The sequence below is a fragment of the Desulfomonile tiedjei DSM 6799 genome, from assembly GCF_000266945.1.
In the GTDB taxonomy this organism is placed as follows: domain Bacteria; phylum Desulfobacterota; class Desulfomonilia; order Desulfomonilales; family Desulfomonilaceae; genus Desulfomonile; species Desulfomonile tiedjei.
The window spans coordinates 6,058,227-6,115,897 of the sequence record NC_018025.1; the positions used below are offsets into that span (position 1 = coordinate 6,058,227).

56 protein-coding genes (2 of these 56 cut by a window edge) are annotated in these 57,671 nt (G+C 50.7%); 52 read left to right on the forward strand and 4 right to left on the reverse strand.

The window, feature by feature from the left end; genetic code table 11:
* From rplJ to DESTI_RS26270, 44 genes are all read left to right on the forward strand, one after another.
* Positions 1-117: the 3' portion of a 50S ribosomal protein L10 gene (gene rplJ, locus DESTI_RS26060; protein ID WP_014812942.1), read on the forward strand. Its footprint begins 414 nt before the window's first position; the window shows 117 of its 531 coding nt (coding positions 415-531); its start codon lies off the left edge, out of view; its stop codon occupies positions 115-117.
* 62 nt (positions 118-179) lie between these two features.
* Complete coding sequence (rplL, locus tag DESTI_RS26065; protein ID WP_014812943.1) at positions 180-566, forward strand: 50S ribosomal protein L7/L12; 387 nt, start codon at positions 180-182, stop codon at positions 564-566.
* A gap of 122 nt (positions 567-688) precedes the next feature.
* Positions 689-4,924, forward strand: a complete 4,236-nt coding sequence (rpoB, locus tag DESTI_RS26070; protein WP_014812944.1) for a DNA-directed RNA polymerase subunit beta — start codon at positions 689-691, stop codon at positions 4,922-4,924.
* A gap of 208 nt (positions 4,925-5,132) precedes the next feature.
* Positions 5,133-10,064 (forward strand): DNA-directed RNA polymerase subunit beta', encoded by a 4,932-nt coding sequence (gene rpoC, locus DESTI_RS26075; protein ID WP_014812945.1) that lies wholly within the window; start codon positions 5,133-5,135, stop codon positions 10,062-10,064.
* 679 nt (positions 10,065-10,743) lie between these two features.
* A complete protein-coding gene (gene rpsL, locus DESTI_RS26080) occupies positions 10,744-11,115 on the forward strand; it encodes a 30S ribosomal protein S12 (protein ID WP_014812947.1) in 372 nt (123 codons plus the stop codon).
* 241 nt (positions 11,116-11,356) lie between these two features.
* Complete coding sequence (gene rpsG / locus DESTI_RS26085; RefSeq protein WP_014812948.1) at positions 11,357-11,827, forward strand: 30S ribosomal protein S7; 471 nt, start codon at positions 11,357-11,359, stop codon at positions 11,825-11,827.
* A 23-nt stretch (positions 11,828-11,850) separates the two neighbouring features.
* Positions 11,851-13,950 (forward strand): elongation factor G, encoded by a 2,100-nt coding sequence (fusA, locus tag DESTI_RS26090; RefSeq protein ID WP_014812949.1) that lies wholly within the window; start codon positions 11,851-11,853, stop codon positions 13,948-13,950.
* Positions 13,931-15,124, forward strand: coding sequence for an elongation factor Tu (gene tuf / locus DESTI_RS26095; protein WP_014812936.1), 1,194 nt, complete (start codon positions 13,931-13,933; stop codon positions 15,122-15,124). The genes fusA and tuf overlap by 20 nt, the downstream gene beginning before the upstream one ends.
* Positions 15,125-15,162: 38 nt before the next feature.
* The gene (gene rpsJ, locus DESTI_RS26100; RefSeq protein ID WP_041287647.1) at positions 15,163-15,471 is read left to right on the forward strand and encodes a 30S ribosomal protein S10; all 309 of its coding nucleotides are present in this window, start codon (positions 15,163-15,165) and stop codon (positions 15,469-15,471) included.
* Between the two features lie 22 nt (positions 15,472-15,493).
* On the forward strand, positions 15,494-16,093 hold the full coding sequence (gene rplC / locus DESTI_RS26105; protein WP_014812951.1) for a 50S ribosomal protein L3: 600 nt from the start codon (positions 15,494-15,496) through the stop codon (positions 16,091-16,093).
* A complete protein-coding gene (gene rplD / locus DESTI_RS26110) occupies positions 16,093-16,719 on the forward strand; it encodes a 50S ribosomal protein L4 (protein WP_014812952.1) in 627 nt (208 codons plus the stop codon). The genes rplC and rplD overlap by 1 nt, the downstream gene beginning before the upstream one ends.
* On the forward strand, positions 16,719-17,009 hold the full coding sequence (locus tag DESTI_RS26115; protein ID WP_014812953.1) for a 50S ribosomal protein L23: 291 nt from the start codon (positions 16,719-16,721) through the stop codon (positions 17,007-17,009). Before rplD ends, DESTI_RS26115 begins: the two co-directional genes overlap by 1 nt.
* Before the next feature lie 62 nt (positions 17,010-17,071).
* Positions 17,072-17,896: a 50S ribosomal protein L2 gene (gene rplB / locus DESTI_RS26120; RefSeq protein WP_014812954.1), complete on the forward strand. Its 825-nt coding sequence runs from the start codon at positions 17,072-17,074 to the stop codon at positions 17,894-17,896.
* A gap of 4 nt (positions 17,897-17,900) precedes the next feature.
* Positions 17,901-18,185, forward strand: coding sequence for a 30S ribosomal protein S19 (rpsS, locus tag DESTI_RS26125; protein WP_014812955.1), 285 nt, complete (start codon positions 17,901-17,903; stop codon positions 18,183-18,185).
* On the forward strand, positions 18,185-18,517 hold the full coding sequence (gene rplV / locus DESTI_RS26130) for a 50S ribosomal protein L22 (protein ID WP_014812956.1): 333 nt from the start codon (positions 18,185-18,187) through the stop codon (positions 18,515-18,517). The genes rpsS and rplV overlap by 1 nt, the downstream gene beginning before the upstream one ends.
* A 56-nt stretch (positions 18,518-18,573) precedes the next feature.
* Positions 18,574-19,218, forward strand: coding sequence for a 30S ribosomal protein S3 (rpsC, locus tag DESTI_RS26135; protein WP_014812957.1), 645 nt, complete (start codon positions 18,574-18,576; stop codon positions 19,216-19,218).
* Between the two features lies 1 nt (position 19,219).
* The gene (gene rplP, locus DESTI_RS26140) at positions 19,220-19,636 is read left to right on the forward strand and encodes a 50S ribosomal protein L16 (protein WP_014812958.1); all 417 of its coding nucleotides are present in this window, start codon (positions 19,220-19,222) and stop codon (positions 19,634-19,636) included.
* A complete protein-coding gene (rpmC, locus tag DESTI_RS26145) occupies positions 19,633-19,827 on the forward strand; it encodes a 50S ribosomal protein L29 (protein WP_014812959.1) in 195 nt (64 codons plus the stop codon). Before rplP ends, rpmC begins: the two co-directional genes overlap by 4 nt.
* On the forward strand, positions 19,824-20,111 hold the full coding sequence (gene rpsQ / locus DESTI_RS26150; protein WP_014812960.1) for a 30S ribosomal protein S17: 288 nt from the start codon (positions 19,824-19,826) through the stop codon (positions 20,109-20,111). Before rpmC ends, rpsQ begins: the two co-directional genes overlap by 4 nt.
* Positions 20,108-20,476, forward strand: a complete 369-nt coding sequence (gene rplN / locus DESTI_RS26155) for a 50S ribosomal protein L14 (protein WP_014812961.1) — start codon at positions 20,108-20,110, stop codon at positions 20,474-20,476. Before rpsQ ends, rplN begins: the two co-directional genes overlap by 4 nt.
* 1 nt (position 20,477) lies before the next feature.
* The gene (rplX, locus tag DESTI_RS26160; protein WP_014812962.1) at positions 20,478-20,795 is read left to right on the forward strand and encodes a 50S ribosomal protein L24; all 318 of its coding nucleotides are present in this window, start codon (positions 20,478-20,480) and stop codon (positions 20,793-20,795) included.
* 10 nt (positions 20,796-20,805) lie between these two features.
* Positions 20,806-21,348, forward strand: coding sequence for a 50S ribosomal protein L5 (gene rplE, locus DESTI_RS26165; protein ID WP_014812963.1), 543 nt, complete (start codon positions 20,806-20,808; stop codon positions 21,346-21,348).
* 23 nt (positions 21,349-21,371) lie between these two features.
* Complete coding sequence (locus DESTI_RS26170) at positions 21,372-21,557, forward strand: type Z 30S ribosomal protein S14 (protein WP_014812964.1); 186 nt, start codon at positions 21,372-21,374, stop codon at positions 21,555-21,557.
* Positions 21,558-21,569: 12 nt separating this feature from the next.
* Complete coding sequence (gene rpsH, locus DESTI_RS26175; protein ID WP_014812965.1) at positions 21,570-21,974, forward strand: 30S ribosomal protein S8; 405 nt, start codon at positions 21,570-21,572, stop codon at positions 21,972-21,974.
* 25 nt (positions 21,975-21,999) lie between these two features.
* A complete protein-coding gene (gene rplF, locus DESTI_RS26180) occupies positions 22,000-22,539 on the forward strand; it encodes a 50S ribosomal protein L6 (RefSeq protein WP_014812966.1) in 540 nt (179 codons plus the stop codon).
* Between the two features lie 77 nt (positions 22,540-22,616).
* A complete protein-coding gene (gene rplR / locus DESTI_RS26185) occupies positions 22,617-22,985 on the forward strand; it encodes a 50S ribosomal protein L18 (protein ID WP_014812967.1) in 369 nt (122 codons plus the stop codon).
* Between the two features lie 41 nt (positions 22,986-23,026).
* The gene (rpsE, locus tag DESTI_RS26190) at positions 23,027-23,548 is read left to right on the forward strand and encodes a 30S ribosomal protein S5 (protein WP_272913421.1); all 522 of its coding nucleotides are present in this window, start codon (positions 23,027-23,029) and stop codon (positions 23,546-23,548) included.
* Complete coding sequence (gene rpmD / locus DESTI_RS26195; RefSeq protein ID WP_014812969.1) at positions 23,541-23,720, forward strand: 50S ribosomal protein L30; 180 nt, start codon at positions 23,541-23,543, stop codon at positions 23,718-23,720. The genes rpsE and rpmD overlap by 8 nt, the downstream gene beginning before the upstream one ends.
* A 22-nt stretch (positions 23,721-23,742) precedes the next feature.
* The gene (rplO, locus tag DESTI_RS26200) at positions 23,743-24,174 is read left to right on the forward strand and encodes a 50S ribosomal protein L15 (RefSeq protein ID WP_014812970.1); all 432 of its coding nucleotides are present in this window, start codon (positions 23,743-23,745) and stop codon (positions 24,172-24,174) included.
* 58 nt (positions 24,175-24,232) lie between these two features.
* Positions 24,233-25,525 carry a preprotein translocase subunit SecY gene (gene secY / locus DESTI_RS26205; RefSeq protein WP_014812971.1) on the forward strand — a complete coding sequence of 431 codons (1,293 nt, stop codon included), beginning with the start codon at positions 24,233-24,235 and terminating at the stop codon, positions 25,523-25,525.
* Positions 25,526-25,558: 33 nt separating this feature from the next.
* Positions 25,559-26,206, forward strand: coding sequence for an adenylate kinase (locus DESTI_RS26210; RefSeq protein ID WP_014812972.1), 648 nt, complete (start codon positions 25,559-25,561; stop codon positions 26,204-26,206).
* Between the two features lie 27 nt (positions 26,207-26,233).
* Positions 26,234-26,347, forward strand: a complete 114-nt coding sequence (rpmJ, locus tag DESTI_RS30360; RefSeq protein WP_014812973.1) for a 50S ribosomal protein L36 — start codon at positions 26,234-26,236, stop codon at positions 26,345-26,347.
* A 36-nt stretch (positions 26,348-26,383) separates the two neighbouring features.
* Positions 26,384-26,752, forward strand: coding sequence for a 30S ribosomal protein S13 (rpsM, locus tag DESTI_RS26215; RefSeq protein WP_014812974.1), 369 nt, complete (start codon positions 26,384-26,386; stop codon positions 26,750-26,752).
* Between the two features lie 128 nt (positions 26,753-26,880).
* On the forward strand, positions 26,881-27,270 hold the full coding sequence (gene rpsK, locus DESTI_RS26220) for a 30S ribosomal protein S11 (protein ID WP_014812975.1): 390 nt from the start codon (positions 26,881-26,883) through the stop codon (positions 27,268-27,270).
* A 32-nt stretch (positions 27,271-27,302) separates the two neighbouring features.
* A complete protein-coding gene (gene rpsD, locus DESTI_RS26225) occupies positions 27,303-27,929 on the forward strand; it encodes a 30S ribosomal protein S4 (RefSeq protein ID WP_014812976.1) in 627 nt (208 codons plus the stop codon).
* Positions 27,930-28,356: 427 nt separating this feature from the next.
* Complete coding sequence (locus tag DESTI_RS26230) at positions 28,357-29,382, forward strand: DNA-directed RNA polymerase subunit alpha (RefSeq protein ID WP_041287648.1); 1,026 nt, start codon at positions 28,357-28,359, stop codon at positions 29,380-29,382.
* Between the two features lie 13 nt (positions 29,383-29,395).
* Entirely contained in the window at positions 29,396-29,833 is a 438-nt protein-coding gene (rplQ, locus tag DESTI_RS26235) for a 50S ribosomal protein L17 (RefSeq protein ID WP_014812978.1), read from the forward strand.
* A gap of 403 nt (positions 29,834-30,236) precedes the next feature.
* Positions 30,237-31,031, forward strand: a complete 795-nt coding sequence (locus tag DESTI_RS26240; RefSeq protein WP_014812979.1) for an energy-coupling factor ABC transporter ATP-binding protein — start codon at positions 30,237-30,239, stop codon at positions 31,029-31,031.
* A gap of 98 nt (positions 31,032-31,129) precedes the next feature.
* Positions 31,130-31,465, forward strand: coding sequence for an FtsB family cell division protein (locus DESTI_RS26245; RefSeq protein WP_014812980.1), 336 nt, complete (start codon positions 31,130-31,132; stop codon positions 31,463-31,465).
* A 98-nt stretch (positions 31,466-31,563) separates the two neighbouring features.
* Positions 31,564-32,616, forward strand: coding sequence for a type IV pilus assembly protein PilM (gene pilM / locus DESTI_RS26250; protein ID WP_014812981.1), 1,053 nt, complete (start codon positions 31,564-31,566; stop codon positions 32,614-32,616).
* Positions 32,617-33,225 (forward strand): PilN domain-containing protein, encoded by a 609-nt coding sequence (locus DESTI_RS26255; RefSeq protein ID WP_014812982.1) that lies wholly within the window; start codon positions 32,617-32,619, stop codon positions 33,223-33,225. It begins immediately after the preceding gene.
* Positions 33,226-33,235: 10 nt separating this feature from the next.
* The gene (locus DESTI_RS26260; RefSeq protein WP_014812983.1) at positions 33,236-33,895 is read left to right on the forward strand and encodes a type IV pilus inner membrane component PilO; all 660 of its coding nucleotides are present in this window, start codon (positions 33,236-33,238) and stop codon (positions 33,893-33,895) included.
* A 22-nt stretch (positions 33,896-33,917) separates the two neighbouring features.
* Positions 33,918-34,748, forward strand: a complete 831-nt coding sequence (locus tag DESTI_RS29515) for a hypothetical protein (protein ID WP_014812984.1) — start codon at positions 33,918-33,920, stop codon at positions 34,746-34,748.
* A gap of 594 nt (positions 34,749-35,342) precedes the next feature.
* Complete coding sequence (locus DESTI_RS26270; protein WP_014812985.1) at positions 35,343-36,230, forward strand: DUF2156 domain-containing protein; 888 nt, start codon at positions 35,343-35,345, stop codon at positions 36,228-36,230.
* Positions 36,231-36,439: 209 nt separating this feature from the next.
* Here DESTI_RS26270 and DESTI_RS26275 read toward each other — a convergent pair whose 3' ends face one another.
* A complete protein-coding gene (locus DESTI_RS26275) occupies positions 36,440-38,341 on the reverse strand; it encodes a DNA gyrase/topoisomerase IV subunit B (protein ID WP_014812986.1) in 1,902 nt (633 codons plus the stop codon).
* Positions 38,338-40,761, reverse strand: coding sequence for a DNA topoisomerase IV subunit A (locus tag DESTI_RS26280; protein ID WP_014812987.1), 2,424 nt, complete (start codon positions 40,759-40,761; stop codon positions 38,338-38,340). The genes DESTI_RS26275 and DESTI_RS26280 overlap by 4 nt, the downstream gene beginning before the upstream one ends.
* 161 nt (positions 40,762-40,922) lie before the next feature.
* Here DESTI_RS26280 and DESTI_RS26285 point away from each other — a divergent pair, with 161 nt between their 5' ends.
* The 3 genes from DESTI_RS26285 to DESTI_RS26295 all read left to right on the forward strand — a co-directional run bounded on the left by DESTI_RS26285 (position 40,923) and on the right by DESTI_RS26295 (position 44,324).
* Positions 40,923-42,311 carry a beta-alanine-activating enzyme beta-propeller domain-containing protein gene (locus DESTI_RS26285; protein ID WP_014812988.1) on the forward strand — a complete coding sequence of 463 codons (1,389 nt, stop codon included), beginning with the start codon at positions 40,923-40,925 and terminating at the stop codon, positions 42,309-42,311.
* Positions 42,312-42,426: 115 nt separating this feature from the next.
* Entirely contained in the window at positions 42,427-43,110 is a 684-nt protein-coding gene (locus tag DESTI_RS31330; RefSeq protein WP_014812989.1) for an ATP synthase subunit I, read from the forward strand.
* 179 nt (positions 43,111-43,289) lie between these two features.
* Positions 43,290-44,324, forward strand: a complete 1,035-nt coding sequence (locus DESTI_RS26295; protein ID WP_014812990.1) for a hypothetical protein — start codon at positions 43,290-43,292, stop codon at positions 44,322-44,324.
* Between the two features lie 9 nt (positions 44,325-44,333).
* Here the strand turns inward: DESTI_RS26295 and DESTI_RS26300 are convergent, their stop codons facing one another.
* Positions 44,334-44,537, reverse strand: a complete 204-nt coding sequence (locus tag DESTI_RS26300) for a hypothetical protein (protein ID WP_014812991.1) — start codon at positions 44,535-44,537, stop codon at positions 44,334-44,336.
* Positions 44,538-45,163: 626 nt separating this feature from the next.
* Here DESTI_RS26300 and kbl point away from each other — a divergent pair.
* On the forward strand, positions 45,164-46,348 hold the full coding sequence (gene kbl, locus DESTI_RS26305; RefSeq protein WP_014812992.1) for a glycine C-acetyltransferase: 1,185 nt from the start codon (positions 45,164-45,166) through the stop codon (positions 46,346-46,348).
* Between the two features lie 191 nt (positions 46,349-46,539).
* Here kbl and DESTI_RS26310 read toward each other — a convergent pair whose 3' ends face one another.
* On the reverse strand, positions 46,540-47,361 hold the full coding sequence (locus tag DESTI_RS26310) for an alpha/beta hydrolase (RefSeq protein WP_014812993.1): 822 nt from the start codon (positions 47,359-47,361) through the stop codon (positions 46,540-46,542).
* 558 nt (positions 47,362-47,919) lie between these two features.
* Here DESTI_RS26310 and scmC point away from each other — a divergent pair.
* The 4 genes from scmC to DESTI_RS26335 all read left to right on the forward strand — a co-directional run.
* A complete protein-coding gene (gene scmC, locus DESTI_RS26315) occupies positions 47,920-48,855 on the forward strand; it encodes a SynChlorMet cassette protein ScmC (RefSeq protein ID WP_014812995.1) in 936 nt (311 codons plus the stop codon).
* A gap of 492 nt (positions 48,856-49,347) precedes the next feature.
* Positions 49,348-53,298 (forward strand): FG-GAP-like repeat-containing protein, encoded by a 3,951-nt coding sequence (locus tag DESTI_RS26320; RefSeq protein ID WP_014812996.1) that lies wholly within the window; start codon positions 49,348-49,350, stop codon positions 53,296-53,298.
* A gap of 437 nt (positions 53,299-53,735) precedes the next feature.
* Positions 53,736-56,477 (forward strand): Ig-like domain-containing protein, encoded by a 2,742-nt coding sequence (locus DESTI_RS29520; RefSeq protein WP_014812998.1) that lies wholly within the window; start codon positions 53,736-53,738, stop codon positions 56,475-56,477.
* Positions 56,478-57,398: 921 nt separating this feature from the next.
* On the forward strand, positions 57,399-57,671 hold the start of the coding sequence (locus tag DESTI_RS26335) for a class I adenylate-forming enzyme family protein (protein ID WP_014812999.1). It continues 1,272 nt past the right edge of the window; only the first 273 of its 1,545 coding nucleotides appear in the window; the start codon lies at positions 57,399-57,401; its stop codon lies beyond the right edge, outside the window.

Consider the following 57,671-nt stretch of genomic DNA (forward strand, 5'->3'; position numbering starts at 1 on the left):
TTATTGGGACAGATGATGGCTCCTGTGAGTTCTTTTGTCAATGTCCTTGCGGCGGTCCCCAGATCTTTTCTCAATGTGCTGAAAGCCATTGAAGAACAGAAAGCGTCCTCATCGTAGTCCGCAGAAGGCGGAGCGATGGGGTTCCCGGTATTTTAGAAGAGCGAATCGAGGAGGATATTATGGCGGAAATCAGTAAAGACGACGTAAAGGCTTATATTCGCAACATGTCGGTGTTGGAGTTGAGCCAACTCGTCAAAGAGCTGGAAGAAGAGTTCGGGGTTTCTGCGGCGGCGCCCATGGCTGTAGCAGCAGTTGGTGCTGTGGCCGGTGGAGAAGCAGCCCCGGTGGAGGAAAAAACCGAATTCGACGTGATCCTGAAGGATTTCGGCGACAAGAAGATCCAGGTTATCAAAGTTGTACGTTCATTGACCGATCTGGGTCTCAAAGAAGCCAAGGATCTGGTGGAAGGCGTTCCGAAACCGGTGAAAGAAGGGGTCTCTAAGGAAGATGCCGAGAAGGCCAAGGCAGCCCTGGAAGAATCAGGCGCCACTGTGGAGATCGTTTAACTATTTCACCTGCTAGGTTTCAGAATTGGGCAGAGCATAGTACGTCGTACTGTGCTCTGCCTGAACTCGCGAACACCTCTCCTCACATCCTCCTTTAAGGTCACCACAATCAGAGGGAGAACATGAGTCCTTTTTCCGTGCATTCACAGAGGCTCAGGAAGAATTTTGCACGTATACCGCAGATTGCCGGCATACCCAATTTAATCGAGATTCAGAAGCAGTCCTACGATCGGTTCCTGCAAGCTGATGTCCCGCCCGAGGCGCGTGAAGATATCGGTCTTCAAGGAGTGTTCCGGTCGGTGTTTCCTATTAAGGATTTTTCGGATACGGCATCTCTGGAATTCATCAAATACACCCTGGGTGAAGAAAAATACAACGTAGAAGAATGCCTTCAGAAAGGCGTTACCTACGCGGTTCCTTTAAAAATTACGGTTCAATTGATTGTATGGGACGTAGATCCGGACACCAATTCTCGAACGATCAGAGACGTCAAAGAACAGGAAGTCTATTTCGGTGAAATTCCGATCATGACCGAAAACGGTACGTTCATCATTAACGGGACCGAACGGGTCATCGTATCGCAGTTGCATCGGTCTCCAGGCATATTTTTCGATCATGACAAAGGTAAAACACACGCAAGCGGTAAGTTGCTTTACTCTTCGCGGATAATTCCTTTGCGAGGCTCCTGGATCGATTTCGAATTCGATCCGAAGGACAGACTGTATGTCCGCATAGATCGAAGGCGCAAGCTGCCTGTTACCGTGTTTCTCAAGGCACTGGGATATTCCAGTGAAGAGATATTGAATTATTTCTACAACAAGCAGACGATTCTCATCACGCCTGACGGATTGCGGCGAAAAGTCGACCTGAAGCTGCTTGTGGGCACTTCGGCTCCTTCCGATATTTATGTGGAAGGATCGGAAGACGTCCTGGTACGCAAAAACAAGAAAATAACCCGTGCGGCTCTCAAAAGGCTCGCCCAGCGCCCTATCGCTCCGCTTACGATGAAAGTGGAGGATCTTGCGGGCAAAGTCCTGGCCCACGACATTATAGACGAAGCCACAGGTGAAGTCGTAGCGCCGTGCAACAAGGAAATCGCCCTGGATGAGGCTGAACAATTCGTTCAGGATCTTACTGCACGGGGCATTACGAGCTTCGACGCTCTCTTTATAGAAGAGCGTATCGTTTCTTCTTCTTTGAGAGACACGTTGCTGGAAGACAAGATTGACGACCGGCCGAACAGGGTTATCGAAGACTATCGAAAGCAACGTCCGGACGAAGAAACGAGCAATGAAACACTTAACGCTCAGATCGAGATCTACCGCAGGCTGCGGCCCTCCAACCCTGCAACGGTCGAGATCAGCAACACCTTTTTCAATAACCTGTTTTTCAGGACCGAGTATTACGATCTCTCCCGGGTCGGACGCCTGAAGCTGAATCGCAAGCTCAATATATCCAGCGACGACGCTCCGCTCGGTCTGCGGACGCTTCGCAACGACGATATCATGCTTGCGGTGAAGTATCTGCTTGAGTTGAAGGAAGGAAGGCCGGGAAGAGAAATAGACGATATCGACCATATGGGAAATCGTCGGGTCCGTTCCGTGGGCGAGTTGCTTGAGAACCAGTACAGAATCGGGCTGGTTCGTATGGAACGAGCCATCAAAGAACGAATGAGCCTCCAGGATGTGGAGACTCTTATGCCGCACGATTTGATCAATGCGAAGCCGGTTACGGCAGTTGTCAAGGAGTTCTTCGGGTCCTCTCAGTTGTCTCAGTTTATGGATCAGACAAATCCATTGAGTGGGATTACCCATAAGCGGCGTCTGTCTGCACTCGGACCGGGCGGACTCACCCGTGAAAGAGCCGGATTCGAAGTACGAGACGTTCACCCGACCCATTATGGGCGAATTTGTCCCATTGAAACGCCGGAAGGTCCAAATATCGGCCTTATCGTGTCGCTCTCGACCTATGCAAGGGTGAATGAATTCGGGTTCATAGAAACCCCATACAGACCGGTGACTCAGCGTCAGGTCGGCAAGGATATCATGTTCCTTACGGCTCTGGATGAAGAAGGTCACGTCATCGTCCAGGCAAACGCTCAGTTGGATAACCAGAATCGCCTTGCCTCGGATCTGGTCTCGGTTCGCCATAAAGAGGGTGAGTTTGCCCTTGTGGCTGCGGAAGAACCCGATCTCATGGACGTTTCTCCGAACCAGTTGGTCTCCGTGGCGGCTTCTCTTATTCCGTTCCTGGAGAACGACGACGCGAACCGTGCGCTCATGGGATCGAACATGCAGCGCCAGGCTGTTCCTCTTCTTACCACTCAGGCTCCCCTGGTGGGCACGGGCATGGAAGAGGTGGTCGCGACAGACTCCGGAGTTACCGTTGTGGCAAAACGCGACGGTATAGTCGATTCCGTTGATGCTACCCGTATCGTTGTCAAAGCCACGGATTTCAATGAAGGCGATCTGGACCCTGGTGTCGACATCTACAATCTGATCAAGTACCAGCGGTCTAACCAGAACACTTGCATCAATCAGAAGCCTATCGTGAAAAAAGGCGATCGAGTGGCAAAGGGCCAGGTTATCTCGGACGGTCCTGCAACGGATAAAGGCGAACTGGCTCTCGGAAGAAACGTGCTCGTGGCATTCATGGCCTGGGGCGGGTACAACTACGAAGACTCGATTCTTGTCAGCGAGAAGATCGTCAAGGAAGATATCTTCACTTCTATCCATATAGAAGAATTTGAAGTCATGGCCCGTGACACGAAATTGGGCAAAGAGGAAATAACACGAGACATTCCGAATGTCGGTGAAGAGGCGCTTCGTAACCTCGACGATTCGGGTGTCATTCGTATAGGAGCCGAGGTAAAACCCGGTGATATCCTTGTGGGCAAGATCACTCCCAAGGGAGAGAATCAGCTTAGCCCGGAAGAAAAGCTGCTGCGAGCCATATTTGGTGAAAAAGCAGGTGATGTGAGGGATTCGTCACTTCGCGTTCCTCCGGGTGTCGAAGGAACCATCATCGGAGCACGCATATTTTCCCGAAAAGGTACTGACAAGGACAGCAGAACGATTTCCATTGAAAATGAAGAAATCGCCAAGCTGACCAAAGACCGCGACGATGAAATGCGCATTGTGGAAGAAGGTGCGAGAGAACGAATCCGCAGCATGCTGCTGGGCAAAGTCGTTTCAGCGCCGCTCGTGGACGGTGGTTCAGGCCGAGTATTCATCAAAAAGGGAGAACCCGTCACCAATGAAGTGATGAACGTGGTTCCTCTGGAATTACTCCGGGACGTTTCTCTCAAGGGAGATACGGCCACAGAAGACGAGGTTGTTCGCATTCTCGAGCGTCTGAGCGATCAGAAGCATTTCTGGAAAATGCACTATGACGAACGAATCAGCCGCCTCAAGAAAGGTGACGAACTGCCTCCGGGCGTCATTAAGCTCGTCAAAGTCTATATAGCGATCAAACGGAAACTCTCCGTTGGCGATAAAATGGCCGGACGCCACGGGAACAAAGGTGTTCTCTCTCGAATTCTTCCTGAAGAGGATATGCCGTATTTTGAAGACGGCACTCCCGTAGAGATCGTGCTGAACCCGCTCGGTGTTCCGTCCCGAATGAACGTCGGCCAGATCCTCGAAACCCATCTTGGATGGGCGGCTCGCGGGCTTGGCGAATCTTTGAACAAGATGCTGGAAGAGAATTTCTCCCCGGAGAAACTCAGAGAACAGCTATTTCGGATATTCGAATGCTATGAACCCGAACGTAAGCGGAAAGTGAAAGCCATCATCGATGAGATGGATGACGATCAGGTCAAGAGATTTGTAGCCTCTCTTTCCAGCGGTGTTCCCATTGCAACCCCCGTCTTTGACGGTGCGCGGGAAACCGAGATCAAATCCCTGCTTACATCGGCCGATCTATCAGGTACCGGACAAACGAAGCTTTATGACGGCCGGACCGGAGATCCTTTTGACACAAGGGTTACTGTGGGGATCATCTACATGATGAAACTCCACCACCTTGTTGACGACAAGATCCATGCAAGAGCTATAGGGCCCTACTCACTGGTTACGCAGCAACCGTTGGGCGGTAAAGCTCAGTTCGGCGGCCAGAGACTCGGAGAAATGGAAGTGTGGGCCATGGAATCCTATGGAGCAGCCTATTCTCTCCAGGAATTCCTGACCGTGAAATCCGACGATGTCACAGGCCGTACGAGAATGTACGAAAGTATTGTAAAAGGAACGAATGTCCTCGAACCGGGTCTGCCCGAATCGTTCAATGTCTTGGTCAAAGAGATTAAATCCTTGGGCTTGGATATCGAACTACTGGAAAGTGATACTGCAGTGGCGGGTTAGGGCCTAAAACTGCGGCACTGGGAAGAACCGCGTAGAGGCAAAATGTGCGAGATCGATCGGTTCGAAGATGCAGGATATCGATGATTCCTGAGATGATTCAGCCGAAAGGTCCCGCCAATTCTCAAAAGTAGCCCGGCTCCCCAGGGACCCGGGCGATCCCTCGAGACCGAAGAGACATATTTCGGTCAATGCTTACCAGGAGGGAACATTGGAAGACGTATATTACAGCTTTTTTGAAAAACCGAAAGACCCGTTAAATTTCAATGCAGTCAAGATTTCTCTGGCATCGCCGGAGAAAATCAGATCCTGGTCCCACGGCGAAGTCAAGAAACCGGAGACCATTAATTATCGAACGTTCAAACCGGAACGTGACGGGCTTTTCTGTGCAAAAATATTCGGCCCTGTCAAAGATTACGAGTGCAATTGCGGAAAATACAAACGCATGAAGCACCGGGGCACTATATGCGAAAAATGCGGTGTTGAAGTAATCCAATCCAAAGTCCGCCGTGAGCGCATGGGCCATATCGAATTGGCCACTCCGGTGGCTCATATATGGTTCCTGAAAAGTCTGCCGAGCAGAATCGGCACGCTTTTGGACCTCACGCTAAAGGAAGTGGAACGGGTACTCTACTTCGAATCGTTTCTCGTAATCGATCCCGGGAAAACCGATCTGGAGCCGGGAACCCTTATCAATGAAGAAAAATACCGGCAAACCCTGGAGCAGTTCGGGACCGGTTCCTTTGAGACCCGTATGGGTGGCGAAGCGGTTCGGGATCTCCTGGAGAGACTCGACCTGGTGCAAGAGAGTATAAAGCTTCGCGAGGATATGAAAGGCTCGACCTCTGAAGCCAAGCGCAAGAAACTGGCAAAAAGACTGCGAGTGCTCGAAGCACTCAAAGGGATTGAACCGGAAGTCCTCGTGACCGAGCTGACCACACTGTATCAGGCAGCAGACCCTGAAAGTGAAATGGGCCGCTTCCTGGAAGAAATCGTACAGGCCGCTCGTGCAATCCAACTCAAATGGGAAGAGAACGACGACTGGGAAGTACGCAAGCAACTGGCCTATATCGAAATCAATAATGTTATCGACAGGCTGGTGAGATCCAGAGTAGTTCCGCCGGAGGACTTGGCCGTGTTCCGTCAGTGGCAGAACCCGGCGTGGATGATTCTCACGACTGTGCCGGTCATTCCGCCCGATCTTCGGCCGCTCGTTCCTCTGGATGGGGGCCGGTTCGCTACATCGGACCTGAACGATCTGTACAGGCGGGTCATCAACAGGAACAATCGTCTAAAACGGCTCAAAGAGCTTAATGCGCCTGAAATCATTCTCCGGAATGAGAAGCGCATGCTCCAGGAAGCGGTAGACGTGCTGTTCGATAATGGCAGACGGGGTCGCGTCATTACCGGACCCAACAAACGGCCGCTCAAGTCGCTATCTGACATGCTCAAAGGCAAGCAAGGCCGATTCCGCCAGAACCTGCTGGGAAAACGGGTAGACTATTCAGGCCGCTCCGTTATCGTCGTAGGTCCTGACCTCAGGCTGCATCAGTGCGGTTTGCCCAAGAGAATGGCATTGGAACTGTTCAAACCGTTCATCTACAACAAACTGGAGGAACGCGGGTACGTCACCACCATCAAGAGTGCAAAAAAACTGGTGGAAAAGGAGACTCCCGAAGTCTGGGACATCCTGGAAGACGTGGTGAAGGAATATCCGGTGCTCCTCAACCGTGCACCTACGCTGCACAGACTGGGCATCCAGGCTTTTGAACCGGTTCTTATCGAAGGAAAAGCGATTCAGTTGCATCCTCTGGTTTGTACCGCATTCAACGCCGACTTCGACGGTGACCAGATGGCAGTGCATATTCCCTTGTCCGTGGAAGCACAAGTTGAAGCCCGAGTGCTCATGATGAGCACCAATAACATCTTGTCACCTGCTCACGGGAAACCCATCATTGTGCCTACTCAGGACATCGTCTTGGGACTCTATTATTTGACCCGTGAGTCCGTCGATCCTGAAGTCGACACTACACCACGAGTGTTTACCGATAGCTGGGAAATTCGTGTGGCTTACGATGCAGGAGTAGTCGATCTCCATCAGAAAATCCTGCTTCGTGAAAACGGAGAAAAAATCCTGACTACGGTCGGCCGGGTGCTTCTCAGAGAAATCGTTCCTGAGGAAATCCCGTTCTCTCATTTAAATAAAGTCATGAAGAAGAAAGAGCTGGCAAACCTCATCGATGAGGCGTACCGGCGATGCGGTGACAAAAAGACCGTTATCCTTGCAGACAGGCTGAAAGACCTTGGTTACTATTACGCGACCAAAGCCGGGCTTTCCATTTGCGTTGACGATATGAAGATTCCTGAATCGAAGCGGGACATTATCAACAAGGCACGGGAAGAAGTGCTGGAAATCCAGAACCAGTACAAGGAAGGTCTCATCACCGACGGTGAACGTTACAACAAGGTCATTGATATTTGGGCTCGAGCGAACGAGGACATCTCGGAACGCATGATGAACGAGCTGAGAACTATGACCGTGGAACTCAAAGACGGCTCGGAACGCAAAGTCGAGAGTTTCAACCCCATTTATATGATGGCGGACTCCGGAGCGAGAGGTAGCACCCAGCAGATTCGCCAGCTCGCAGGTATGCGCGGTCTCATGGCAAAGCCTACCGGAGAAATCATCGAGACTCCCATCGAGGCGAATTTCCGTGAAGGCCTTTCAGTGTTGCAGTACTTTATCTCGACGCACGGCGCACGAAAAGGTCTCGCTGATACCGCGCTCAAAACGGCCAACTCCGGTTACCTTACCAGGCGACTCGTGGATGTGGCCCAGGATGCAATCATCAGTGAACCGGATTGCGGCACCCTCGATGGTATCGAAATGGCCTCTCTGGAAGAGGGCGGCGAGATCATCGAACACGTTGCAGATCGTATCCTCGGGAGAGTGGCTCTGGAGGACATCGAACACCCGTTTACCGGTGAGATCATCGTAAAGGCCAACGAAGAGATAAAAGAGGACCATAGAGAAAGAATCCAGGATGCGGGTATCGATCGAGTGAAAATCCGTTCGGTGCTCACCTGCCAGTCTCGAAGAGGAGTTTGCAGCCTGTGCTACGGCCGCGATCTCGCTCACGGAAGAATGGTCAACATCGGTGAAGCAGTGGGAATCATTGCCGCACAGTCCATTGGAGAGCCTGGAACACAGCTCACCATGCGTACGTTCCATATCGGTGGAACCGCTTCTTTGAAAAGGAATATCATTTCCGCTCGAAAAAGAGGTCGAGTCTCCTTCGAGAGGGACAAAGACAAGATAAAGGCGATCATCGTTTCCGAAGAGTTCACTCTTGATCCTTCCGAATTCGATAGATGGCTGATCGAGAACGGGCAAACCTTACGTGAGAATTCCTTCCTCTATGAGGGACCGCACCATGAGATGCATGAGGCTGAAAGCCTCGGAGGCAAGATCGAGATATCGTTGGACAGGAAATCTTTCACCGTCGTAGATGACGAAGGGAACAGGAGCAAGTTCCTGATCCCGGCGGATCACCGATTCATTGTCCGCCATGGTGAAAGAATATCGCCTAACACGTTTATCTTTGAGTCGAGTTCCGGTGGCTCTCGTATGAGTGAAGCAGAAAAACGAGGCGGTATCTTCAATTTGATTGAGGATAAGGATGGGCCCGTTCATTTCAGATTGTACGAGCGTTACCCCGTCATGGATTACATGAACGTGAAAGTCCAGGACGGTGACCGTATCGAATCAGAAGGTCAGGTCTTGCTGGAGTGGTTGGGTTCCGGTTCATCGGAGCTCTTCTCCCGCAACGAAGGACGCGTCAAGTTCATAGACTTGAAAACCGTTGTCAACCGCGATGGTGAACGCGTAGTCATGAACCGCAACGGGTATTGCGCGATTACTGATGATAAGGGACGAGAAAGAGAGCGAAACAAAGTCATCTATGGGGCGCGCCTGAGGGTTCAGGATGACGAACCAGTCAACCGTGAAACTCTTCTGGCTGAATGGGACCCCTATACGATTCCCATTATTACGGAAGTCTCGGGCCGAGTGAAATTCGGTGACGTCATCGAAGGTCTCACGATGAGCGAGCAGGTGGATGAAGTCACGGGTCTCTCTCGAAAAGTGATTGTCGAGTACAAAGATAAGGACTCGGAAGTCAGGCCTCGAGTGTCCATTAAGGACGAGCACGGCAGAACTATCAAGATCGGCGATTCTGAAGCTCGCTATCTGTTGCCGGTTGGCGCGAACATCATGGTTAAAGAAGGCGAGGAAGTACACGCAGGTGACGTTATCGCCAAAATCCCGCGTGAGACCACAAAAACAAAAGACATTACAGGTGGTCTGCCGCGAGTTGCCGAGCTGTTCGAGGCACGCAAGCCCAAAGAATTCGCGATTATTGCGGAAATCGACGGGATCGTGAGCTTCGGAAAAGATACCAAAGGCAAGCGGAAAGTCATTGTTACCCCGGAACTGGGCGAGCAGAAAGAATACCTGATTCCCAAAGGCAAGCACATTTCCGTGCACTCCGGAGATTGGGTCCAGGCAGGCGAGCCCCTCATGGAGGGTTCGACCAATCCGCATGACCTCTTGGGAATTAAAGGTGAAAAAGAGCTGGCCAAGTACCTCGTTGACGAAGTCCAGGAGGTCTACAGACTCCAGGGCGTTAAGATCAACGATAAACACATCGAAGTTATCGTTCGGCAGATGCTGCGCCGCGTGCGTGTCAAAGAAGTTGGCGATACGGACTTCCTGGTCGGCGAACAGATCGAACGACAAGTCTTCGAAGAGGAAAATAATCGAGTTATGCAAGCCGGCGGAGTACCCGCGATGGGCGAACCGCTCCTGCTCGGTATAACCAAAGCCTCTCTGTCTACAGATTCTTTTATCAGCGCTGCGAGCTTCCAGGAAACCACGAAAGTGCTCACGGAAGCGGCTATTTCAGGGAAGATCGACTACCTGCGCGGCCTGAAAGAAAACGTGATCATGGGACGGCTGATACCCGCAGGAACCGGCCTGAGCAGGTACAAAAACCTGAGGCTTCTCCATATGGACGATGAGCAGGAACGCCGTGGTAAACCCGAGAAGGCGCGGCCGGTAGTCTCCTACCAGGAGACCGCGTAGTTTTAGATTAATGTGCCGCGGGCAGCGCGCATGCGCGTCCGCGGATACCTGATATTTGAAGTCACTTGAATCAAGCGGGAGGCTTTTGTAAATGCAACTCCCGCTTGTTTTGTTCCTGACGGTCGAAGATTCGCATATGAATTCGCGACCTTATATCGGTTGTCAAAGATTCTGCCCGAATCAAAATGCCCCTTTTACGAAAGGGGGGCATAGATGCCGCCGCCTTTGACCCTCGTTTCTAAAGGGGGGCTGGGGAGCATAGGCGCTAAGTTATGGAATTTTGGGTCGTTTGTTCTGGAGGAACAACTGACAATAGGCCGGCGATTCATCGCCGGATAAGGAAAAGCTCAATGATTTTAGAGTCCCGGAGGGACGGCTGATGCGTAAAAATCCCGGCAATCAATTACCGGCTATTTTCTTTAGTCCCTGCGGGACAGAGAATTGCAGAAAAGTTAGCGCCTATGGGCCTCGGGGGATTCTTGACGGACCGGCCCTACTGAATTGAGGTCTTTTTCTTAACAATCGCTATAATGCTGATTTGACCGGCACCGGGCAGCAGAGTGGCCCGAATCCTTTGCTGGCGCATTGCCGTGAATCAAATCGGTGCGAGACAAAAAGGCTTGACAAGAAGAGGATAATTTGAACATAATGCCTGGATACTATTTGGAGGTAGTCGCGTATGCCGACAATTAATCAACTGGTCAGAAAAGGAAGAGAAAGGCCGAGAAAGAAAAGCTCAGCCCCTGCACTGACCAACTGCCCTCAGCGCAGAGGCGTGTGCGTGAGAGTGTACACAACCACTCCCAAGAAACCTAACTCTGCGTTGCGTAAGGTAGCAAGGGTCCGTCTCACGAATGGATACGAAGTCACCTCCTATATCCCCGGTATCGGTCACAACCTTCAGGAGCACTCAGTTGTCCTTATAAGAGGGGGAAGAGTTAAAGACCTTCCTGGTGTTCGCTACCATATTATTAGGGGTGCTCAAGACGCATTTGGGGTGCAGGACCGTAAGCAGGGAAGATCAAAATACGGAACAAAACGCCCGAAATAATCCCTGATTGTGTGTGGATTCGGTCAGACCGAAAGCGCTGACCAAAACCTCGGGATTACGTAAATATAACGGGTCCAGGTAAACCGCGGAGACGCGGGGTAGGTTTAGAGGGGATCGACAAGATCACCGAGCGGAAACGCCAAAGCCCCTAAACCTTTCCAACTTGGAAGCTGCCCGGTGCAGCCCGTTCTGGATATTGGAAAACGTTACTTGGCCGCCGAGCCCGGATGGAGCAGCATGCATGCCTAGAAAAGGAAAAGTTCCGAAAAGGGATATTTTGCCGGATCCAAAACATCACAGCAAACTCGTTGCGAAGTTCGTAAACGGGATTATGTGGCAAGGCAAAAAATCTGTCGCAGAGGGCATCCTCTACGACGCTTTTGAACTTATGGCCAAAAGAGCCAATGAAGATCCTCTGAAATTGTTCGAACGAGCAGTGGACAACGTTAAGCCGGTCCTGGAAGTGCGGTCTCGTCGAGTGGGCGGGAGCACGTATCAGGTGCCTGTGGAGATCAGACCCGAAAGACGTCAGGCGTTGGCTATCAGATGGATCATACAATACGCCAGAGGTCGAGGCGAAAAGAGTATGCATGAAAGACTCGCCTCGGAACTGCTGGATGCTGCGGGAAACAAAGGGAGTTCGGTCAAAAAGAAAGAGGACACCCACAAAATGGCAGAGGCCAATAAGGCGTTTGCACACTACAGGTGGTAGGTGTCCTGGAGAGACCGGATCGAATGAGCGGAGATTCACTGAACCGAACCCGAAATATCGGGATAATGGCACACATAGATGCGGGAAAGACCACAACTACGGAAAGGGTTCTCTATTACACAGGAGTTTCGCATCGTATGGGAGAAGTCCACGACGGTCAGGCTGTCATGGACTGGATGGAACAAGAACAGGAGCGAGGCATTACGATAACTTCCGCTGCAACAGTCTGTGAGTGGAAGAACCATCGTATAAACATAATCGATACTCCGGGACACGTAGATTTCACCATTGAGGTGGAACGGTCCCTTCGAGTGTTGGACGGAGCTGTCGCACTATTCTGCGCAGTAGGCGGAGTCGAACCGCAGTCGGAAACGGTCTGGAAGCAAGCAGACCGATACGGAATTCCAAGGATCGCGTTCATAAATAAAATGGACCGGTCAGGTGCAGACCATCTGAGAGTGATAGACATGTTGAAGACCAGATTGAGAACCAATCCCCTCCTTTTGCAGATCCCACTCGGGACCGAGGATCGGTTTCGGGGAGTCATCGATCTGGTCTCCATGAAGGCGCTGGTTTTCGACGATGATTCAAGGGGCATGAGAGTCATTGCCCAGGAAATACCGGCGGAATATCTGGATGACGCTCAAAACGCGAGGCAACAGCTCGTAGAGAGCGTGTGCGAATTGGACGACGAGCTGCTGGAGAGCTACCTGGAAGGCGATACTGACATCCCGGTGGACCGAATTCAGAAAACGATCCGGAAAGGTACGCTCGACCTCAAAATTACCCCCGTGCTTTTGGGCGCAGCATTCAAGAACAAGGGGATTCAACAGCTTCTCGACGCTGTTGTGGAATTCCTCCCGTCTCCGATGGATGTCCCTCCGGTAGAAGGAAAGGACGCCCAGGGACAATCCCTGTCACGTGAGGTGGAAGGTCCTTTCTCAGCTCTCGCATTCAAGATTATGAACGATCCGTACACGGGGAATCTGACGTTCCTGAGGGTTTACTCCGGAAAAGTGACCGCCGGTTCCTCGGTGTTCAACGTGAATGCCGATAAGAAGGAACGCATCGGCCGCATTGTGCAAATGCATGCCAATCAACGTGAAGAGATCAAAGAAGCCCGTGCAGGAGACATCGTTGCAGCGGTCGGTCTGAAGTACACCAAGACGGGTGACACACTCTCGGATGAAAATGCTCCGTTGCTTTTGGAGTCTATGGAATTTCCCGAGCCGGTTATCTCCATAGCACTTGAACCGAAGTCCAGAGACGAAACGGACAAACTGTCCCGTGCCCTTAGTCGACTTCTCAGGGAAGATCCTTCTTTGAAAGTGAAGATCGACAAAGAAACCGGCCAGACCATTCTATCGGGCATGGGCGAGCTTCACCTCGAAATAGTTGTAGATCGGTTATTGAGAGAGTTTCAGGTAGAAGCTAATGTGGGTGAGCCTCAGGTGGCGTTTCGAGAGACCCTCACCAAACCGGTTATCGTGAATTATCGGCACGTGAAACAGACCGGTGGAAAAGGGCAGTTCGCAGAGGTTACCCTGGAAGTCGAACCGATCAAAGAAGGTTCAGGCTTCGAATTTGTCGACAAAATTACAGGCGGAGTCATACCGAAAGAATTTATCAAACCCGTTGAAGAGGGTGTGCGAACTGCAATGGAAACAGGGATCCTGGCTGGCTACCCTGTCGTAGATCTGAAGGTGACCCTCACCGACGGCAAATTTCATGAGGTAGATTCTTCGGAAATGGCCTTCAAGATGGCCGGGATTATGGCGTTCAGGCAAGCTAGTGAGCGGGGCCGAAGCATTCTTCTCGAACCGATTATGGATGTGGAAGTGGTTACACCGGGGGAATTTCTGGGCGACGTCCTTGGAAACCTCACCGCGAGGCGGGGGAAGATCCTGGGAATGGAAAGCCGCTCGGGAATCCAGACCGTTGGTGTAAGAGTTCCGCTGGCCCGCATGTTCGGATACGCAACGGACCTGAGGAGTCTCACACAAGGCCGGGCCACATTTACAATGCGATTTTCTCATTATGAACCTGCGCCACAGTCCGTCATGGAGAAGGTGGTCGCCGAGTTTAAGCAATCTGGAGGAGCCCATGGGCAAGGCGAAATTTGAGCGAACGAAGCCACACGTAAACGTTGGAACGATAGGACACATCGACCACGGCAAGACCACGCTAACAGCGGCAATCACGCGGGTGCTAGCGAAGAAGGGTCTGGCTTCGTACATACCGTTCGAGGAGATAGACAAGGCTCCTGAAGAGAAGGAGCGCGGGATAACGATAGCGACTGCACACGTGGAGTATCAGACGGACAAGCGCCACTATGCACACGTGGACTGCCCCGGCCACGCAGACTATATCAAGAACATGATAACCGGAGCCGCTCAGATGGACGGAGCGATCCTGGTTGTTGGAGCCAATGACGGTCCAATGCCCCAGACACGAGAGCACATCCTTTTGGCCCGTCAGGTCGGCGTTCCCTATATAGTAGTGTTTTTGAACAAGGTAGACATGGTAGACGATCCGGAGCTGATCGAGCTGGTAGAGCTTGAGCTCCGCGAGCTTCTGACTTCGTACGAATTCCCCGGTGACGATATTCCGATCATCCGTGGAAGCGCTTTGAAGGCCCTTGAGGCCGGCGATCCGAAGCATCCGGATGCTCAGTGCATCATCGAGCTTATGAATGCGGTTGACGAGTATGTGCCTGTACCGATTCGCGAGACTGAGAAACCGTTCCTTATGCCTGTCGAGGACGTGTTCAGCATCTCCGGACGTGGAACGGTGGTGACGGGTCGAGTGGAGCGAGGCCGGGTAAAGGTGAACGAAGAAGTAGAGATCGTGGGTATTCGCGACACCCGCAAGACAGTGTGCACGGGCGTGGAAATGTTCCGTAAGGTGCTGGATGTGGGCGAGGCCGGTGACAATGTAGGCTTGCTGCTTCGTGGCATCAAACGCGACGACGTGGAACGCGGCCAGGTTGTTGCCCATCCGGGAACGATCACTCCCCACACCCACTTCAAGGCAGAGACCTATATTCTGGCTAAAGAGGAAGGTGGACGCCACACTCCGTTTTTCAACGGTTATCGGCCTCAGTTTTACTTCCGTACCACAGACGTTACCGGCGTGATCACGCTTCCGGAAGGCGTAGAGATGGTAATGCCCGGTGACAACGTATCCCTGGAAGGCAAACTGATCACTCCCATAGCAATGGAAAAAGAACTCCGCTTCGCCATCCGGGAAGGCGGCCGAACCGTCGGTGCAGGAGTTATCTCGGAAATTATCGAGTAGCAGCCTGAAGTTGACTGCGAGGTTTTATACCCATGGATATGCAAGCCCTCAAGATACGGATCAGGTTAAAGGCGTACGATCACAAGCTGCTGGATCAATCGGCTGCTGAGATAGTCGACACTGCATGGAGAACCGGAGCAAAAGTGGCCGGCCCGATACCTCTTCCTACAAGGATTCATAAATACACGGTTCTTCGATCTCCGCACATTGACAAGAAGTCTCGAGAGCAATTCGAGATTCGTGTTCACAAGCGGCTGCTGGACATCCTTGAACCGACCCAACAAACGCTGGATGCCCTGATGAAGCTGGATCTCTCTCCCGGAGTGGATGTGGAGATAAAGGCTTAGACGGCACGTCGAGGAGACGGACATGGTTAACGGAATGATTGGAAAAAAACTGGGTATGGTCCAGGTCTTTGACGAGTCGGGTCAGGCAATCGGAGTCACCGTCGTGGAGGCGGGCCCCTGCACTGTAATCCAGAAGAAAGAGAACTCCAAGGTTCAGCTCGGATTCGGCTCCGTGAAGGAAAGCAGGATGAATAAGCCGGACCTGGGGCAGTTCAAGAAAGCCGGGACCGCTCCGTTCAGAATTATCAAGGAATTCTCCGCTGAAGATTCCATTGAAGTCGGGCAGGAAGTACGAGCCGATATATTCACTCCCGGTGATTTAGTCAAAGTGGTCGGGATGAGCAAAGGAAAAGGTTTCGCGGGCGTTATGAAACGCTGGAACTTTGGCGGTGGACGCGAGACTCACGGCTCCCGGTCTCACAGGATTCCCGGATCCGTCGGTCAGTGTGCATGGCCCTCCCGCGTGTTCAAAGGAAAAAGGCTTCCCGGAAGGCTTGGCGGGGCCAAAGTCACTGCTCCGAGCGTAAGAGTTTTGGAAGTCAGGCCTGACGAAAACCTGATCTTTCTCAAAGGCCCGGTACCCGGAGCCAAAGGGACGATCGTATATATAAGGAAACGCTAATGGCCTCGGTAGACGTTATCAACCAAAAAGGCGTAAAGGTCGACACTATCGAACTGGATGACCGCATATTCAATGTGGAGTCCCGCGATCAGCTCGTGCAGCAGGTGGTGGTCTGGCAGCAGGCCAAACGCCGCTGCGGTACTGCGGCTACAAAAACCCGTGGGCAAATCTCGGGTGGCGGCAAGAAGCCCTGGCGGCAAAAAGGTACCGGTCGTGCACGGGCAGGCACCAATCGTTCTCCCGTGTGGGTTGGTGGTGGAACGGTATTCGGTCCCCATCCCCGTTCGTACGCCTTTTCACTCCCAAAGAAGGTGAGAAAAGAGGCTTTGCGGTCCGTCCTGAGCTCGAGACTCAGAGACAACAACCTCTTTGTAGTTGATAAGATCGAACTGGAATCGCCGAAGACCAAGCTCTTCCTTGAGACCGTAAAGGCCATGGGGCTTGATACTGGAAAAACGCTGTTCGTAACCTCCGAAAAGGATGAAACACTGTCGAGGTCTTCTCGTAATCTTTATCATGTCATGATCTTGCCGACAGAAGGGCTCAACGTGTACGACTTGCTCAGGTACGACAGGCTGGTATTACTCCAGGACGCGGTGCCCAAAATCCATGAGAGGTTGGGATAATGCTGGAAGAATACGCAATCATTCGCAGGCCGATCATTACCGAGAAGGGCTCCGGACTTAAAGACGACAACAATCAACTGATCTTTGAAGTGCATCCCGGCTCGAACAAGTCGGAGATCAAGAAAGCAGTTGAAAAGCTGTTCAAAGTGACGGTGCTTTCGGTTCGCACGCAGAACCGACTCGGAAAACGCAAGAGACTCGGCCGTACGGTCGGCAGACGTAAGCACTGGAAAAAAGCCATAGTGACTCTAAAAGAGGGAGACCGCGTAGAGTTCTTTGAAGGTGTTTAAGATCGGGCACGCAACCATAAGGCGCTCACTCGATCGAGAAAAGAATTGAGGACTGGATCAAAATGGCCATCAAGAAATATAAGCCGACATCTCCGGGAATCAGATTCCAGACCGGGTTCAGTTTCGACGAGATCACTACGGACGAACCCCAGAAGTCACTGACCACGGGAGCGAGAAAAAAGGGCGGCCGAAACAATTACGGAAGGCTGACTGCACGGCATCGCGGCGGCGGTCACAAAAGACGATTTCGCATCATTGATTTTCGCAGGGACAAGGTAGATGTTCCCGGTAAAGTCGTGAGTGTGGAATACGACCCGAATCGGAGTGCCCGAATTGCCCTGATAAGTTACCTTGACGGCGAAAAAGCCTATATTCTCTGGCCTGACGGCCTGAAGGTGGGCGAAACCATTCTTGCAGGCGATCGCGTCGACATTCGACCTGGAAACTGTATGCCGCTCAAGAATATTCCTTTGGGGACGATGGTCCACAATGTGGAAATGAAGATCGGCAAAGGCGGACAGATTATTCGATCCGCGGGGACTTACGGGCAGCTCATGGCCAAAGATCAAGGGTATGTCCAGTTAAAACTTCCCTCAGGTGAAGTCCGGTCGATCATCGATCGTTGCAGAGCGACAATCGGGCAGGTCGGCAACCTGGATCACGAGAACATCTCCCTCGGAAAGGCGGGCCGTACCCGCAGACTTGGAAGAAGACCCAAGGTTCGAGGCGTCGTCATGAACCCTGTGGATCATCCGCACGGCGGCGGTGAGGGTAGAACATCCGGCGGTCGGCATCCCGTTACGCCCTGGGGTGTGCCTACTAAAGGGTACAAGACTCGAAAAAGACAAAAAGACTCTGACAAATACATAGTCAAGCGAAGGAAGTAGTTCAATGCCCCGTTCGGTGCACAAAGGTCCATTTGTGGACGATCACGTGTTGAGAAAAGTGATGCAGGCAAAGGACACGGGTTCACGCAAAGTGATCCAGACCTGGTCCCGGCGCTCGACCATTATTCCCGATATGGTGGGCCTCACCTTTGCGGTGCATAACGGCAAGAAATTCATCCCGGTTTTCGTCACCGAGAATATGGTCGGGCATAAGCTCGGGGAGTTCTCTCCCAGCCGCACCTTCCACGGCCATGCGGGAGACAGGAAGGCCAAGAAGGGGAGAAAATAATGGAATGGGTGTCAACTCACAAGTATGCTCGGATCTCGGCACGTAAAGCCAGGCTTGTGGCTGACCTCGTCCGCGGAATGCCCGTCAGCAAAGCTATGAGTCTGCTTCGGTTCACTCCAAAGAAAGGCGCCGAACTGATCCTGAAGGTGGTTCAGTCCGCGTTGGGCAATGCAACCCAGTCCAGGGGCGTAGACGAGGAAAGTCTGTACATCAGCAGGATTATGATAGATGAAGGCCCCACTGCAAAGCGATGGATACCGAGAGCCATGGGGCGAGCCACTCGAGTGAGAAAAAGAACCAGCCACATCGTCGTGGCCGTTAGTGAAGAATAAAACACATTGGAAGCTCTCACGGAGCTTTCGGATTTCCAACCCTCAGGAGGGTAGACTTGGGACAGAAAGTACATCCCCAGGGATTCCGTTTAGGCGTGATCCGGACTTGGGACTCGCGATGGTACTCACAGAGAGATTACGGTAATTTTCTCATTGAGGATCTCAAGCTTCGGGATTTCGTCAAAAGGCGTCTTTCACAAGCCAGCATCTCGAGAATCGAAATCGAGAGAGCAGCCGGAAAGATTCGCATCATCATTCACACGGCTCGACCCGGAATCGTTATCGGTCCCAAGGGGAGCGAAATCGAAAAGCTCCGCAGGGAGATCCTGAAACTTACGGATAAAGAAGTTATTGTCGACATCAAAGAAATCCGTAAGCCCGAAATCGATGCGCAATTGGTCGCAGAAAACGTTGCTCAGCAGTTGGAAAGACGAATAGCCTTCAGGCGGGCAATGAAGAAATCCGTGACCAGTGCCTTGAAATCGGGAGCAAAAGGCATTCGAATTGCCACTGCGGGCCGTCTGGGTGGCGCGGAGATGGCAAGACGGGAATGGTACAGAGAGGGCCGAGTACCTCTCCAAACGTTAAGAGCTGATATCGATTATGGATTCGCCCAAGCATCCACCACGTACGGGGTTATCGGCGTAAAAGTCTGGATATTCAAGGGTGAGTTGATAAAGAGCACGCAAGCGGAGAGATAAAATGCTCGCGCCTAAGAAAGTCAAGTACAGAAAACGGCAAAAAGGCCGTCTGAATGGAACGCCAAGCAAGGGAACACACGTTTCCTTCGGGGAGTTCGGCTTAATGGCCCTGGTCCCCGGTTGGATAACGGCTCGGCAGATCGAAGCGGCTCGTATTGCCATGACCCGCCATGTGAAAAGAGGCGGTAAGATCTGGATCCGTTTGTTTCCCGATAAGCCCATTACGAAGAAGCCTGCAGAAACTCGTATGGGTAAGGGTAAAGGCGCCCCTGAAGAGTGGGTGGCCGTCGTCAAACCGGGAAAAGTGATGTACGAGATGGAAGGCGTTCCTGAGGAAGTCGCCCGTGAAGCCTTCCGGCTTGCAGCGAGAAAGCTGCCTCTTAAAACTCGGTTCGTCACACGTGAGGAGCTGGTATGAAACCTCGTGAACTCAGAGATCTTTCAGTGGAAGAATTGGCCGCAAAGGAGAAAGAGTTCTTGAATGAGGAATTCCAACTCCGTTTCAAACATGCAACCGGTCAACTGGATAAAACCGCTCGTCTGAGGAAACTCCGCAGGGAAATTGCCCGAGTGAAGACCATCATAAGAGAAAAGGAGGCGTCTCAATGACGAACTCCTCGGATAACAGAAAGCAGCGCAAGGTTCGAACCGGCGTAGTGATCAGCAACAAAATGGATAAGACCGTAGTCGTGGAGATCAGCCGAACCGTTCTTCATCCTATCTACAAGAAATTCGTTCGTCGCAGGAAACGTTTTATGGTCCACGACGAAGACAATCGTTGCCGTGTCGGCGATGAGGTAATGATTGTAGAAACGAAGCCGCTCAGCCGTCACAAGAACTGGCGCGTCCGTAAGATTTTGAAGGAAGCGGCGCTTCCTGGAGGTGTGTTGTGATTCAACAGCAGACACGTATGGACGTTGCCGACAATTCTGGTGCGAAGGAACTCTTTTGCATCAAGATTTTGGGCGGGACGCGACGGAAGTATGCGAGCGTGGGCGACGTCGTCATAGTGAGTGTCAAAGAGGCCATACCTAACTCCAAGGTAAAAAAGGGAGAGGTCCACAAAGCGGTGGTGGTCAGAACACGTCGCTCGGTCCGAAGGCCTGACGGGTCGTACATCCGATTCGATGACAACTCCGCTGTGCTGATAAACAATCAGATGGAACCCATAGGTACCCGTATATTCGGACCGGTGGCCCGGGAACTGAGGGCCAAGAAGTTCATGAAGATCGTGTCCTTGGCGCCGGAGGTCCTGTAACATGGGTAATATAAAGAAGAACGACAAGGTTAAAGTCATATCGGGCAAAGAAAAGGGTAGACAGGGGAAAATCCTCAAAGTCCTTGGCGAAAAGGATGCCGCTCTTGTGGAACGGCTGAATTTAGTAAAGCGTCACACCAAAGCTGGTAGAGCCGGTCAACAGGGCGGGATTGTGGAAAAGGAAGCTCCCATCAAACTGTCAAAGCTCATGCTGGTGTGCCCGAAATGTTCCAAACCCACCCGAACCGGTTCCCGAGTCCTGGATGACGGCAAAAGGGTCCGGTACTGCAAGAAATGTTCGGAACAGTTAGAGAGCTAGAGGAAAAGTTATGGCGTCGCGGCTCAAGGAATACTATCAACAGAACATAGTCCCGGCCTTGATGGAGAAATTCAAATACTCCAATCCCATGCAGGTGCCCGTACTGAAGAAAGTTGTCGTCAATATGGGACTGGGCGAGGCAATCCAGAATCCGAAAATCCTGGACAGCGCTCAGCAGGAAATGGCAGTGATCACAGGTCAGTGGCCGGTTTTGCGGAAAGCCAGAAAATCCATTGCATCTTTCAAGCTGCGGGAAGGCATGACCATCGGGTGCAAAGTGACCCTCAGGCGTGATACGATGTTCTTTTTTCTGGATAAACTGATTAACGTGGCTCTGCCCAGAGTGAGGGACTTCCGTGGCGTGAACCCCAAAGGATTTGACGGCAGGGGTAACTTTTCCATGGGCATAAAAGAGCAGATCATTTTCCCGGAGATCAACTACGACAAAATCGAGAAGATTCGCGGTATGAACATTACCATCGTGACCACCGCGAATACCGATGAAGAGGCACGGGAATTGCTGACTAACCTGGGTATACCCTTTAGAAAGTAGAAAACAGCCTCCAAGGAGGAATCGTGGCCAAAATATCTATGATGGTGAAGGCGGCAAGGCCCCAAAAATTCGAGGTGAGACAGTACAATCGGTGCCACATCTGTGGAAGACCTCGTGCATATTACCGGAAATTTCATCTGTGCCGCATATGTCTGAGAAATGAGGCTCTTAAGGGCAACATCCCGGGCATGGTCAAATCGAGCTGGTAGGAGACTGCTGAGATGAGCATGACTGACCCCATAGCGGACATGTTGACGCGTATTCGCAACGCGAAGCAGGCACGCAAAGAACAGGTGACGATCCCTGCCTCCGACCTCAAGATCGGGATAGCCCAGATTATGAAGGAAGAGGGATACGTAAAGAAATACAAGGTGATTCGTTCCACAAAGAACAAACAGGGCGTCCTGAAAGTGACCCTTCGGTTCGACGACGAAACACAGTGCGTAATCGAAGGACTCCAGAGAGTGTCCCGTCCCGGCCGCCGCGTGTACGTAGGCCATGAACATGGTATCAAAAGCCATGGCGGGGTGGGTATTCTCATTCTCTCGACGTCTCAGGGAGTTATGACCGACAAGGAGGCGCGCCGCCGCCGAATTGGAGGCGAGGTGCTTTGCAGCATCTGGTAACGGAATTGATTGAGGAGCTTGAGACATGTCCAGAATAGGCAAGGCCCCGATACCCATTCCTGAAAAGGTGAAGGTTACACTGACACCCCCGAACATCAGCGTTGAAGGGCCGAAAGGGGCGCTTAACTTGTCCTTTTCAGACCTGGTAACCGTAGACCTCCAGGACTCGTTCATCAAAGTGTCCGCTGCGTCGGATCATCGCAAGTCACGAGCTATGCACGGTCTGATGCGGACACTCATTAATAACATGGTCGTCGGAGTTACCGCGGGGTTTACGAAATCCCTCGAAATTCAAGGCGTCGGTTATCGCGCTGAAACAGACAAGCAGACGCTTACCCTGAATGTGGGGTATTCCAATCCGGTGGTGGTCCCCATACCGGAAGGTCTCACTATAGAGGTCGAAAAGAATACGATTATCCACGTCCGGGGAATAGACAAACAGCAGGTCGGTGAAATGGCCGCTCGGATTCGGCGTGTGAGGAAGCCCGAGCCTTACAGAGGCAAAGGTATTCGGTATCTCGGGGAGCAGGTGAGACGTAAGGTCGGCAAGGCCGGAGGCAAGTAGCGCATCCTTGAATCAAGGAAACGCCCTGGTAACTGTCGACGCAAAAAAACTGCTCCAGGCGTGGAAGAGGAACCAAGATGAGTAGTATCACGGACAAAGTGGAATCGAGAAAAAAACGAACCAGCCGAATCCGTCATAAATTAGCGGATAATCGAGACCGGCACCGATTAACTGTTTTTCGGTCAAACAAGAATATATTCGCTCAGATTATAGACGACAGAAAGGGAGTGACCCTGGTCCAGGCCTCGACATTGGATAAAGGATTCCGGAGAAAAGCGGGCGATCCTTTTAACAAAGACACTGCACGTGAAGTCGGACGCAGACTTGCGGCTCGAGCCATAGAAGCCAATGTCACAAAAGTGGTCTTCGACAGAGGTCCGTACCTTTATCACGGGAAAGTCAGAGCTTTGGCCGACGGAGCCCGTGAAGGCGGATTGGTTTTCTAGACTTCAAGAAGGAGGATTAGCTGTTGCTCAACAGATCGGATGTGGCAGCTGAAGGAGAATTGAAAGATCGCGTTGTTCACCTGAGCAGGGTCGCGAAGGTCGTGAAAGGTGGACGCAGATTTTCATTTAGTGCTGTTGTCGTCGTGGGAGACGGCCAGGGACGAGTCGGGTACGGACTCGGAAAAGCAAACGAAGTCCCGGAAGCCATCCGTAAGGGAGTGGAACGAGCCAAATCCTCCCTGGTGGAAATCCCCATTGTGAACGGCACGGTTCCCCACGAAATTACCGGAGAGTATGGCGCAGCAAAAGTTCTCCTCAAGCCGGCCGGTTCCGGAACCGGAGTCATCGCCGGCGGCGCTGTTCGTGCAGTCATGGAAGCTGCAGGCATTCGCGACATCCTCACCAAATGTATTGGCACAAACAATCCGCATAATGTGGTGAAAGCGACATTTGAAGGCCTGAAAGGACTGCGGACCCAACAGCAGATTGCGAGAAAACTCGGAAAACTGGGGCCGAGCGAAGAAGAGTCCGATAAGGGAGAGGAGCTGGTTCCCAATGCTTAAGGTGACGCTTATACGAAGCAAGATAAAAAGCACGGAAAAACAGCTGGCCACAGTACGAGGTTTAGGGCTAAGGAAAGTCAATCAGAGCCGGGTGCTCCAGGATACAGCCGCAATCAGAGGCATGATTGACAAAGTGAGCCATCTGGTGCAAGTCGAAGAGGTTGCGGAATAGTTCCGCTCCAAACGGAGAAGATATGGATCTGTCAAATCTCAAAGGACCTAAGAAGCAAAAGCGCAAGAGAGTTGGGCGTGGAGAAGCTTCCGGCCTGGGAAAGACCAGCGGAAAAGGTCATAAAGGTCAGAAGGCCCGTTCAGGCGGCGGAGTGTCACCCGGTTTTGAAGGTGGACAGATGCCTCTCCAGCGGCGGCTGCCCAAGAAAGGCTTCACGAATATATTCAAGATCCACTACAACATAGTGAATCTGAAGGATCTCGTCCAGTTTGAGTCGGGTGCGGTCATCACTCCGGATTCCTTAAGAGAAAAAGGAATCGTGAAACGGAGTGGACCGATAAAATTGCTTTCACAGGGTGATGTGTCCGCTGCGTTCACGATCATGTTGGATCGGACGAGTACGGCAGCCAGAAAGAAAATCGAAGCCGCCGGCGGTAAAGTGGAAATCGCATGATGGTCAGTGTCCGGTCTGTTGACGAACCAAACAGGCCATTTACGAGGAGATTCCCGTAGTGATTGGCTCTATCGGCAATATAGCGAAAATACCGGAACTTAAGCGCAGGGTTATTTTTACGCTTCTGATGCTTTTCGTCTATCGTCTGGGAGTTCACATTCCGGTCCCGGGGATTAATACCGCCGCGCTGAGGGATTTTTTCGGAAAATATTCGCAGACACTGTTCGGGGTTATCGACATGTTCACCGGCGGCGCCATGGAGAACTTCTCCGTGTTTTCGCTGGGAATCATGCCTTATATTTCTGCTTCTATCATACTCCAGCTCCTTACGGTGGTTGTGCCCCATTTGGAGAGACTCTCCAAAGAGGGCGAAGCGGGTAGAAAGAAGATCACCCAGTACACCCGGTACGGAACTGTGGTGCTGGCTTTGATACAGGGATTGGGCATAAGTGTAGGCCTGGCCAAGAGCGAGGGCATGGTCTACATGTCCCCAACTGCCTTTGTCTTGCTCTCCATGATCACTCTCGCTGCAGGCACGGCGTTCATCATGTGGCTCGGTGAGCAGATGACTGAGCGGGGTATCGGTAACGGGATATCATTGATCATTTTCGCCGGTATTGTGGCCAGGATGCCTTCAGCTCTGGGACACACCGTTCAGCTCGTGCAGACGGGCGATATCGGTTTCCTCGTGCTACTGCTGCTCCTGGTGATCATGATAGCGGTGATCGGCATAATCGTGTTTGTGGAACGCGGGCAGCGCAGGATTCCCGTGCAGTATGCAAAACGGGTGGTGGGCCGGCGCGTGTATGGGGGGCAAAGCACTCACCTGCCTCTCAAGGTGAACACTGCCGGAGTTATTCCTCCGATTTTTGCATCTTCACTCATTATCTTCCCTGCCACGATTGCTCAGTTTCTGAATGTCCCGATTCTCACGTCCATCACGAGCTATCTGAGGCCCGGAAGCTTTCTGTATGAGACGATCTTTGTGGCCCTGATCATATTCTTCTGCTACTTCTACACGGCGGTTACGTTCAATCCCGTTGATGTTGCAGAAAACATGAAGAAATACGGTGGTTATATTCCGGGAATACGACCCGGGAAAAAAACCGCTCAGTACATAGACAAGGTGTTGACGAGAATCACGTTCGGGGGAGCGATCTATGTTTCAGTAGTGTGCGTTCTTCCGTCGATCCTCATATCGCGTTTTAACGCGCCCTTTTACTTCGGAGGAACCTCGCTCCTGATTGTTGTGGGTGTCGCTCTGGACACGTTGACTCAAATCGAGTCCCACATGATCCAGCGGCATTATGAAGGTTTCATCCGTTCGGGCCGGATTAAGGGACGGCGGTAATACCGCATCCCTATACTAAATAAGGAAGGTACCATGAGAATCGTTTTGTTGGGTGGACCAGGTTCGGGTAAGGGCACGCAGGCGAAGAAACTCACAGATACGCTCGGCGTCCCGCAGATTTCAACAGGCGACATCTTCAGAGCCGCGGTAAAAGAGGGCACCCCCATGGGCCTGAAAGCGAAAGGCTACATGGAGCAAGGCGAGCTGGTTCCTGACGACGTGGTCATTGGAGTCGTGGAAGAACGACTCACCAAACCCGATCTGGACAAAGGTTATATGCTTGACGGTTTTCCTCGTACCGTAGGCCAGGCAGAAGCACTGGACAAAATTCTTGCCGGCCAGTCAAAAGGTATAGATCACGTTGTGCTCGTGGATGTTCCTGATGAGGAGCTCGTGAAAAGATTATCGGGTCGTCGCACCTGCAAGAATTCGGAATGCGGCAGAATGTATCACGTCATGTTCAATCCCCCGAAGAAAGAGGGAATCTGTGATGCGTGCGGTTCCGAGCTGTATCAGCGGGCGGATGACAGCGAAGCGACCATAAGAGAGAGACTGGGAGTGTACAATTCTCAGACCGCGCCTCTTATCGATTACTACGATCGAAAAGGGTTGCTCAGAAAAGTCGAAGGCGTAGGCCCCATCGACGAGATCTTTGCCTCCATTCAGAAGGTCTTGAAGTAGGGACCCGTCCCGGGAAGAGGAGGGCCCATGAAAGTACGGGCATCAGTTAAGAGAATTTGTGATAAGTGTAAAATCATTAAACGAAAAGGCACCGTTCGGGTGATCTGCGAGAACCCGAAGCATAAGCAACGCCAGGGATAACCTTGGTAGGATTCGTCTTTTCGCCAGGAGGAGACCGTGGCGCGTATCGCGGGGATTGACCTTCCCAAAAACAAGCGTCTTGAAGTGGCGCTGACATACATTTACGGAATTGGACGGGCTACAGCTCGACAAATACTTGAGGAAACCGGTCTGGATCCGAATATGAAATCGGATGCCCTCAGTGAAGTCGATGTCGCCAAGATCCGCGAGACATTGGACCGCTCATATAAGGTTGAAGGAGATCTTCGCCGTGAAGTGAGCATGAATATTAAACGTCTTATGGATCTGGGATGCTATCGCGGATTACGGCATCGTCGCGGGCTACCTGTTAGAGGGCAACGTACTCATACGAATGCCCGGACAAGGAAAGGCCCCAGAAAGATGCAGATCGGCAAGCGCAAGTAGTCCAATCCATTAGACAAACCAGCCCGGTCACTCGGGCTGTTGCCAGCAATTGCCTGTGCGGATGCTGAATGAATTGCCCGTCCGGCGTTGCGTAGAATCGGCCCGACACAGGGTGCACGGAGAGGTCAATGCCAAGAAGGCGAGTAGTCCGAAAAAAGAAAGAAAAGCGTATTATCCCGAGAGGGGTGGCGCATATACAGTCCACATTCAATAATACCATTGTGACTATCACGGACCCTGAAGGAAACGTGGTGGCCTGGTCCTCCTCGGGAACACAGGGATTCAAAGGTTCCAGGAAGTCCACTCCATTTGCGGCTCAGCTTGCGGCCGAAGATGCTGCTCGCAAAGCCATGGAGCAGGGTATGAGAATCGTGGAAGTTTTGATAAAAGGTCCGGGCGCCGGCCGTGAGGCCGCTCTGCGTTCGCTGCAGGCAGCCGGATTTCAGATTTCTCTGATCAAGGACGTGACTCCCATTCCCCACAATGGATGTCGGCCGCCCAAGAGAAGAAGAGTCTAACCACAGATTTGAAGCACTAAAAGGAGACTGGTTTGGCACGATATCGAGAATCGGTCTGCAGATTCTGCCGCCGCGAAATGACGAAACTGTTCTTGAAAGGAGACCGGTGCTACTCGGACAAATGCTCCGTGGAGCGCAGGAATTATCCTCCCGGGCAGCATGGCCAGGGCCGGCCCAAACATACGGATTACGGAATTCAGCTTCGCGAGAAACAGAAAGTCAAACGTATCTATGGGGTTCTGGAAAAGCAGTTTCGTAATTACGTCGGGCTTGCGGAGCGTCAGAAGGGCGTTACCGGTGAAAATCTGCTCGTTCTGCTGGAGTCCCGCCTTGACAACATGGTTTACAGAATGGGATTCGCTTCGTCTCGGGCTGAGGCTCGACAACTTGTAACCCACGGACATATTCTTGTGAACGGACGGAAAGTAGACATCGTGTCATTCCGCATCAAACCCGGGAATGTGATCGAACTGAGGGAAAAGAGTCGAACCATCCCGTCGGTTGAAGAATCCCTCAAGACGGTCACCCGTCGCGGTGTACCGGAATGGCTGGATGTCGATGTTGCGAATTTCAAAGGCGTTGTCAAAGCATTGCCGACTCGCGAAGAGCTGCCTCCCACAATAAGAGAGCAGTTGATCGTAGAGTTTTACTCCAGGTAAACTGGAAACAACATCCTGTCAGTGGGACCGGGTCGCCTCGCCCGTTCGGACGTGGAGAATCGGGAGCCGGCAGGAATGCCGAGTTGCAGGCAAGTCATACGGATATTTTTCTGTATCGTGCACTTGAGGCAGACAGTTCAGCAAACGGCGAGCGGGAAGACCAGCCAAGAAAGCAGCCGCATTGAGATTTGTCCCTTAGGTTGAGGGTGAGCATGTGGCTCTTTAGATGGTCCGCATAGTTCGGCTCCACGGAGCATGTCGGAACTGCACGTCTGAAAGCAAGCGTTGGGGCGGGAATAAAGAAAATACTTGACCTTCTCGAGCAGATCAAACGATGCTTCGGGAATGCAACTAGGCAAGCGAAGCTTAAATCAGTGACCGAATTCGCAATATGAGGGAAGCAATGAACGGAACAGGGCACACCCTGATGAGACGAAACTGGACGGAACTCATCCGGCCGCGCCGCATGGAAGTGGAAGACTCCACGCACACCCCGTTCTACGGCAAGTTCGTCTGTGAGCCGCTGGAACGAGGGTTCGGCATAACCCTGGGGAATTCGCTCAGGAGAGTTCTCCTTTCATCTCTCCAGGGCGCAGCCATAACCTCAGTGAAGATTGACGGAGTTCTCCATGAGTTCTCCACGATCCCGGGCGTAAAAGAGGATGTTACTGACGTAATCCTCAATCTTAAGAGAATTCAGCTTAAAATGCATACGTCCCAGCCAAAAGTGCTGAAACTTGAGGCAACTGGCGAAGGTATAGTAAGGGCAGGGGACATCATCACGGATGAAACCGTGGAGATAATTAATCCTGATCAGGAAATTGCATCTCTGTCCAAAGAAGGCAAACTCTCTATGACTATTGTTGCGGAATGGGGAAAAGGCTATGTGCCCGCGGAACTGAACAAGAAGGAAGAGGATCCGATTGGCACATTGGCGCTGGACTCAGTATTTTCTCCTATTCGTAAGGTTAGTTACAAAATTACCAATGCCCGGGTCGGCCGAAGAACAGATTACGATAAGCTCACCATGGAAATCTGGACAAGCGGCGCTGTGTACCCGGAAGACGCCTTGGCGCAGGCAGCGAAAATCCTCAGAGAGCAGTTCCTCGTATTTCTCAACTTTGCCGAAGAGGAAAGACCGATTCACGAAGAGAAACCGCAGCGTGAGCCGGAGATAAACGAAAATCTGTACCGGAGCGTAAACGAACTGGAACTCAGCGTGCGTTCGGCAAATTGTCTGAAAAATGCAGACATCAAATTCATAGGCGAACTGGTGCAACGCACGGAAGCAGAAATGCTCAAAACAAAGAATTTCGGACGGAAATCTCTCAACGAAATCAAGGAAATCCTTGCTGATATGGATCTCCATCTGGGAATGGCTATTCCCAGTTTTCCCAGCCGCGATGAATTGGAGCGAATGCGGCAGGAGCGGGAAAGCTATATCGGCGAGTAATACGGAGTTGTAAATGCGTCACAGAAAAGCAAAGTACAAATTGGGCATGAACACCTCTCACCGCGAGGCAATGCTCAGGAATATGGTAACTTCATTACTGGAACACGAGAGTATTACAACCACGGATGCTCGCGCAAAAGCGCTCAGGAGCGTGGCCGATAAGATGATAACTCTCGGCAAGAGAGGCGATCTTCATGCGAGACGCCAGGCGCTGGCAGTAATCAGATCGAAAAAAGTGACGCAAATCTTGTTTGAGGATATCGCTCCGCGGTTTTCCAATCGCGATGGCGGATATGTCCGCGTCATCAAGAAAGGATTCCGTCAAGGCGATCGAGCTCCGGTGTCTCTTGTGGAGTTGGTAGAGAAGAAAGCCGAACCGGAAAAAGGGAAAGCCTCTGCAAAGCGCAAGGGTTTTACCGAAAAGATCGCTGATAAGTTTAAGAGCAAATAATTCCTTCCTTTTCAATATTCCGGGAAATTTCACATGCGGGAATTTCCCGGTTTTGCGTTCGAAACAAGAATCTTATGCCATTTCGCAGTCATTCATATATAGCAGATGACAGAATTTCTGACCTTTTGAACACATTGTGCTTTAAATGAACGGTAGGTGCCGGCGTCCCTGCCGGCCCGAACCGGTTGATTTGTATTTGAAAAATGTGCCGGCACAGAGGCACGGCACCTACCAATTGTCGAGAAGTGCCTTCTCAATTGGACACTGTTTTTATACACTTGCTATAAGATAGCGAAGGCTGGGGTGTTCTGAGCGGAGTGATTAGACGGCCTTGCGTCGTCCGGAGCGAAGGATACCTCGAGCCTCCCAGATTATGAAAAGAAAAGCGAATCTGTATTAATCCATGATACTGATCGATAGCGTTTCGTTCTCCTACCCCAATTCCTCCGGTCCCGCGGTGAACAAGCTATTCCTCAAAATAGCGGAAAAGAGCAGGGTGCTGATCTCAGGTCCCGGCGGGTCTGGAAAAACCACCTTCTGCAAGCTCCTGAAAGGACTCATCCGTCCTTCTTGCGGCCACGTGGTATTCAATTCGCCGATCTGCTTCGCCGCTGTCGCATATTTGAGCGGAGACCCGTACGATTCGTTCGTGGGCGCTTCTGTTGAAGAGGACATCGTGTTCGGTATGGAAAATCAGGGAGTTGCACGCGAGGAAATGGCAAAAAGACTCCACCTGGCTCTTGAATCGACTGGATTGCAGGGTATGGAAGACAGGCTTGTTCACACCCTTTCCGGTGGTGAACAGCAGAAATTGGCTCTTGCCGGTGCATTGGCAGCAGGAGCAAGAATTCTGATTCTCGACGAAGCTCTTAACATGCTTGATCGTCCTCTGCGCACGCAAATACGATCTCTTCTGCAGAAGCTCCAAGAAGATCCCGGATTGACGATTATAGAAGTGACTCACGACCTGGAGATTGCCACAGGCGCGGACAAAATTGTCTTTTTCTCCGGTGGTTCCATCATATTTGACGGATCATATTCAGACTTTAGCTCCTTTGCTTCCGGTAGAACGTGGCGCGAATGGTCTGACAACCTGGAATTATTAAAACAGGAACTGTATATACGCGATATTCACGTGCAGGATTGTACATCTAATTCCCGGCTTTCAGAGTGCTTCACCAGAGTTGAGAAGAAATAAATGAAATTTCATGAGAATTGGGGTTGAGAATCTAATCTTCTTAATGTATAAGTGAGCGCAATGGGGTTCATACTCTGTTCAGAGGAAAGTTACCGCCAGTGAAACCAATTCTGGGAAAAGCTATCAGGATAGCCCAAATCACGCTCCTATTTTTCGGTACAGCAGCACTAGGCATTCTTATGGGTGAGCAGAGTTTCACTCAAAAACAGATGCTGGAGCACAAGAAATCGTTGCTCCTGCGCGAAAATGAGAACCTCGCGGAAGAAATTAAGTCTTTGGAACGGCGAGTCACCCTTCTACGCTCTGATCCGAGAACCATAGAAAAGGCAGCGAAACGGAAATTGGGGATGTCATCTCCCGGGGAAACGATTTATATATTTGAAGGAGATGGCTTAAAAAAAGAAGAAACAGCTTTAGGGAAAGCCGATAACTAACCTGAACAACAGTTTTTTCTTGACATCTGTGTGTTTTTCGACTATCCTCATCTCGCGGATTAAAACAAACCGTTGGCCAGTTTTTGTAAGGATGCGACATGGCTCTCTCGAAAATCATTGGACTCGATATTGGATCGTATTCAGTCAAAATGGTTGAAATCGATCGCTCCAAAAAGGGGTATGAGCTCAACTTTATCGGCATGGCTCCTCTCCCGGACGGGAGTGTTGTCGACAAATCGATAAAAAAAGCCGACATGGTGGGAAATGCTATTCGGGCGCTTCATTCCCATTCAAGCCGTGTAAAGCAGGTGAGCACATCTCTTTCCGGCAAAGCAGTCATTATCAAACAAGTCACCATGACTTCCATGAACGATTCTCAATTAGAGAAGCAGATTCAGATGGAAGCGGAGCCGTACATCCCTTTCGATATCAAGGACGTGAACCTGGATTTTTTCATCATGGGGGACCGGCCTGAGAAAGAAGGCTCTATGGAAGTGGTGCTCGTTGCCGCCAAGAAAGATTACATGGCAGAGTATCTGGACCTGTTGAAGTCTTTGAACCTGAGTCCTGTTGTCGTTGACGTTGATCCTTTCGCTTTAGAGGTCATGTATGAATTCTGCTACCCCAACGTCCAGGAGGAAATTGTGGCCCTGGTGAATGTGGGTGCAAGCACAATTAACATTAATATATTGAAATCAGGAGCTTCTCAGTACACACGGGACCTTGCTTTGGGTGGAGATTCCATTACCCGTGAAATCATGCGGTTTTTCGACGTGGATTTTGAACGGGCCGAAAACATTAAACGCGGTTCGGATCTTGACAAAATCAATGCACGAAATCTGCGAAAGATTTTCCAGAGATCTGTTGATTACATAGTTTCCGAACTCCAGAAAATACTCGATTTCTTCTCAACGAATATATCGTACGACCCGATTCAAAAGATTTTTCTTTCCGGCGGCGCAGCGCGCACGTACGGACTGGCTTCCACAATGGAAGCTGAACTGAATATTCCGGTTGAAATCGTAGACCCTTTCAGAAGTCTGAAGATAAGCGAAAAAGTTTTCGATATGGATTATCTCAACAACATCGGAGCCACCATGGCGTTGGCTGTGGGGTTGGCTCTGAGGGATGAAAGGGATAAGCAGGTTTAAATGGTAAGAATAAATCTACTCCCCATTAGAGAAATCCTTCGCAAGCGCGAGCTGAAGCAGTTTGCGATTCTTTCGCTTGTCCTGCTTGTGGCTACGGCGCTTCTCATGGTGATGACGTACCTGTTCTTCTCTTGGAAGCAAGCCGATCTGGAGAACGAACGCCGCGTTCAAGCAGCCAAATTGGAAGAGCTCAAGAAAAAGAACTCTGAAATCGAGGCGTTGAAGAATCGGATTACCCTGTTACAGAGACAGGTTGAGACGATTCAGCAGCTCACGAAACGACGAGATTCACCTGCACCATTTCTCCAGGCCGTCTCTTTGGCCATTCCCGATGAAGCGTGGGTGGTAGCCGTATCCAAATCCGGGAGGAGCTTCTCATTGGATGGAGTGGGGCTGGACAACACGGTGGTCGTAAATTTCGTTCAGAGACTCCAGAAAATACGCGAGGGATTTACGGATAAGCAACCGTTCATGGATCCGAAAGTGAAGGATGAGAAACCCTTCTTTTCTGACGTAAAGCTGATTCAAATAGTGGCCGCTCCTTCCGGACCGGGAGCGGGAGGCCTCGGAACCATGAGTTTCAAAATAGTGGGAAACCTCCCCCACTGAGGACCATGATATGGCTATAGCGGTAGATGAAATTCTATTCAAGGTTACAAAGCTGCAGCGAATGCTCATTGTGGCCGCCGTCTGTATTCTGTTGATCGTCGGATTCTACTTTCTTGTGATTGCGGACATCCAGGACCAAATAGCGGGTTTGGAAAAGCGGATCGCGCAGTTGAACACCGATATCAAGAACCAGGAACGGGTGCTGGCAGAAGGCCCCAAGCTCAAGGTCAAGATACAGGAATTGGAGCAGAAGCTGCAGACCATGGTGGCTTCGCTTCCCGAGAAGCAGGATATAGAGCTTCTTCTCAAGAAGATTACCGATCTTCTGTCTGAATCGAATCTTATCGCTACGAAGTTTGCTCCCGGTCAAGAGCAGATCAATGAAGAACTGTACTATGCAACGATCCCCATTCAGTTGAGCGTTCGGGGAGATTACTCAAAACAGGGAGTATTTCTGACGAGCTTAAACGAGCTGCCGAGAATCGTGAACGTCCCTTCCATCAAGTTGGGCAAATCCGCAGGTCTCTCATCCAGAGAAAACGATCTCGCAAAGAAGCTCGAAGTGATCTCTCTCGACGCTGAAATAAGCGGCGTGACGTATCGGCGTCTTTCTGCTGAAGAGCAAAAGGCGATTGCCCAGAAAAAAGCCGCGCAACCCAGAAAAAGATGACAGAAACACCCGAGGTTTCGCGATGAATTTGCTTCAACTGAAAACCATATACTGCATCGGCCTGGTGTCTGCGTCCCTGTTTCTTCTCACCGGCTGTGAAGAAGCCAACATGGCGATCGATTCCATTCTGGGAAGACGCACGCCTGTGCTTTCAGCAACTCCTCAGGTGCCCTCCTCCGTCATTCCGGCGGTCAAGAGAATGCCCGGTGAGAAAATAGCTCCACCCGAACCGGGAACGACTTCTCTTCCGGCACCACCGGTTGCTCCTCAGGTACAAAACGATCCAGTCGGTCCTTTTGCTCAGTCCGCGCCTTCCTCGATGGCTCAGGCACCGACGGCCCCACCGCAAGCGGCACCTGCACAGGTGGCTCCCGCACCAGTAGCGCCTGGACCAGGGGCTCCCCCACAAACCGCTCCAAGCCCGGCTCCTCGGCTAGCGGAAGAAGCTGCTCAGATCAGGGGGAAAAGGCGTGTGCCGGGTGCACTTTCGCCGGAGCTAAAGCAGGCAGAAGAGGGTGATGAAAAAGCAGCCCGAGAACCCTTCGTGTTACTCCGCGATCCGTTCAAGCAGCCGACGGAAATCCTTCCTTCCGAATGTCCTCCTTCCATGCCGCTCTGCAGATTCGACCGCTCGCAGTTGAAGCTTGTCGGAGTGATGCAGGTGAGCGACGGACAGTTCAAGGGACTTGTGGAAGATCCTGACGGCCGCGGATATTTTATCACCGCGGGCATGCAGATCGGTGGCGCAACGGTAACCCAGGTAACAAATAAAGGGATTATCCTGCACGTGCATCGTACAAGGCAAGACGTGACCATGCCCCTCTTCAGAGAGGCAAGAGAGATCGGCGATTAACAGATCCGAAATCAGTTAATCTAACGCTTTCCGGAGCAACAAGAACTGGGGAACCTTCTTTTTACAGCAAAAAGGTTCCCCAGTTTTGTTTCATTCCGAATCGGTATCAGTCAAAACAGCCAAGTTGGCACGAATGTATCTTGATTTTCAAGTCATCCAGGAGCCGGCCGATTTCGCGTCTGGCGGTTCCGGTTTGGTCTGCGATCTCGCATGCAATTTTGCATGACATTCGCCCGTTAGACTGCTTCTTCATTATCAGGTCTTTCAATTCTTGTTCAGTTGGCACGACTACACCTTAGAAATATGTGTTAGAACCCAGAGCATGGGATCGATTTCATTCTGACACGATGCGTTTTTTCCACATGGATTATTCCATCCGCCAAGACAGCCTCAAATGTTGGGTGTTCGGATTCCCGGAAGTTTGACTCGAGGAAGCGTCGCCGGCACGTAAGTTTGCTCGACTTGACTCTGCAATCGTGAACCGGTATCAAGCGAATGAGGTTCATACGTGTCTACAATATATCGGAGCTACAAAAAGAGCAAGACTCGTTCAATGCGTTTTTTGTTATTCTACTCAATGCGAGGAGGATATTTATGCAGGAATTCAAATGTATTGAGATTGGCGATAGGCCTATTTTTCAGGAATTCCTCGCAAAAGATCGGCCCAGGATTTCGGAACTGACATTCACGAATTTGTTCATGTGGAGATACCGGTATAGACCGGTTTGGCGACAATATGATGAGTGTCTTCTCATAATCATGAGTCCGGTTGAACAGGAGCCCTTCGGTCTCAAACCGGTGGGCACCGAATGCAGCATGCGAGAAGGTCTCGAGGTTATTCTCGGACATCTCCGGGAGCTCAGTGCCACACCCAAGGTAGCCCGGGTTTGCAGGGAATTCATAGACAAGTTTGTCGATCCGGGAACTTTTGAGATCGTAGAGGACCGCGACAATTTCGATTATGTGTATCTCACCGAAAATCTCATCCAGTTGCCCGGAAATCGTTATCACAGAAAAAAGAACCATGTAAACAAGTTCGTGAAGAATGTGCAGTTTGAGTATCGAAGCCTGGACAACGATCTATTGTGCCAATTCCTGGAATTGCAGGAAGATTGGTGCGAACTCAAAGATTGCGGGCAGGACACCGACCTTCTGGAGGAAGACCGAGCAATATACGAAGCTCTCAAGAATCATTCTGCACTGGGGTTCAAAGGAGGTGCGATTCTGATAGATGGCAAAGTGAAAGCTTTCGCTTTGGGTGAACTCCTGAATGATGAAACCGCAGTGATTCACATCGAGAAAGCGGATCCTGAGATTCCAGGCCTTTACGCTGCCATCAACCAGTTATTCTGTGCAAACGAGTGGAGCGGAGTAAAATACATTAATCGCGAGCAAGACCTTGGAATACCGGGCCTGCGCAAAGCTAAACAATCATATTACCCGGACCATTTGGTCGAAAAGTTTGCGCTTTTTCCCAGTTAGACGTTTATAGCAGATGACACAACTTCTGACCTTTTGAACACATTGTCCTTTAAATGAAAGGTAGAGGCCGGCGTCTCTGCCGGCCCGAACCGGTTGATTTGTATTTGAAAAATGTGCCGGCACGGAGGCACGGCACCTACCAATTGCCGAGAAGTGCTTTCTGCAATTGGACACTGTTTTATACACTTGCTATGGTACCAGTCTTGGTATTAGATGTCGAGATCCTGGACTTCCCGTGCATGTTCTTTGATGAAGACGAATCGCTTCCTCACATCTTTGCCCATCAAGGTGTCAAAAATATCGTGGGTCTTTTGACGATCGGATATGCCGATTTTCAGGAGTGTACGGGTTTGCGGGTCCATAGTGGTGTTCTTCAGCGTTTGTGCATCCATTTCGCCCAGTCCTTTGAAACGCTGAATCTCCACTTCTTTCCCGTTCTTCGATTTGAGAAGCTTGTTCTTCTCGTCATCAGAAAAGACATATTTGATCAGGGTTTTTTTGCCTGAGCCCATTCGTATCCTGTAGAGCGGCGGCATTGCGAGATAGACATGACCTTTTTCCACCAGGACGGGGAGAAAGCGGTAGAAGAACGTCAGGAGCAGTGTCGCGATATGGTGACCGTCCACGTCCGCATCAGTGTTGATTATAATCTTGCCGTATCTGAGACGCGAATACTCGAAAGTCGGGCCCATTCCTGTCCCGATGCTTTGGACAAGGCTCTGGATTTCCTTATTGGCCTTCATCTTCTCAGCAGAGGCCTGCTCCACATTCAGAATCTTGCCGCGTATGGGGAGAATCGCCTGAAAACGCCTGTCACGAGCTTGTTTGGAAGAACCGCCTGCGCTATCTCCTTCCACAATGAACAGCTCTGTATGATCCCGGGAAGTCGACGAGCAATCCGCCAGTTTGCCCGGCAGCATGAGCCTACGAGTCGCTGCCTTCCGAGTAACCTCATCGCGAGCAGCGCGTGATGCAGTCCGAGCCTGCGCGGCGAGAACGACCCGGTTCACTATCGCGGCCGCCTGTGTGGGGTTTTGATGCAACCACGTCTCAAACGCGGTTTTCACCAATGGTTCGATTTGGGAAGCCGAAGCACTGTTGAGCCTGTCTTTTGTCTGACCCTGAAATTCAATGTCGTTCAGATACACGGAAACGATGGCAAGCAGTCCTTCCCGAACATCTTCGGCTGTCACATTCTTTATGCCCTTAGGGAGGCCGTTCTTCTTCTCAATGTACGTTCGGAGTGCGCGGGTGAGGCCGTTGCGAAAGCCGGTTTCGTGTGTACCGCCTGCAGGTGTTGGAATTGAATTTACATAGGACAAAATCTTCCCCGCTGTATCCAGCGTCCATGCCAGGACCATCTCGAATCTTAGGCCATTGTCATGCCTGTATGAGAAAGGTTGAGCATCTATAGGAGCCCTGTCCGAAAGCAGTTTTTTGAGAAAGTCGCTGATACCCTCAGGATACACAAACGTTTCTGTATTATCTTCCGCAATGTCCCGGAGCTTTACGGTCAAACCGGCAATGAGAAAAGCTTTGGTTTCGAGACGTTCCCGAATGGTATTCTTTGAAAACACCGTGCTGGAGAAGATTTCAGGATCGGGAATGAATATTACCCTTGTACCGGTCCCTTCAGCTTTGCCCAACTTCTTCAGTCCAGTGAGAGGGACGCCTTTCGAGAATTCCTGCTCGTACCTGATCCCGTCACGTCGCACTTCTACTTCGAGTTTTTCAGAGAGAGCATTTACCACTGCAGCACCGACACCGTGAAGACCACCGGCGACTTTGTACACGTCATCATCGAATTTTCCGCCAGCATGCAAATTACAAAATATGGTTTCTACGGTGTTTTTTCCTGTGGTAGGGTGGACTTCCACAGGAATGCCGCGTCCCCAATCCTCCAGAGAAATGCGTCCGTCGGGATAGAGAATTACCTCGATAAAATCACAGTGTCCGTTGAGTGCTTCGTCCACGCTGTTGTCAAGGATTTCCCATACGAGCTGATGCAGACCGTCGATCCCCGTATCGCCGATGTACATTCCCGGACGCTTACGAACCGCTTCTAAACCTTTCAAAACCTGAATATCATCTACCGTGTAACCATTACTCATTCGGATTGCTCCCGCACGTATCGCTCCATACCGATCATTCCGGGGAAGTTCGCTTTCCCGACACTTGCTCGCTGACCCAAGGCGATTTCCTGTACATCGATTATTTTTTCTTTGCCGCGTTTTCTCGTAATCCTGACAGAATCCTCAGAACGCACTGTTTCCAACGCTATGACCCGGGATTCAGGGGAAAGTTTCATGAGGCGCACCCCCAGCCCCGGTCCGGAAAGAACAGGTATCTGATCCAGGGGAAACATGAGAAGCCTCCCTGAATCGGCAGCTATTACCGCAAGATTTCCCGATTCCGGTTTCACCGTCAAAACTTCATCATCCTTCTTGAGCACCACCAGGCGCCGGCCCATTCTCTTGGTAGGCTCCTGGACCTGATTATAGTCGAATCGGAAGCCCTGTCCGGTTTTGGTCACGAGAATCGCCCGGCCCACTAGGGGAGGCGCCTTCTCATGGAACTCAAGCTCCCCTTCATCGGCCTGAAACAGTGATACCTGGGATAGATCTCCATAATTATAACCACTCACAGAAGGCGAGGGCTCCTCTGGCACCGAAGATTGTGCCGCAGCACCAGATAATCCAGGAGCTATCATACCGACTACATACTCGCCGTCTCCTAGAGTGAGAATGCTTCCAAGGGGCTCACCGAAACCGGTGGTAGCAGGCACGTCCAGTGCTCTTATGACATAGACTTTCCCGAAATTGGTGAAGATTGCTATGGTTTCGGCAGTGTTCACCCGGGCCAGACCGAACAAATTGTCCGCTTCCCGAAACTTTAGAGTGGATTCGTCTTCCACCTCGCTCTTCATGCGACGTATCCAACCCAATTTGGACAGTATTACCGTAGTGTCTTCGTGATCCACGAATTCTTCGGGATTGTAATCCGTAGCAGCCGCCTGGTGAGTCTGCACGATACGCGTGCGTCTGGTATCCCCGAAATGGGATTCTATATCCGCGAGTTCACGATCTATTATCTTCCATAACCGTTCAGGGCTGGCCAGATCCTTGCGTATGTCTGATGCCTCTTTCCGTTTCGCGGACAATTCGTCGAGCAATTTGCCGATTTCCATACCGACCAGTCTGTACAGCCTCATTTCCAGGATCGCTTCTATTTGTTCGTCATCAAGGTGGAACGCTTCTTTCAGACCTTGTTCCGCCTCGTGCCTGCTCCGTGCTGCGCGAATAATTGCCAGAGCCTTGTCCAGATCCTGAAAAAGAATATCGAAGCCCTCAAGAATATGAATGCGTTTCAGGAGAGTTTCAAGTCGATGATTCAGTCTGCGGACGGTCTTTTCGTAACGGAAATCGAGAAAATACCTGATGATTGAAGCAAGTCCCAGCCTGTCAGGCACTCCCTGCGGGGTAATGGCAATAAAATTTATGGGAAAATTGATCTGCAGATCAGTGTGTTTGTACAAAAAGGCCATTACGGATTCTACGGAAACGTCTGCCCCGCGTAATTCGAGGACTATTCGGACATCTGCAGTGCTTTCGTCACGAACATCCTGTACCAGCCTGAGCTTTTTGTCTCGTATAAGCTGTGCGATGCGTTCGATTAGGCGCGCTTTGTTCACCGAATAAGGGATTGAATCTATTATGATATCTTCACGCCCTCTCGTCAACTTTTCGGTGTGAAACGAACCCCTGACCCGTACCGAGCCGTGGCCGGTCCGGTAGACTTCGGCCAGTTCGCCGACTTCGTCCAGGATCTCTCCGCCGGTAGGAAAATCCGGCCCCTTCACGTACTGCAGCAACTCGGAGGAATCGATGTCACGTTTCTTTATTGCGGCTCTGCATGCTGCAACAATTTCAAGCAGATTGTGGGGCGGAAAGGAACAGCTCATCCCAACGGCTATTCCGGAAGCGCCGTTGAGCAGCAGGTTGGGAATCATGGCCGGAAATATGTCCGGCTCTTCGCCCATAGCATCGTACGTGGCCCTGAAATCTGTGGTGCCCTGGTCGATCTCTTTGAGAAGAAGGCTCGCGAACTGGCTGAGCCGGGTTTCCGTATAACGCATGGCTGCGGGAGAATCGCCGTCAAGAGATCCAAAATTACCCGAGCCGTCGATAAGCGGATACCGGAGACTGAAGTCCTGAGCCATCCTCACCATGGCATCATATGCAGCCTGATCTCCATGAGGATGATATTTTCCGATCACTTCCCCGACGACCGCTGCCGACTTTCTCATTTTGGCGGTATCGGAAAGCCTCATACTGTGCATCGCATACAGAATCCGCCTGTGTACAGGCTTCAGACCATCGCGCACATCCGGCAAGGCCCTCGATACAATCGTTGAGAGCGCATATGCCAGATATCGTTTTTCAACCTCCTCATGCAGCGGTGTTTCACCTTCATAAGGTTTTTTCTCGGACGTGATACCCTTCATTGTTCCTCTGCTTCCGTTCTTGCCCATCCATGCAGGCACTCCAAAATATCCAAGCTAAAATTAATATCAACAGAAAAATTGCGGAAGAGCCCAAGAGAAGCTGTTGACAATAGTTTACACTTATGTTATTGAAATTATAATAAAACTCGCTCCACAGAACACTATGCACGGCAAAATGTGGTGTCACAGTGATTAAACCCAAAATTGACGCCAGACAAGTCCTCATCGACATACGAAGCGGAATGGGTGATTCCGTGCTGATGGATAAGTATAAATTATCCGCCAGAGGTCTCCAGAGTCTATTCAAGAAACTCCTGGATGTTGGACTTATCAAGCAGAGTGAACTCGACGAACGCATGCCGCTGAGTCAAAAGACCGTGGATATTGCGCTTTTTCGGTGTCCGGCATGCGGAATGCCCCAGTTTTCGGAATTCGAAGAGTGCCCCCAGTGCGGAATCATTGTGGGCAAATATATGGAACGACAGGCCAGGGTCTCGGAATCACTCAGGGAGTCACCTTCTGCAGCTGCAGTGAACACGGTGATCGACGCGAGACAGGAGATCACGTTTCGGGCGAATTCTCAGCGGACGGGGTGCTTCGATTCAAAAGCTGTACGTGAGTTAACGGAACTGAAATGGAGATATAAAACAGGTGGATGGGTCTCGGCGTCTCCGGCTGTTTCGTCTGCAGGTGTTTTCGTGGGCAGCCTGGACGGCAATCTCTATCTCTTGGATGAAGATTCGGGGCGGCCGATATGGCAATTCAACGCGGGAAGCTCCATCTATTCATCCTGTTCTCTGTTGGATTCGGTCGTGTATTTCGGGACTCTGAACGGAACCCTGTACGGAGTGAACGCGCTGGACGGAAAAGCCGTATTTCAATTCTCTACCGCCGGCCCCATCTACTCCTCACCTGCCACAACCGAAGGGACGGTGTTTTTCGGAAGTCTCAACGGGTATATTTTTGCTCTCGATTTGAACACTCGTGCCGAAAAATGGAAAGTTCGGACAGGAGGTCCTGTCTACTCGGCTCCCTCGGTAAGCAGCGGCGTCGTCTTTTGCGGCAGCATAGACGGTCACTTATATGCTCTGGAGACTTCAACAGGAAGAGAAGTCTGGAGATTCAAGACCGGCGGCCCGGTGACCAATGCAGCGGCTATCGCGGACAATATCGTGTATGTCGGGAGTGGCGACCGGCACATGTACGCTGTGGACATTCGATCCGGCAAAGAACGTTGGAGTTTCCGTACTGGAGACAAGATTACGTCCTGCCCGGCCATTGTCGGAGGCGTGGTGTACTTCGGCAGCGCAGACAAACACGTCTACGCGGTAGATGTGCGAACGGGTTTGGATAAATGGAGCTTCGAGACTGGAAGTGCGGTTTATTCCTCTCCTACAGTAGCAAATGAGATGATTTATTTCGGAAGCGGCGACAAGCATCTTTATGCGTTGGAAATGAAAACGGGCCGTGAACTCTGGAAATTCAAGACCGGGAGCCCCGTTTACTCTTCTCCTTGTATAGCGGATTCAGTCATATATTTTGGAAGCGATGACTGCTGTATTTACGCGATCCGTTAGTGAACTTCCTCCAATTGCGCTCGATCCGATCCTCCGTCCTTCTTGAAACACTGTTTTTAAGCACTGTTTTTTCAAAAATGATATGATCGGTCTGAATGAAGCTTACGGAGCGTACATGGAAAAGCGAAAAATAACCGCCAGAGAAGTGCTTGCAGACATACGCGTCGGCAAGAACGACTCAAGTCTTATGCAAAAATACAGCTTGTCTGCACAGGGTCTTCAGAGTGTCTTTCAAAAACTTCTCCGCGCTGGTTTAATTACCCAGCAAGAACTAAACGATAGGAATCCGGTGAGCGAACAGACCGTGGATATCGGTCTGTTCATCTGCCCTGCGTGCGGAAACATTCAAGGAAAGGAATTTGTAACCTGTCCCAGATGCCAATTCAGTCTTCCCGGCAAGGCAGGTTCCGGATCTACCACTGCTACTACTACTGCTGTTGAGACTGAACGCGACGAGACCAGGAAGAAACCGTCTGTCACAAAATCTCCGGCCAGACATCCCGATTTTCGGAATGAATCTGCTCCCGCAACAGACCTGCTGCGCATGGCAGGTTACTGCCGAACTCTGGGAATTGCAGCAATTGTCACCTACGTCATAGCAGTCATCGGAATCCTCGCCTATTTGTTTGTGCCTTCGCCATCTTTTGGCGTGAGTGTCTTGATAGGCTTGGTTGCGCTTGGAATTCCGGCGGTCGTGCTTTCGATCATCGTGTTTATGACTATGCGAGTTTTGACAGAGGCAATTAAGTTTCTTCTGAGTAGTTTCGAGCATCATACTAGCCCCTCTGCAGGAGACTAATCACATCCGAACATGCTTATGGCCTGGTCCATGAGCAGAAATCATTGGCGTTATCAAGCGAGATATGTGATCTTGCGTTGCGAGCGTAGCCACTGCAGGCGCGAACACGCGGAATGCCTGTCCTCGTGGAATAATCGACTCTGGAACCGACTCTCATTTGAATTGAGGATATGATCTCCATGCAAAAGGCGCCTGCGCCAAGCCGCAGCAGTAACATTCCATCGACTCGTACATCAAAACGGTCCGCTACGGTAACGGTCACCAAGCTCTTCCTTGTCAGTATAGCCGTTTTTATCTCTCTTAGCCTGGCAGTGACGTATTTCTTCACGTCAGCATCGTATGCGACCGGTCATGAAGACAATATTGCTGCGTTCAAATCCTTCGCCGGTCCCTTCCAGGAATACAAGAAGCTCAGGCAGGAATGGCGACCACGGCTTTTTTCGAATTACCTTGCCGGATTGTTGATGCCGCGAGGAAATGACCGAAAACTGTTCGAATACTCTGTCGGTCTCTGGAATGCCGGCTTTTTCCTGATATGCTGCGCGGCGTACATAATTTTCGACCACAGGAACGCAGTGTTTCTGATTTTCGGTACCTTTGCATCTCTGTACTATGCATTTTCGCCACTTTCCGAATCGCACATTTATCCGTGGGATATGCCTGCTTTGCTTTTCTATGTTCTCATGTACTGTGCGTACAAGCGGAGCATCACTGCATTACTGGCGGTGCTCTGGGTAGGCACGGGTTTCAAAGAAACCGTTGCACTGGGAAGTATACTGTTTCTCTTTTGGCCCGGGATGACGGTTCCCCGCAAGCTGGCATACTTTTTCGCCGGATTCGTGGGCTGCATATCCGTGAAACTGGCAATAGATCTGATTACCGGCAATCCATCACCGCTTTTTACCATGACTTTTTATAATTTCGGGCTTCTTAACGACGTGGCCGAGACATCCAGGGGGCTGTCTTACAACATTAGGGCACTTTCAGGTGTTTACCTGAACCACCCCATATTTGTGAATGCAGGGACATTTGTTATCTTCCTTCTGCTCCTGCCGCGAGATCCGGATGACTGGATGTGGAAGACTATAGGAGTGCTTTTCCTGGGGGGAATTCTCTTATTTGGCGTCGTCAATGAAGCCAGGGTATTCTTTGAGATGATACCCATTGCGCTGTGGGCGATTGTCAAGAAGTTTCCTGCTCAATCGGTTCCCTGAGCAGACCGGCTATTCTTTGGCAAGATCGCTCTTAATTATGGCGCGTACTTCCGAATCGCTGAACCCGCCTTCCACAGAATCCAGGCACTGTTTCAATTCTTCTTCAGTGACTTCTGCCGGATCTCTCAGTGTATCCAGTGGACAAATGTACTCTTTGCCAGATCGATCACGGACTCTACCGTAAAGAGGTTTCCGCTCTGTTTCGTCACTCATGGCGATTCCTTCTCTGCAACTAGGGGCATTTTATGCCGATTCGCTTTTCTTTTCATAATCCGGGAGGCTGGAGGTATCCTTCGCTCCGGACGACGCAAAGCCGTCTCATCACTCCGCTCAGGACACTCCAGCCTTCGCTATTTTATGGGCACAACTGCGAACTGGTATTACGGCTTCGCTGATGGCCTTTGCCACTCCGAAAGCGAAGTCTGTTTTCTATAGAATGTTTCCATGCAAAAAAAAAGCAATCCTTCAGGAGGATTGCTAAGAGGGTATGGTTTAGGATTGTATTAAAGGAAGTAGCAAGACCCGTACCACTATCATAAGGGGCTGCTATCATTGACTCTCATGCAGGTGTAACTGGAAGAAACGGGTAAAACGCGCTCACTTTTTTCGCAGTGCACGGGCATATTCTAACTACTGCGAAATGGTTGCGCACTATCTCCGTAGTCAAGACTGGGACATACGTACACAACATCATGCGGCAACGCATGTGAAAAAAATAATCACTCGCCCTTCTGTTTCCATGTGGTCCATTCGGAAAACTGTTGTTTCAACGCGGAAGGGTGTACCATTAGGACTAATGCCGCTCCCGGGTACAGTCTTCCAGTTTGAGGAGATTCGTCATGCATACCATGCTTGCAAGTATTCTTGAAACCGAACTCCAGGAAATCCGTTCTGCGGGTCTTTACAAAGAAGAACGCGTTATCCAGAGCCGTCAGGGTGCGCATATTCAAATCCCTGAGAGGGAAGTCATCAACCTGTGCGCGAATAATTACCTCGGGCTCTCGTCTCATCCGGAGATCATCAAAGCAGCTCATAGAGGATTGGACGAACGCGGGTACGGCATGTCTTCAGTCAGGTTCATCTGCGGCACCCAAGACATACACAAAGAGCTGGAAAAACGCATTTCCGAATTTCTCGGTACGGATGACACAATTCTCTACTCGTCTTGCTTTGATGCAAACGGAGGTCTCTTCGAAACACTGCTGGGAAAAGACGACGTTGTCATCTCGGATGCTTTGAATCATGCCAGCATTATCGATGGTGTAAGATTGAGTAAAGCCGCACGGAAAGTGTATCGGCACGCTGACATGGACGATTTGGAAGTCCAGTTGAAAGATTCTGCAGAATTCCGAGTGAGAATGATTGCCACAGACGGCGTTTTCAGCATGGATGGAGATTTGGCACATCTGGACAAGATTTGCGATCTTGCAGAACGATACAATGCTGTGGTCATGGTTGACGACTCGCATGCTACGGGTTTTGTGGGGTCAAAAGGGAAGGGAACGCCTGAGCATTTTGGAGTCACCGATAGAGTGGACATCATTACCTCAACGTTGGGAAAGGCGCTTGGAGGTGCATCCGGCGGCTTTACCAGCGGCCGCGGATCTATTGTGAAATTTCTCAGACAACGTTCCAGACCGTACCTCTTTTCCAATACTCTGGCTCCACCCATTGTCTATGCGACCCTTACGGCGCTGAACATGATCGACGGCTCAGACGACCTTCGCCGAAGGCTCAAGGAGAACACTGAATACTTTCGGCAGCAGATCGAAACTGCAGGCTTCGACATAAGGAAAGGCAGCCATCCTATCATCCCGATAATGCTCGGAGATGCAAGACTTGCTCAGGATATGGCACGGGAACTCCTGGACGAAGGAATCTACGTGGTAGGCTTCAGCTATCCCGTTGTTCCGAAAGACAAAGCCAGAATCCGGGTGCAGATTTCAGCAGCTCACACACGAGAGGAATTGGACAGAGCCGTCAAGGCGTTCACTCTCGTGGGGCGGAAACACGGGCTGATCTAACACCAATGTGCTTTCAAAGCAGTAATATCGGGAACCTTTTTTGTAAAAAAGGATCCCGAACCCTCCAAAAAACTTTTAGCACTCGCCCAAGCCCATAGTTTTTCGATAGAAAAACCGTGGGCTTGGGCGAATATTAAAAGTTCTTGGGAAGGGTCTGGGAAACACTTCTTACAAGAAGGGTTTCCCAGATTTTATCTCTTTGAATGCAAATCAGTATGACGGTCTGAATTTCGTTCTCCGGGTGGAAGAGATTGAACAAAGTCCCGGAATTTCCGGAAGTATTCTTCTCCTGCCACAAAATACGTGTCATTGTGCCCGGCTCCCGGAATCGTAACGAATTCCTTCGGGGCTTGTGCTGCATTGAAGAGGTCGCGCCCTAATTCAATAGGAACAATATCGTCGCGGTCACCGTGAAAGAACAGAATTTTGGATCTGACTTTTCCAATGCGATCGATGGAATTCAGCCTGTTTCTCACCAGACTTTCCGGAACAGGCAAGGGAAAATGATATCGTGCCATGGCTGCAAGATTGGTAAAAGTCGATTCAAGTACTACACCCGAGCACGGCCGCTGAGAAGCCAGATATACTGCAGCTATTCCGCCGAGCGATCTTCCGAAAACCACCAGCTTAAGCTTTCCCCCTTGAGTATGCTTGAGCACTTCGTCGTAAGCAGCTTCCGCATCGAGATAAAATCCCCGTTCGGTAATGCGACCTTTGCTCAATCCGTATCCGCGATAATCGAAAATGAATACGCTGAGACCTATGTCGTGCAACCTGCGAATATTGTCCACCCGGTGTGAGATATTGCCTGCATTTCCATGGCAGAACAGCATAATCCCTATGCTCGGTTCAGCGGGAACCAACCATCCGTGGAGCGTCACGCCATCGCTTGTCTCGAACCGGATGTCCTTAAAATCGAGCCCCTGATCTCTGGGAGTACATATGAGGAAAGGATCGGGGAAGAATATCTGTCGCTCTACAAACCTGTCCAAAGCCTCTTGAGTAAATCCCATACTTTGCCCCCGGCACGAATGCATCGCATAAGTCTTTTACGAGTTTTCACCAGAAGAGTCCAGAATGTTCATGCAATCCGATACAGAGAAATTGCCACAATTAAATGTCCGATTGGGGACAAGAATATTGGTGGGTGCCGGCCTCCGTGCCGGCACATTTTGAATATAATCAATGATATCGATAGAATGGACCGGCAGAGAGAGACTGTCACAAAAGTCGAAATTCATTCCAGATGGTGGCACGATTTTCTCATCAACTTCCGGCCTTATTGTAGGGGCGGACCTGCGTGTCCGCCCAGATGATGGTAGACGCATTGGTCTACCCCTACTCGGATGGAGAATCGTAGCACGATTTGTTGTGTATTCGAGAGCGGAATAAACATCAGAATTTTTGATAGACCTTTCCTGAAACATGTTCCCTACAATTTGTTCGTGACGAACAGAGTATTTATTGTATATGGAATATATGCAATAAAATAAAATCCGATTCCAGAATCATGTATCGCATTGTCCTGCAAATGACTGAGTTTTCATAATGAAAGGTTAGCCGATCGTCACATGTCGATATCTTGTTGCAGCAATTCCTATGTCCTGAAGCTGGATGAACGAAACACCTGGAATTTGCGCGCTACCAAGAGCACGGAAGCATGGTTACAGCGTTTCGCAATGACACTCGCACTAGAGCACGGACACAGACGGGAGCAGCCCACAATTACCTTCGTCAGAGGAGGGGGAACAGGACCGCCCTCCACATCCCTTCCCTGGTCACCCGATTCCACTGCACTCGAATCGCTGGAGATGGCAAACTGGAACAGAGTGAGACCCGGCCTGAGTCGATTCTGGTCTCCACCCAGGGGAAACGATCTTGTGTGCGAGCTTCTGAACACAGCTTCCGAAAAACTTGAAGTTCTCATGATGGGAGAAGTCGTGCATCCCGTGTACCTGAAAGCTGCGCAATCCGGCGGACTTCCCATTCATGGAGCCCTCATTGCTCTGGACGGACGAGGGGTTGTCCTTGCAGGAGCAAACGATGCCGGTAAAACCACGTCGTGCTCCCGCCTGCCAGATCGATGGAAGGTCCTCTGTGATGACGAGACTCTGGTCATGAAAGGAGAGGGGAATCAGTACCGTGCTCACCCGTTTCCCACCTGGAGCAACCTCCTGCGATCCGGATTAGGCGCAAGCTGTGATATTTCTCGGAGCGTTCCTTTGTCGGCATTTTTCTTTCTTCAGAAAGCTACTTCTCCGGAAATCGTTTCTCTCGGCCGGGGACATGCTGCAGCGAGGATTAACGAGTCGGCAGACGAAGTATGGACATGGCGGGGGCAATATCTTGAAAGTAAGCAACTGAGGGCATGGCGAACTCAGCTATTCGAAAACGCATGCAGTATGTCGGCGAACATCCCGTCCTATATCCTGAGACTGGACTTGTACGGGAGATTCTGGGAGACAATCGAAAGAATCCTCGAAGATCTTCCGGTACCGGGAACATAAGAAGACAGAACCACCGGAACGCACGGTCTCCATACCCCGATTTCCTCGTAAAAAAGTAAACTCGAAAGCCCACAACGGAAGAACTGAAATTCTGGGCTTTTCGAAAAATATTTCAATGTCGCCATAATTCGAATGGAATTTGTCAGAGAATTTCAGTAGACTATCATGTGGACGTTGGGCTGAAGAGACAAAAAGACGCGAAATGTCTATAACGCGTAAAGTTTGTGGTCACATTGTTTCCTTTTAAAAGCAACCACATAGCGGAAACAGCAAGAAATGTGACATTTTTTGTCAGACTGTACAAAGATTGGACGATTCCCATTGAACAAGAACAGCAACAGGTGGGCTTTTGGCTCTTGTACTGCAATGGCACAGTAGTTGCTTCATTGTCAGTGGGGTAGATTTGGTTAAACTGCACTATGGTAATGGATGCCATATTGCCGTGAGAGGCTACATTTAGGTTGATTTTTCCCTGATTCTGGGAGGTCTTTTATGAGAAGGCTTAGTCGCGGAATGATGAAGGTCTGCGCGCCGGATATAATACTGGAGAGACTTGAAGATCGAATTGTGCTCGATGCTGCTGTTGACCAGCAACTGGAGGATAGTTCGGACAATCTCACGGACACGCAATCCACTGAAGCTTGCTCGATCGACGGCGAAGATTTACTCGCGAATTCGGATTGGCTGCAAATCGGACTCTCTCATGTATTCGAGCAGGACCTCCATGTGCTGTTGGTATCCAATAATTTGGATCAAACAGAAATCGTTTCTGCAGCGGCAGATGATAGTTTGGTTGTGGTGTATGATTCGCAGACAGATAACCTGAACACCCTTACTGCAATGCTTCACAATCTTGTGGCAATCACCGGACAGAAGATTGGCGCTCTTGCATTCGTAGATCACGGTAATGATGGAGTAATCAAGATCGGAGTAGATCAGATAACTTCCCAAAATCTTTTTAAATTTGCCTCTACCTTTTCAGACCTGTCGGAAGATCTGACTCCTGACGCTCAAATCGAATTCTTCGGTTGCTCTATTGCATATGGAACGGAGAGCCGGGATCTTCTTTCTCAGATTGCCTCCTATACGGATGCGGTGGTTTTCGCAAGCACCGACGACACGGGTGGAACCCACGGATGGACTTTGGAATACTCGTCAGATCCGGGGATTGTGCCTGTTACCATGATTGTGATCGACGAGATTTCTCAATCCGATTCAGTGCTCATTTTCCAGGGATATCCGCCTTTGGATGACTTGTCCACCTGTTATCAGTATTTCAGCTCGCTTGACTCGCTAGATCCGCGATCGGTTCAGACTCAGTATTCTTACGCTGAAACGTGGACTTTCACGATTACCACAACGATGGTTGTCTCCATTGGCATGCAAACGGTGCACCCGACCTTGAACCACGGTGATACGGGCTTTGTCGATTGCTGGATTGACTTGTACAGCGGGTCAACTCCTAATACCGCCAACAGAATAACCTACAATGACGATTGGGTAGGTCCCGGCACCACTAATGCTCCATACTGGCATGGAAACGATTCATTACCTATTGACGCCGGATCTTACGGAGTGTTGTTGACTCCGGGTACGTACTGTATTCAGGCTACAAGCTGGAACGACCATGCCAGTCAGCCCCGGTACGATCTGCAGACAGGCGGATATTATCTGCTTTCCAATGTGGAGCTTACGTATTCGGGAGGACACTACATTGCGCCCCCGACATCCGAGCCGATTCCCGATCCTCCTTCAAAGCCGGAGAACTTCACCCCCGCTTTCACGTATGACGTTCATTCATATTTCAGCGATCCCCAAGGCGACACTCTCATGTATCAACTCGGTGGAATAACGTACTCCGGTGGGCTTCAAGTAGGTATCAGCATCAACTCCTCAACCGGGGTGGTGACGTTTACGAGTGTTGCAGGCTACAACGGTTCGGTCGCGGTTCAGGTAAGAGCTTACGATGGAGAGCTGTATTCACCTTATGAAACATTCGTTTTTACGGTGACCAGTCCCTACAATCTACCCACAGCAAATGATGATGCTATAACCGTTGCTACTAATGAATCCATCACGTTCAAAGTGATCGGTTACGATCCTGATTCTCATCCCACCAATCAGGTGCGATTCACGATTCTTTCAGGTTATGATCCCAGGTTCGGCGACATTGAGGCGGTGGACGAAAACGGCGTTGCCACATCACCGCAGTACGATGCGGCTGGTCAATACTATTATCAAGTGTTTACCTATACGCCAGACGCGAATTACTGGGGACCGGATACGTTTCTCTTCACGCTTTCCACTCCGGGAGGAACATGGAGGACATTTGCTACAGGTGCGGCGATAGGGCAAAGTTTGGACAGCCGTAATAGCTACGACCTGGCTCTGGTGGATTTCAATGCAAACGGCACCCTGGATCTCCTTACGGCAAACTCAAACGATGCTTCGGGCCAGCACAACTATTATTATATCAACAACACTGGTAGTTTTGCAGGCGGTGTAAGCATGGAACTGCTGTCCGGACAGGCAGCTACCGATTCTGTGGGTATTGCTACCGGTGACCTTAACGGAGACGGTTTTCTCGATGCAGTGGTCAGAAACGGACGCTCGGGAACCACAACCACGACACAAGCAGATTTGATTTATCTCTGGGATAATGCCGCGCAGGGATTCAGGGTCACTCAACTTCCAAAAACGGTGGCTCAAACCAGGGGCGACATTGCTCTTGGCGACTTCGATGGTGATGGTGACCTCGATATCGTCCGTGTGTTTGGAACCAACACCGCAAATGAAATCTTCTGGAACAATGGCGACGGTACCTTCGGAGCTACACCCTCAACTCTTCCTGCCACTGCGGGTACCAGTTACACCGTTGCAACCGGTGATTTCAACGGTGACGGGTACGTTGATATTTTCGTAGGCAAGTCAGGCAATAACCAGAACCACTATGTCTACTTCAACGACGGGTACGGGAACTTCACAAGCGCAAACGCAAAAGCTCTTCCCAATGACGGCAGAGGTCGTGCGTCCGACTGTGCAGTCGGCGATGTCGATGGTGACGGTCGCCTGGATATTGTCGTGTCCAGAGGAACTACCTCGAATGGCTATGGGAATTATTTCTATCACAATACCGGGAACAATGGCTCCGGGTACACTAACTGGACTGGAATCAACATCGGCGGCACCTACCAGACTCTGGGAATAGACCTGGCCGACTTCGATCGAGACGGCGACCTCGATGTTGTCACGGCCAATTACGATGAAAATATAAGGCTGTACTTATATAACGGCACAGGATTTACAGGTTCGAACATAGGAAACACTACCCCTAACGCTCTGAGCTGCGCGGTAGGTGACGTCGACAACGACGGGGATATTGATGTCGTTATTGGTATGAGCGGCGATCAGAACGAAATCTTTTATAACCGCGGATTTAACAGTGGAACCACGAATCCCTGGCATCAATCGGCACCCGCCGAGGTAACGATTCATGTGGAGATGATAAACAACTGGAGTTTCGAGAATTCGTCACCGTATAGCGGCTGGACTCTGGATGAAACGTACAGTTCTCCGACACCTCCCGGATTCATCCTGCCGGAGTTCGGTACGTTCGCTATTATCGAAAATGAACCCGGAGGAGTGACCGTTAATTTCGGGGATATACTGCACGACTACTATCCGAGAGATAACAACGATCAGGCGCAGTTTTCACTGCAGTTGGACAGTAGCATTCCCGGTGTGCCTGGAGTCACGGTGGAATGGAGTGAAAGCGATCATACAGCTCTCCTTTTGAGCGGTGGCTTACGGGAAGCCTCGTTGATGCAGACGATCGATATTCCACGGGACCAGTATTTGGTCGGTCTCGAACTTCATTGGAACATCTCTTATTGGAACTGCATGCCGTGGGTAGCGGAAGGGGCCAGATTCTCTTCGACTCAGTATGTGAAAATCTCTCTGTATGATGCAAGTAGCGGGTCGACAACACCACTCTGGGGCACCACGAATGGAGTGGACAGTTCCGTGGTGGACTCGATGCAACATTATTCAGTCAAGCTGAATGCATCAGATCCGTTGGTCCAGAAAATTGCCAGTAGTGGTGCACAACTGGTTCTTATGCTTGAAGTCTGCGGTCTGGACTGGTACCTTGACGTAGCAGTTGATGACTTCAAGCTTGTGCCACGGCGTCATGGACCATTTGGTTCCGCTACCCTTGAACCGGACTATACAACGATGGCTCTCGATGAGAGTCAGATTTCGAGTAACGCTGAAACAGGGTTTTATGACGATGTGATAGTAGCTAAGACTCTGTTGGCCTTCGATACTTCTTATGAAGGATTCTATCAACCCGATTCGGAATCCGACATATGGACATCTTCATCAGGCCTGGATGACGAGTTACTTCAGAGTCTACCGAAACGAGCAACAATCGTAATCGCTTGAGACGAAGACACGGTGCTGGCAACTAAAAGGGGTTCTAAGATCTTTCAAAGGGAAATATGAGTAGAGAAAAACCAAAATACCAGATACCCAAGCTGGTTGATTTGCAGGAAGATAGAGTACCTCAGGCCGGGGGTGAATGCAGAAGCGGGGGAAGCGATCAAGGGGTATGTCGAACAGGAGCGAATGCGCGGACAGGCTGTACAAACGGTCACGGTGCTGCACTCGGTTGTGTTCAGGGGAATGGAGCCCGCTACATTTGCGTTTCGGGCGCCGGCGTTAAGTAATTCACTCACGAGGACCCAAGCGGTTAAAATACTCGATAGTCCAAACAAAATATATTCCTTATGCAACATTCTACGTTTATGGATGGAGAAACGAGCGGAAGGATCTTCCGTTTCTCGAGCAAATTGAACCAAAGTAATTATGGGAATTCGAATATGTGTGCTGAAGAAAATGCGAATGTCCGGAACTCTGAGTTATTACTCGAGTTGCTCGAGAATAGAATCGTTCTCGACGGGACTGTTGACGAACACATGGAAGGATCTCACGTAACGGATGCTGTCCAGGCTGATGGCGGTTCCGACGATGCTGGAGGAGTCGTTTCCGTCCTTGAGGCAGTGGATTATTACGACGGTCAATGGCATGAAGTAAATGGCTGGTTGTATCAGCGTCTGAACGGATTTGATTTCTGGTATGCCGGTACGCACTACTACTACGCTATGGAACTTGCCACCGGTTACTGGTTCTGGTACGACGACCTGGATAGTAACAGTTGGGAGCCTTGCTGGGAATGGTATTACGACTACAGTCTCGGCGCATGGGTCTTGAACGGTACGGATGGAAGCAGTTACTACTACAATGAAGATCATTATTTTTACCAGGACCACAACACAGAAGCCTGGGTCTGGTGGGACTCATTTGACGACTTGGCGTGGGAATCGGCATTCACGTGGTTTTATGACTTCGCGGACGAAGCGTGGATCTGGAATGATTGGAATTTAAGTTGTTGGCATTACGATGCGGACCACTATCTTTATCAAGAGCATGATAATGGAACATGGTTCTGGTGGGACAGTATAACCGACAACCAATGGGAACCTTATCAAACCTGGTTTACCGGCAGCATCGGAGCACAGGTATATAACGACTGGGATTCGACGACTTACCACTTCGGGCCCGGTGGCGAGTACTCTTACGTCCAGCAACATGATGAGGCTCTGGTGAATGCGGCGCCTGTGATTGGAATTCCCGGGCCTTTGACAGGAAGTGAGGACACGGAAGTCAGCATCGACGGCATTGCAGTGCTCGATGTCGACGCGGCAGGTAACGACATCCAGGTGACATTGTCTGTCGAACATGGGTCTTTCAGTCTTCACAATTCCACGGGACTCCACTTTAGCGTAGGCGACGGGTCTCACGATACTGTAATGGTCTTCACGGGAAATCAGATTACTGTAAATAATGCCTTGACCCAGGTGCTGTACCAGGGGATCCGCAACTATAACGGTTCGGACGCCCTGGAAATCACAGTAGACGACCAAGGCCACAACGGTTCCGGCGGAGCGCATAGTTCCAGCCAGTCACTCGATATAACGATCGATGCGGTAAACGATGCTCCTCTCACCGGTGACTTCGCTGTGTCCGGCGATCCGGGAACAGATATCGCCATCACGGGATGGATATTTGACGATTCTGCAGATTCGGTCCTGGGAGGATCTTCTGCAAACGATCCGGACCATGTGACCATAGTGGATCTTCCGAACCATGGCGTTCTGTATTTGAATGGAACTCTCATTGCGGCAGGACAGGATGTTTCGTGGGCGGATGCGAATGCTATCGTGTTCGTTTCCGACCCGAACTGGAGCGGGTACACGTCATTCCATTACACAGTGACTGAAACGGACGGCGGAATGACGAGCGATCGGGCGACTGCCAGGATTGCCGTGCATGGAATCGGTCTGGTGGAGGATATCCATGTGGGAGCGGCAAACAGCGATCCTGCTGGATTCACCCAATTCAACGGTGATACATATTTCTCTGCCAATGACGGCATCCATGGACACGAGCTCTGGAAGTTTAACAGCAGCGGCCTGATCACACTGGTGTCAGATGTTAATCCTGGTCAAAATGGCAGTTATCCGGCCGGATTCACCGTTTTCGACAATGCTCTGTATTTTTCAGCGTACAGTAGCACGCATGGCTATGAGCTCTGGAAAATCGAAAGTAACGGAGTGCTTTCCAGGGTGACGGACATTAACATTTCAGGCAGCAGCAATCCTGCAAATTTAACGATCTTCAACGGCAGCCTGTATTTCACCGCTTACAATGGGACTCGCGGAACAGAGCTTTGGAAGCTGGACACCAATGATGTGCTGCAATACTGGGATATACGGTCCGGCAGTGCAAGCAGCAATCCAACGGAATTGACCTTATTCAACGGTGAACTCTATTTTTCCGCAAATGATGGTACTCATGGAGCCGAGGTTTGGAAGCTCGACAGCAGCGGCATTGCTTCCAGGGTCACCGATATAAATCTGTCGGGTGGCAGTTCTTCCAAAGGATTTACCGTGTTTCAAAATGCCCTCTATTTTTCCGCTGATGACGGCATCAATGGTGCAGAGCTTTGGAAAATCGATTCCAGCGGAGCAGCCTCTCTGGTGTGGGACATCTATGCCGGGCCCACCGGCAGTTGGCCTCTATACTTAACAGCATTCAATGACGCTCTCTATTTTTCCGCTTATGACACTACCGCTGCGTACCAGCTTTGGATGATGGACAGCAATGGAGTAGCTTCTCGTGTCCTGTGCGGCAGTTATCCATTGGGATTTACGCTCTTCAATAATGCTCTCTATTTTTCCGCGGATGACGGAGTGACCGGGAGCGAGTTATGGAAAGTGGACAGCACAGGAACAGCCTCATTGGTCGCCGATATCAACCCAACCGGGAGCAGTTCCCCTGAAAAATTTACCGTAGTCGGCGATTCTCTCTATTTTCGTGCGAACGATGGGGTTAATGGTGAGGAGTTGTGGAAAATGGATAGCAGCGGTGCAGTCTCGCTCTTCCGGGACATTAATCCTTCAGGCGACAGTTCTCCTGACAATTTTGCGGTCTTTAATGGTGCGCTCTATTTCTCCGCAAATGACGGTGCGCATGGGAACGAGTTTTGGATCTTGGTCTAACCGACACTACTTGCGGTCATATTTGAGGAACTGAACCGCGGACCAGTCTCTTATTCACCATTACAGTCGATCAAGTAAGAAGTTCCCTTTCCCGTTCCATATAGCGATTGCCAAATTCTGGCGTTTATAGCGGTTATCGAAAGTCTTGACGGAATCCAATGCCTGCAATGGGAAGAATCAGTAGCGCCGGCGTCCCTGCCGGCGAGAATTTATTGATTTGTTTGGTGAATTGGTCGCCGGCACGGAGGCCGGCGCTACCAATTGCTGGGAACTGCTCTTCACAATCCGTGATTACTTTCGAGAATCGGTATATCCCATGCTCCAACACAATGTACTGGTGGGGATTGGCACGTGCCTTCTTTACCCCCCTTCTATAAAGGGGGGGAGGGGGGATTTTTCCCACGCATAACTAAGTGGATACCTGAATGACAATAAAGAACTTGACAGCGGAGGTAAGTAATGGTGACATGAAGAAGGTGAGTAAAGATCACTCACCTTCTTCAATGACTCGTGGGGCCGCACTGACTAGCAGCCATATCGAGCCTTCTCTTGGAGACCGGATCTGCGCAAATCCCCCCAGCCGCCTCTTACGAAAGGGGGGTAAGAGGCAACATCTTAATTCCCCCTTATTAAAACTGGGAAGGGGGATTTTTCGACTAACATCTGCACTGGGTTTCGGTCATTTATTTCGACAATGACTAGAGAAGAAGAATCTCTCTTTCCTGCAACGGATAACAGGATCTTAGAAAAACCCCATGGTTCGGATTTCAATTCGCCAAACGAAGACAGATCCAGAAGAACGCACCCGATTGATGCCGCCCAATAGGGAAATTCCCTGTTCGCGCCAAGAATGGTTCACTGTCCGGAAGACTCTTGGTACCCCGGGAGCTACTCAATACTCAAGACAGATGGAGGTTCAGCATGCATCTTGGAGGACTCGTAGCACGTAACAAGCGCACCGTTCCTGATAAGGAAGCAATCATCTATCAGGACAAGCGGTACACGTGGGCCGAAGTGGACGACCGAGTCAACACGATTGCCAACGCTCTCATCAAAGGAGGCATCAAGCAGGGCGATAAAATAGCCATGTGGATGTTCAATTCGGACCTGTTCGTCATTGCCTTTTATGGCATCGTGAAGGCCGGCGCTGTTGCCGTGCCGGTCAACTTCCGTCTGGCTCCGCCTGAAGCCGAG

What these genes read in the sequence shown, in the direction of transcription:
- rplD (WP_014812952.1), top strand. Translation starts at nt 16,093, where the DNA reads ATGGCCTCGGTAGACGTTATCAACCAAAAAGGCGTAAAGGTCGACACT.
- rpsG (WP_014812948.1), top strand. Translation starts at nt 11,357, where the DNA reads ATGCCTAGAAAAGGAAAAGTTCCGAAAAGGGATATTTTGCCGGATCCA.
- DESTI_RS26255 (WP_014812982.1), top strand. Translation starts at nt 32,617, where the DNA reads ATGGTAAGAATAAATCTACTCCCCATTAGAGAAATCCTTCGCAAGCGC.
- rplB (WP_014812954.1), top strand. Translation starts at nt 17,072, where the DNA reads ATGGCCATCAAGAAATATAAGCCGACATCTCCGGGAATCAGATTCCAG.
- rplC (WP_014812951.1), top strand. Translation starts at nt 15,494, where the DNA reads ATGGTTAACGGAATGATTGGAAAAAAACTGGGTATGGTCCAGGTCTTT.
- rplP (WP_014812958.1), top strand. Translation starts at nt 19,220, where the DNA reads ATGCTCGCGCCTAAGAAAGTCAAGTACAGAAAACGGCAAAAAGGCCGT.
- rpmD (WP_014812969.1), top strand. Translation starts at nt 23,541, where the DNA reads ATGCTTAAGGTGACGCTTATACGAAGCAAGATAAAAAGCACGGAAAAA.
- rpsH (WP_014812965.1), top strand. Translation starts at nt 21,570, where the DNA reads ATGAGCATGACTGACCCCATAGCGGACATGTTGACGCGTATTCGCAAC.
- DESTI_RS26310 (WP_014812993.1), bottom strand. Translation starts at nt 47,361, where the DNA reads ATGGGATTTACTCAAGAGGCTTTGGACAGGTTTGTAGAGCGACAGATA.
- DESTI_RS26260 (WP_014812983.1), top strand. Translation starts at nt 33,236, where the DNA reads ATGGCTATAGCGGTAGATGAAATTCTATTCAAGGTTACAAAGCTGCAG.
- rplQ (WP_014812978.1), top strand. Translation starts at nt 29,396, where the DNA reads ATGCGTCACAGAAAAGCAAAGTACAAATTGGGCATGAACACCTCTCAC.
- DESTI_RS26240 (WP_014812979.1), top strand. Translation starts at nt 30,237, where the DNA reads ATGATACTGATCGATAGCGTTTCGTTCTCCTACCCCAATTCCTCCGGT.
- DESTI_RS26115 (WP_014812953.1), top strand. Translation starts at nt 16,719, where the DNA reads ATGCTGGAAGAATACGCAATCATTCGCAGGCCGATCATTACCGAGAAG.
- DESTI_RS26280 (WP_014812987.1), bottom strand. Translation starts at nt 40,761, where the DNA reads ATGGGCAAGAACGGAAGCAGAGGAACAATGAAGGGTATCACGTCCGAG.
- rpsJ (WP_041287647.1), top strand. Translation starts at nt 15,163, where the DNA reads ATGCAAGCCCTCAAGATACGGATCAGGTTAAAGGCGTACGATCACAAG.
- DESTI_RS26320 (WP_014812996.1), top strand. Translation starts at nt 49,348, where the DNA reads ATGAGAAGGCTTAGTCGCGGAATGATGAAGGTCTGCGCGCCGGATATA.
- rplE (WP_014812963.1), top strand. Translation starts at nt 20,806, where the DNA reads ATGGCGTCGCGGCTCAAGGAATACTATCAACAGAACATAGTCCCGGCC.
- DESTI_RS26270 (WP_014812985.1), top strand. Translation starts at nt 35,343, where the DNA reads ATGCAGGAATTCAAATGTATTGAGATTGGCGATAGGCCTATTTTTCAG.
- DESTI_RS29520 (WP_014812998.1), top strand. Translation starts at nt 53,736, where the DNA reads ATGTGTGCTGAAGAAAATGCGAATGTCCGGAACTCTGAGTTATTACTC.
- DESTI_RS26210 (WP_014812972.1), top strand. Translation starts at nt 25,559, where the DNA reads ATGAGAATCGTTTTGTTGGGTGGACCAGGTTCGGGTAAGGGCACGCAG.
- pilM (WP_014812981.1), top strand. Translation starts at nt 31,564, where the DNA reads ATGGCTCTCTCGAAAATCATTGGACTCGATATTGGATCGTATTCAGTC.
- tuf (WP_014812936.1), top strand. Translation starts at nt 13,931, where the DNA reads ATGGGCAAGGCGAAATTTGAGCGAACGAAGCCACACGTAAACGTTGGA.
- kbl (WP_014812992.1), top strand. Translation starts at nt 45,164, where the DNA reads ATGCATACCATGCTTGCAAGTATTCTTGAAACCGAACTCCAGGAAATC.
- rplV (WP_014812956.1), top strand. Translation starts at nt 18,185, where the DNA reads ATGGAATGGGTGTCAACTCACAAGTATGCTCGGATCTCGGCACGTAAA.
- fusA (WP_014812949.1), top strand. Translation starts at nt 11,851, where the DNA reads ATGAGCGGAGATTCACTGAACCGAACCCGAAATATCGGGATAATGGCA.
- DESTI_RS26295 (WP_014812990.1), top strand. Translation starts at nt 43,290, where the DNA reads ATGCAAAAGGCGCCTGCGCCAAGCCGCAGCAGTAACATTCCATCGACT.
- DESTI_RS26275 (WP_014812986.1), bottom strand. Translation starts at nt 38,341, where the DNA reads ATGAGTAATGGTTACACGGTAGATGATATTCAGGTTTTGAAAGGTTTA.
- DESTI_RS31330 (WP_014812989.1), top strand. Translation starts at nt 42,427, where the DNA reads ATGGAAAAGCGAAAAATAACCGCCAGAGAAGTGCTTGCAGACATACGC.
- rpsL (WP_014812947.1), top strand. Translation starts at nt 10,744, where the DNA reads ATGCCGACAATTAATCAACTGGTCAGAAAAGGAAGAGAAAGGCCGAGA.
- rpsS (WP_014812955.1), top strand. Translation starts at nt 17,901, where the DNA reads ATGCCCCGTTCGGTGCACAAAGGTCCATTTGTGGACGATCACGTGTTG.
- rpsK (WP_014812975.1), top strand. Translation starts at nt 26,881, where the DNA reads ATGCCAAGAAGGCGAGTAGTCCGAAAAAAGAAAGAAAAGCGTATTATC.
- rplR (WP_014812967.1), top strand. Translation starts at nt 22,617, where the DNA reads ATGAGTAGTATCACGGACAAAGTGGAATCGAGAAAAAAACGAACCAGC.
- DESTI_RS26230 (WP_041287648.1), top strand. Translation starts at nt 28,357, where the DNA reads ATGAGACGAAACTGGACGGAACTCATCCGGCCGCGCCGCATGGAAGTG.
- DESTI_RS26300 (WP_014812991.1), bottom strand. Translation starts at nt 44,537, where the DNA reads ATGAGTGACGAAACAGAGCGGAAACCTCTTTACGGTAGAGTCCGTGAT.
- rplL (WP_014812943.1), top strand. Translation starts at nt 180, where the DNA reads ATGGCGGAAATCAGTAAAGACGACGTAAAGGCTTATATTCGCAACATG.
- rpsQ (WP_014812960.1), top strand. Translation starts at nt 19,824, where the DNA reads ATGACGAACTCCTCGGATAACAGAAAGCAGCGCAAGGTTCGAACCGGC.
- rplF (WP_014812966.1), top strand. Translation starts at nt 22,000, where the DNA reads ATGTCCAGAATAGGCAAGGCCCCGATACCCATTCCTGAAAAGGTGAAG.
- rplX (WP_014812962.1), top strand. Translation starts at nt 20,478, where the DNA reads ATGGGTAATATAAAGAAGAACGACAAGGTTAAAGTCATATCGGGCAAA.
- rpmJ (WP_014812973.1), top strand. Translation starts at nt 26,234, where the DNA reads ATGAAAGTACGGGCATCAGTTAAGAGAATTTGTGATAAGTGTAAAATC.
- rpmC (WP_014812959.1), top strand. Translation starts at nt 19,633, where the DNA reads ATGAAACCTCGTGAACTCAGAGATCTTTCAGTGGAAGAATTGGCCGCA.
- DESTI_RS29515 (WP_014812984.1), top strand. Translation starts at nt 33,918, where the DNA reads ATGAATTTGCTTCAACTGAAAACCATATACTGCATCGGCCTGGTGTCT.
- rplO (WP_014812970.1), top strand. Translation starts at nt 23,743, where the DNA reads ATGGATCTGTCAAATCTCAAAGGACCTAAGAAGCAAAAGCGCAAGAGA.
- rpoB (WP_014812944.1), top strand. Translation starts at nt 689, where the DNA reads ATGAGTCCTTTTTCCGTGCATTCACAGAGGCTCAGGAAGAATTTTGCA.
- scmC (WP_014812995.1), top strand. Translation starts at nt 47,920, where the DNA reads ATGTCGATATCTTGTTGCAGCAATTCCTATGTCCTGAAGCTGGATGAA.